General features: G+C 73.0%; 51 protein-coding genes and 1 pseudogene (2 of these 52 cut by a window edge). 25 read left to right on the top strand and 27 right to left on the bottom strand.

The annotated features are described in order from the left end of the window. Both ACZ4Z4_RS33440 and ACZ4Z4_RS33435 read left to right on the top strand, forming a co-directional pair. On the top strand, nt 1–865 hold the 3' portion of the coding sequence (locus ACZ4Z4_RS33440) for an AfsR/SARP family transcriptional regulator (RefSeq protein ID WP_468335890.1). Its footprint begins 2,264 nt before the window's first position; the window shows 865 of its 3,129 coding nt (coding positions 2,265–3,129); its start codon lies beyond the left edge, outside the window; it ends in the stop codon at nt 863–865. A gap of 360 nt (nt 866–1,225) precedes the next feature. Then, the gene (locus ACZ4Z4_RS33435) at nt 1,226–1,885 is read left to right on the top strand and encodes a M15 family metallopeptidase (protein WP_468335887.1); all 660 of its coding nucleotides are present in this window, start codon (nt 1,226–1,228) and stop codon (nt 1,883–1,885) included. On the opposite strand, the gene ACZ4Z4_RS33430 is transcribed toward ACZ4Z4_RS33435, so the two are convergent. The 4 genes from ACZ4Z4_RS33430 to ACZ4Z4_RS33415 form a co-directional block, all read right to left on the bottom strand. Continuing rightward, the gene (locus tag ACZ4Z4_RS33430) at nt 1,882–3,216 is read right to left on the bottom strand and encodes an aldehyde dehydrogenase family protein (RefSeq protein ID WP_468335885.1); all 1,335 of its coding nucleotides are present in this window, start codon (nt 3,214–3,216) and stop codon (nt 1,882–1,884) included. The genes ACZ4Z4_RS33435 and ACZ4Z4_RS33430 overlap by 4 nt on opposite strands. A gap of 103 nt (nt 3,217–3,319) precedes the next feature. Further along, complete coding sequence (locus tag ACZ4Z4_RS33425) at nt 3,320–3,877, bottom strand: TetR/AcrR family transcriptional regulator (protein WP_468335882.1); 558 nt, start codon at nt 3,875–3,877, stop codon at nt 3,320–3,322. Between the two features lie 4 nt (nt 3,878–3,881). Beyond that, complete coding sequence (locus ACZ4Z4_RS33420) at nt 3,882–4,577, bottom strand: type 1 glutamine amidotransferase domain-containing protein (RefSeq protein WP_468335879.1); 696 nt, start codon at nt 4,575–4,577, stop codon at nt 3,882–3,884. A gap of 162 nt (nt 4,578–4,739) precedes the next feature. Next, nucleotides 4,740–5,318, bottom strand: coding sequence for a TetR/AcrR family transcriptional regulator (locus ACZ4Z4_RS33415; protein ID WP_468335876.1), 579 nt, complete (start codon nt 5,316–5,318; stop codon nt 4,740–4,742). Nucleotides 5,319–5,566: 248 nt separating this feature from the next. On the opposite strand from ACZ4Z4_RS33415, the gene ACZ4Z4_RS33410 reads away from it, so the two are divergent. From ACZ4Z4_RS33410 to ACZ4Z4_RS33390, 5 genes are all read left to right on the top strand, one after another. Beyond that, complete coding sequence (locus tag ACZ4Z4_RS33410) at nt 5,567–6,112, top strand: (2Fe-2S)-binding protein (protein WP_468335873.1); 546 nt, start codon at nt 5,567–5,569, stop codon at nt 6,110–6,112. After that, entirely contained in the window at nt 6,109–7,101 is a 993-nt protein-coding gene (locus ACZ4Z4_RS33405) for an FAD binding domain-containing protein (RefSeq protein WP_468335870.1), read from the top strand. Before ACZ4Z4_RS33410 ends, ACZ4Z4_RS33405 begins: the two co-directional genes overlap by 4 nt. Further along, nucleotides 7,098–9,227 (top strand): xanthine dehydrogenase family protein molybdopterin-binding subunit, encoded by a 2,130-nt coding sequence (locus ACZ4Z4_RS33400; RefSeq protein WP_468335867.1) that lies wholly within the window; start codon nt 7,098–7,100, stop codon nt 9,225–9,227. The genes ACZ4Z4_RS33405 and ACZ4Z4_RS33400 overlap by 4 nt, the downstream gene beginning before the upstream one ends. After that, entirely contained in the window at nt 9,220–10,416 is a 1,197-nt protein-coding gene (locus tag ACZ4Z4_RS33395; RefSeq protein WP_468335864.1) for an XdhC family protein, read from the top strand. Before ACZ4Z4_RS33400 ends, ACZ4Z4_RS33395 begins: the two co-directional genes overlap by 8 nt. Before the next feature lie 120 nt (nt 10,417–10,536). Further along, nucleotides 10,537–11,763 carry a carboxylesterase family protein gene (locus ACZ4Z4_RS33390; protein WP_468335861.1) on the top strand — a complete coding sequence of 409 codons (1,227 nt, stop codon included), beginning with the start codon at nt 10,537–10,539 and terminating at the stop codon, nt 11,761–11,763. Here ACZ4Z4_RS33390 and ACZ4Z4_RS33385 read toward each other — a convergent pair. The 3 genes from ACZ4Z4_RS33385 to ACZ4Z4_RS33375 form a co-directional block, all read right to left on the bottom strand. Continuing rightward, entirely contained in the window at nt 11,758–13,302 is a 1,545-nt protein-coding gene (locus ACZ4Z4_RS33385) for an FAD-dependent oxidoreductase (RefSeq protein ID WP_468336245.1), read from the bottom strand. The two genes, ACZ4Z4_RS33390 and ACZ4Z4_RS33385, sit on opposite strands and share 6 nt — an antisense overlap. A gap of 176 nt (nt 13,303–13,478) precedes the next feature. Next, a complete protein-coding gene (locus ACZ4Z4_RS33380; protein WP_468335858.1) occupies nt 13,479–15,518 on the bottom strand; it encodes a CocE/NonD family hydrolase in 2,040 nt (679 codons plus the stop codon). Nucleotides 15,519–15,590: 72 nt separating this feature from the next. Next, a complete protein-coding gene (locus tag ACZ4Z4_RS33375; protein ID WP_468335855.1) occupies nt 15,591–16,904 on the bottom strand; it encodes an ATP-grasp domain-containing protein in 1,314 nt (437 codons plus the stop codon). 135 nt (nt 16,905–17,039) lie between these two features. On the opposite strand from ACZ4Z4_RS33375, the gene ACZ4Z4_RS33370 reads away from it, so the two are divergent. Beyond that, nucleotides 17,040–18,008 carry a tellurite resistance/C4-dicarboxylate transporter family protein gene (locus tag ACZ4Z4_RS33370; protein ID WP_468335852.1) on the top strand — a complete coding sequence of 323 codons (969 nt, stop codon included), beginning with the start codon at nt 17,040–17,042 and terminating at the stop codon, nt 18,006–18,008. Here the strand turns inward: ACZ4Z4_RS33370 and ACZ4Z4_RS33365 are convergent. Both ACZ4Z4_RS33365 and ACZ4Z4_RS33360 read right to left on the bottom strand, forming a co-directional pair. Next, a complete protein-coding gene (locus ACZ4Z4_RS33365; protein WP_468336242.1) occupies nt 17,974–19,395 on the bottom strand; it encodes a vWA domain-containing protein in 1,422 nt (473 codons plus the stop codon). The two genes, ACZ4Z4_RS33370 and ACZ4Z4_RS33365, sit on opposite strands and share 35 nt — an antisense overlap. 68 nt (nt 19,396–19,463) lie before the next feature. Further along, the gene (locus ACZ4Z4_RS33360; RefSeq protein ID WP_468335849.1) at nt 19,464–20,333 is read right to left on the bottom strand and encodes an AAA family ATPase; all 870 of its coding nucleotides are present in this window, start codon (nt 20,331–20,333) and stop codon (nt 19,464–19,466) included. Between the two features lie 182 nt (nt 20,334–20,515). Between ACZ4Z4_RS33360 and ACZ4Z4_RS33355 the strand changes: the two genes are divergently transcribed. From ACZ4Z4_RS33355 to ACZ4Z4_RS33345, 3 genes are all read left to right on the top strand, one after another. Beyond that, nucleotides 20,516–21,013 (top strand): winged helix-turn-helix transcriptional regulator, encoded by a 498-nt coding sequence (locus ACZ4Z4_RS33355; RefSeq protein ID WP_362988550.1) that lies wholly within the window; start codon nt 20,516–20,518, stop codon nt 21,011–21,013. Between the two features lie 120 nt (nt 21,014–21,133). Next, nucleotides 21,134–21,682: an SRPBCC family protein gene (locus ACZ4Z4_RS33350; RefSeq protein ID WP_468335842.1), complete on the top strand. Its 549-nt coding sequence runs from the start codon at nt 21,134–21,136 to the stop codon at nt 21,680–21,682. Nucleotides 21,683–21,716: 34 nt separating this feature from the next. After that, nucleotides 21,717–22,772 (top strand): LLM class flavin-dependent oxidoreductase, encoded by a 1,056-nt coding sequence (locus ACZ4Z4_RS33345; RefSeq protein WP_468335838.1) that lies wholly within the window; start codon nt 21,717–21,719, stop codon nt 22,770–22,772. Between the two features lie 144 nt (nt 22,773–22,916). On the opposite strand, the gene ACZ4Z4_RS33340 is transcribed toward ACZ4Z4_RS33345, so the two are convergent. Next, a complete protein-coding gene (locus ACZ4Z4_RS33340) occupies nt 22,917–23,357 on the bottom strand; it encodes a nitroreductase family deazaflavin-dependent oxidoreductase (protein WP_468335835.1) in 441 nt (146 codons plus the stop codon). 169 nt (nt 23,358–23,526) lie between these two features. Between ACZ4Z4_RS33340 and ACZ4Z4_RS33335 the strand changes: the two genes are divergently transcribed. Further along, nucleotides 23,527–24,606, top strand: a complete 1,080-nt coding sequence (locus tag ACZ4Z4_RS33335; RefSeq protein WP_468336239.1) for a PucR family transcriptional regulator — start codon at nt 23,527–23,529, stop codon at nt 24,604–24,606. Nucleotides 24,607–24,666: 60 nt separating this feature from the next. Here the strand turns inward: ACZ4Z4_RS33335 and ACZ4Z4_RS33330 are convergent, their stop codons facing one another. Next, on the bottom strand, nt 24,667–25,074 hold the full coding sequence (locus ACZ4Z4_RS33330) for a CoA-binding protein (protein WP_468335831.1): 408 nt from the start codon (nt 25,072–25,074) through the stop codon (nt 24,667–24,669). Nucleotides 25,075–25,094: 20 nt separating this feature from the next. Further along, entirely contained in the window at nt 25,095–25,670 is a 576-nt protein-coding gene (locus tag ACZ4Z4_RS33325; protein WP_362988564.1) for a TerD family protein, read from the bottom strand. Between the two features lie 152 nt (nt 25,671–25,822). Between ACZ4Z4_RS33325 and ACZ4Z4_RS33320 the strand changes: the two genes are divergently transcribed. Together ACZ4Z4_RS33320 and ACZ4Z4_RS33315 are read left to right on the top strand one after the other, a co-directional pair. Next, entirely contained in the window at nt 25,823–26,239 is a 417-nt protein-coding gene (locus tag ACZ4Z4_RS33320) for a BlaI/MecI/CopY family transcriptional regulator (protein WP_468335825.1), read from the top strand. 20 nt (nt 26,240–26,259) lie between these two features. Then, nucleotides 26,260–27,192, top strand: a complete 933-nt coding sequence (locus tag ACZ4Z4_RS33315) for a M56 family metallopeptidase (protein ID WP_468335821.1) — start codon at nt 26,260–26,262, stop codon at nt 27,190–27,192. An 81-nt stretch (nt 27,193–27,273) separates the two neighbouring features. On the opposite strand, the gene ACZ4Z4_RS33310 is transcribed toward ACZ4Z4_RS33315, so the two are convergent. Further along, nucleotides 27,274–27,729, bottom strand: a complete 456-nt coding sequence (locus ACZ4Z4_RS33310) for a tellurite resistance TerB family protein (protein WP_468335816.1) — start codon at nt 27,727–27,729, stop codon at nt 27,274–27,276. 150 nt (nt 27,730–27,879) lie between these two features. On the opposite strand from ACZ4Z4_RS33310, the gene ACZ4Z4_RS33305 reads away from it, so the two are divergent. Next, entirely contained in the window at nt 27,880–28,596 is a 717-nt protein-coding gene (locus ACZ4Z4_RS33305; RefSeq protein WP_468335813.1) for a thiaminase II/PqqC family protein, read from the top strand. 12 nt (nt 28,597–28,608) lie between these two features. Here ACZ4Z4_RS33305 and ACZ4Z4_RS33300 read toward each other — a convergent pair whose 3' ends face one another. Then, nucleotides 28,609–29,292, bottom strand: coding sequence for a 4'-phosphopantetheinyl transferase family protein (locus ACZ4Z4_RS33300; protein ID WP_468335809.1), 684 nt, complete (start codon nt 29,290–29,292; stop codon nt 28,609–28,611). Nucleotides 29,293–29,422: 130 nt separating this feature from the next. Between ACZ4Z4_RS33300 and ACZ4Z4_RS33295 the strand changes: the two genes are divergently transcribed. The 3 genes from ACZ4Z4_RS33295 (at nt 29,423) to ACZ4Z4_RS33285 (ending at nt 34,376) form a co-directional block, all read left to right on the top strand. Further along, a complete protein-coding gene (locus ACZ4Z4_RS33295) occupies nt 29,423–30,049 on the top strand; it encodes a YigZ family protein (RefSeq protein ID WP_468335805.1) in 627 nt (208 codons plus the stop codon). Nucleotides 30,050–30,120: 71 nt separating this feature from the next. Then, nucleotides 30,121–31,284, top strand: coding sequence for an exonuclease SbcCD subunit D (locus ACZ4Z4_RS33290; RefSeq protein ID WP_468335801.1), 1,164 nt, complete (start codon nt 30,121–30,123; stop codon nt 31,282–31,284). Next, nucleotides 31,281–34,376, top strand: coding sequence for an AAA family ATPase (locus ACZ4Z4_RS33285; RefSeq protein ID WP_468335796.1), 3,096 nt, complete (start codon nt 31,281–31,283; stop codon nt 34,374–34,376). The genes ACZ4Z4_RS33290 and ACZ4Z4_RS33285 overlap by 4 nt, the downstream gene beginning before the upstream one ends. Nucleotides 34,377–34,572: 196 nt before the next feature. Here ACZ4Z4_RS33285 and ACZ4Z4_RS33280 read toward each other — a convergent pair whose 3' ends face one another. From ACZ4Z4_RS33280 to ACZ4Z4_RS33260, 5 genes are all read right to left on the bottom strand, one after another. After that, entirely contained in the window at nt 34,573–34,782 is a 210-nt protein-coding gene (locus tag ACZ4Z4_RS33280) for a hypothetical protein (RefSeq protein WP_468335793.1), read from the bottom strand. A 129-nt stretch (nt 34,783–34,911) separates the two neighbouring features. Then, nucleotides 34,912–35,202, bottom strand: a complete 291-nt coding sequence (locus ACZ4Z4_RS33275; RefSeq protein WP_468335790.1) for a hypothetical protein — start codon at nt 35,200–35,202, stop codon at nt 34,912–34,914. A gap of 717 nt (nt 35,203–35,919) precedes the next feature. Then, a complete protein-coding gene (locus tag ACZ4Z4_RS33270; RefSeq protein WP_468335788.1) occupies nt 35,920–36,600 on the bottom strand; it encodes a hypothetical protein in 681 nt (226 codons plus the stop codon). A 160-nt stretch (nt 36,601–36,760) separates the two neighbouring features. Further along, nucleotides 36,761–37,207, bottom strand: coding sequence for an Lrp/AsnC family transcriptional regulator (locus tag ACZ4Z4_RS33265; protein WP_468335785.1), 447 nt, complete (start codon nt 37,205–37,207; stop codon nt 36,761–36,763). 97 nt (nt 37,208–37,304) lie between these two features. Beyond that, entirely contained in the window at nt 37,305–38,042 is a 738-nt protein-coding gene (locus ACZ4Z4_RS33260) for a S1 family peptidase (RefSeq protein WP_468335781.1), read from the bottom strand. A 477-nt stretch (nt 38,043–38,519) separates the two neighbouring features. Between ACZ4Z4_RS33260 and ACZ4Z4_RS33255 the strand changes: the two genes are divergently transcribed. Together ACZ4Z4_RS33255 and ACZ4Z4_RS33250 are read left to right on the top strand one after the other, a co-directional pair. Beyond that, nucleotides 38,520–39,050 (top strand): rhodanese-like domain-containing protein, encoded by a 531-nt coding sequence (locus ACZ4Z4_RS33255; protein WP_468335778.1) that lies wholly within the window; start codon nt 38,520–38,522, stop codon nt 39,048–39,050. 141 nt (nt 39,051–39,191) lie between these two features. After that, nucleotides 39,192–40,037: an SDR family oxidoreductase gene (locus ACZ4Z4_RS33250; protein ID WP_468335775.1), complete on the top strand. Its 846-nt coding sequence runs from the start codon at nt 39,192–39,194 to the stop codon at nt 40,035–40,037. A 33-nt stretch (nt 40,038–40,070) separates the two neighbouring features. On the opposite strand, the gene ACZ4Z4_RS33245 is transcribed toward ACZ4Z4_RS33250, so the two are convergent. Genes ACZ4Z4_RS33245 through ACZ4Z4_RS33235 form a run of 3 tightly spaced genes read right to left on the bottom strand, consistent with a single transcriptional unit; the run spans nt 40,071 to nt 43,242 of the window. Next, nucleotides 40,071–40,994: an ATP-grasp domain-containing protein gene (locus ACZ4Z4_RS33245; RefSeq protein ID WP_468335772.1), complete on the bottom strand. Its 924-nt coding sequence runs from the start codon at nt 40,992–40,994 to the stop codon at nt 40,071–40,073. After that, on the bottom strand, nt 40,991–42,706 hold the full coding sequence (locus ACZ4Z4_RS33240) for a DUF885 domain-containing protein (RefSeq protein WP_468335769.1): 1,716 nt from the start codon (nt 42,704–42,706) through the stop codon (nt 40,991–40,993). The genes ACZ4Z4_RS33245 and ACZ4Z4_RS33240 overlap by 4 nt, the downstream gene beginning before the upstream one ends. Nucleotides 42,707–42,738: 32 nt before the next feature. Then, nucleotides 42,739–43,242, bottom strand: coding sequence for an Lrp/AsnC family transcriptional regulator (locus tag ACZ4Z4_RS33235; RefSeq protein ID WP_468335766.1), 504 nt, complete (start codon nt 43,240–43,242; stop codon nt 42,739–42,741). A 60-nt stretch (nt 43,243–43,302) separates the two neighbouring features. Here ACZ4Z4_RS33235 and ACZ4Z4_RS33230 point away from each other — a divergent pair, with 60 nt between their 5' ends. Beyond that, nucleotides 43,303–44,565, top strand: coding sequence for a trans-sulfuration enzyme family protein (locus ACZ4Z4_RS33230; protein ID WP_468335763.1), 1,263 nt, complete (start codon nt 43,303–43,305; stop codon nt 44,563–44,565). On the opposite strand, the gene ACZ4Z4_RS33225 is transcribed toward ACZ4Z4_RS33230, so the two are convergent. Then, entirely contained in the window at nt 44,525–45,958 is a 1,434-nt protein-coding gene (locus ACZ4Z4_RS33225; RefSeq protein WP_468335760.1) for a GNAT family N-acetyltransferase, read from the bottom strand. The genes ACZ4Z4_RS33230 and ACZ4Z4_RS33225 overlap by 41 nt on opposite strands. A gap of 121 nt (nt 45,959–46,079) precedes the next feature. Beyond that, nucleotides 46,080–47,660, bottom strand: a complete 1,581-nt coding sequence (locus ACZ4Z4_RS33220) for an alkaline phosphatase D family protein (RefSeq protein ID WP_468335757.1) — start codon at nt 47,658–47,660, stop codon at nt 46,080–46,082. Nucleotides 47,661–47,983: 323 nt separating this feature from the next. Between ACZ4Z4_RS33220 and ACZ4Z4_RS33215 the strand changes: the two genes are divergently transcribed. Next, nucleotides 47,984–48,403 carry a VOC family protein gene (locus ACZ4Z4_RS33215; protein ID WP_468335754.1) on the top strand — a complete coding sequence of 140 codons (420 nt, stop codon included), beginning with the start codon at nt 47,984–47,986 and terminating at the stop codon, nt 48,401–48,403. Here ACZ4Z4_RS33215 and pdxR read toward each other — a convergent pair. Continuing rightward, nucleotides 48,352–49,878, bottom strand: a complete 1,527-nt coding sequence (gene pdxR / locus ACZ4Z4_RS33210; protein ID WP_468336236.1) for a MocR-like pyridoxine biosynthesis transcription factor PdxR — start codon at nt 49,876–49,878, stop codon at nt 48,352–48,354. The genes ACZ4Z4_RS33215 and pdxR overlap by 52 nt on opposite strands. Nucleotides 49,879–50,004: 126 nt before the next feature. Between pdxR and ACZ4Z4_RS33205 the strand changes: the two are divergent. After that, nucleotides 50,005–50,793: pseudogene (locus tag ACZ4Z4_RS33205) on the top strand (EamA family transporter); the annotation flags it as partial. Between the two features lie 87 nt (nt 50,794–50,880). Here the strand turns inward: ACZ4Z4_RS33205 and ACZ4Z4_RS33200 are convergent. Further along, complete coding sequence (locus ACZ4Z4_RS33200; RefSeq protein ID WP_468335751.1) at nt 50,881–51,714, bottom strand: alpha/beta fold hydrolase; 834 nt, start codon at nt 51,712–51,714, stop codon at nt 50,881–50,883. Between the two features lie 182 nt (nt 51,715–51,896). On the opposite strand from ACZ4Z4_RS33200, the gene ACZ4Z4_RS33195 reads away from it, so the two are divergent. Continuing rightward, a complete protein-coding gene (locus tag ACZ4Z4_RS33195; protein WP_468335748.1) occupies nt 51,897–52,787 on the top strand; it encodes an RNA polymerase sigma-70 factor in 891 nt (296 codons plus the stop codon). Between the two features lie 307 nt (nt 52,788–53,094). Then, nucleotides 53,095–53,856, top strand: coding sequence for a GntR family transcriptional regulator (locus ACZ4Z4_RS33190; RefSeq protein WP_468335745.1), 762 nt, complete (start codon nt 53,095–53,097; stop codon nt 53,854–53,856). Between the two features lie 30 nt (nt 53,857–53,886). On the opposite strand, the gene ACZ4Z4_RS33185 is transcribed toward ACZ4Z4_RS33190, so the two are convergent. Then, nucleotides 53,887–54,706, bottom strand: partial view of an ROK family transcriptional regulator gene (locus ACZ4Z4_RS33185; protein WP_468335742.1) — the 3' portion only. 338 nt of this gene lie beyond the right edge of the window; the window shows 820 of its 1,158 coding nt (coding positions 339–1,158); the start codon falls outside the window, past its right edge — the gene reads right to left on this strand; the stop codon is at nt 53,887–53,889.

Raw genomic sequence — 54,706 nt, 5'->3', positions numbered from 1 at the left:
GGACCGCTCGGGCGAGGCCCTGCTGCTCATCGGCCTCGGCCAACTCCGCTACGAACAGGACAGATTCGCCGAGTCGCAGGAGTACTTCCGGCAGGCGGCCGGAATCTGCGCCGACCTCGGGGACGTCCGCGGCCGCGCCGCCGCCCTCGCCGGGCTCGGCAGCGCCCTGCGCGAGGCGGGCCGGCTGCGCGCCGCACTGGACGTGCTGGGCCGGGCCGTCGACGGCTTCCGCGCCCTGCGCGACGACCCCGGCCTCGGCCTCTCCTGCCGCTTCGCGGGCACCGTCCACCTCGAACTGGGCGAGCACGAGGCGGCGTTCGCACTCCTCGACGATTCCCTGCGGGCCTACCGAAGGCTCGGCAGCCGCCGCGGCGAAGCGCTCACCCTGCGGTCGCTGAGCCTCGTGCACCGCGCACTCGGCGAGTACGCGGAGGCCGAGCGGCTCGCCGACCGGGCGGTGACGCTGCTCTCCTCCATCGGGGACTCGCTGATGTCGGCGTACGCCGTGCAGGCCAGGGCCAAGTGCCGGATGCGGCTCGGCCGCCCCGACGAGGCCGCCGCCGAGCTGCGCGGCGTCCTCGACACCTGCCGGACACACCACGACCGCTTCGGCGAGGCGCTCGCCCTGCGCACCATCGGCGAGTGCGAACTCGCCGCGGGCCGCGTCGCCGCCGCCGAGCAGTTCCTCACCGAGGCGGCCGACCTCTGGGAGGCCCTCGGGCTCCCGCTGGCCCGCGCCCGCACGCTGCGCGGTCTCGCGGCGGCGCGGGAGGCCGCGGGCGCGCGGGCGGAGGCGACCGCGCTGCGCGCGGAGGCACGGGAGATCTTCACGGCGTACGAGGCGCGCGAGCGCCACGAGAACTGACCGGGCACAACGAGAACTGCCCGGGCACGACTGACCGGGCACCCGAACCACCGGCACCACAAGCCCACTTGGGGCGGATTTGCAGAGAACTTGCAGCGGCGTGCGTCACGCTCTACGTGTCGGCGGCGCAGTGAGGCCGACGGTCACGGGGGAAACAACGGGGGACTATCGGGGGAAAGGCCACTGTTGCGCTCACGGCCCATACGACCGAGGCAGTCGGCCGTATGGGCCTGCGGCGCGTGGAGCCACGGCAAGGGCGCGGTGGAGCCACGGCAAGACCGGGGGACTCCGGGGGCGGGCGACAACCCGTCCCCGGAGCCGTGCCCGCCGCGAAGACTTCCGTAGCAGGGGGAGCCGAGCATGCCGCCGATCATCCTGATGAGCGACCCCCGCGTCGTCGACATGCCCGTCCACGACTGCGGCGAAGCCCTCGTCGACCTGCGCCACCTGCCGTTCGTGGACGTCGACGACCGCCTCGCCGATCCCGCCGGCGCCTACGCCCAGCTACGCGAGGGCGTCACGTGGCGGCTCGCCCGCGCCGCCCGGCTGCTGCCCGAGGGCCTCCGCCTGCTGATCACCGAGGGCTACCGGCCGATCGACCTCCAGATCAAGTACTTCGAGGAGTACGCGGCCGAACTGAGACGGGCCCACCCCGACTGGTCGGACGACCACCTCCACCACCAGGCGAGCCGGTCCCTGTCACCGCCCGAGGTGGCCCCGCACGTCGCGGGCGCCGCCGTCGACATCACCCTGTGCACCGCGAACGGCACGGAACTCGACCTGGGCACACCGGTGAACGCGAGCCCCGAGGAGAGCGACGGCGCCTGCTACACGGACACCGACCGCATCTCCGCCGCCGCCCGCCGCAACCGCCGCACGCTCGTCGCGGCCCTGGCCACTGCGGGCCTCGTGAACTACCCCACCGAGTGGTGGCACTGGTCCTACGGCGACCGCTACTGGGCCCTCACCACCAGCGCCCCCAGGGCCCACTACGGAGCGGTCGCCTTCCGGGCCGGTTAGCCCAGCGGCACATCCAGGCGGGCGCGGCGGTGGCTGAACGCGGCGAGGGAGTGCGGGCCGTGGTAGCTGCCCATGCCGCTCTCGCCGACACCGCCGAACGGCAGCTCCGACACGCGCAGATGTGCCATGGGCAGTCCGAAGCCGAGCCCGCCGGACGAGGTCTCGGCGGCGAGGCGGCGCCGGGTCGTCTCGTTCTCCGTGAAGCCGTACAGGGCGAGCGGCTTGTCGCGGTCGTTGATGAAGGCGATCGCCTCGTCCAGGCCCTCGACCTCCACGATGGGCAGCACCGGGCCGAAGATTTCCTCGCGCATGACGGGGTCGTCCGCCGTCACACCGGTCAGGACGGTCGGCGCGATGTACACGTCGTCCCGGTCGGTCCGGCCGCCGAACGCCGTCGTACCGGAACCGAGCAGTGCGGAGACGCGGTCGAAGTGCCGCTCGTTCACCATCCGCCCGTACGCCGGGGAGGACTGCGGGTCGGCACCGAAGAGGCGCTCCACGGCCTCGGCGAGCGCGACTTCCAGGGCGCGGGCGGTGGCCGGGTCGGTCAGGACGTAGTCCGGGGCCACGCAGGTCTGCCCGGCGTTGCGGAACTTGGCGTCCGCGAGGCGCGCGGCCACCACGGTGACGTCCGCGTCGCGGTCGACGAACACCGGCGACTTGCCGCCCAGTTCGAGGGTGACCGGGGTGAGGTGCTCGGCGGCGGCGCGCATCACGATGCGGCCGACCGTGCCGTTGCCGGTGTAGAAGATGTGGTCGAAGCGCTGGGCGAGCAGCGCCGTGGTCTCGGGCACGCCGCCCTCGACGACGGCGACGGCCTCCGGGTCCAGGTAGCGGGGTACGAGGTCGGCCATGAGCGCCGAGGTGGCCGGGGCGAGCTCGCTCGGCTTGAGGAGGACGGTGTTGCCCGCGGCGAGGGCGCCCGCGACCGGCACGAGGGAGAGCTGCACCGGGTAGTTCCAGGGCGCGATGACCAGCACGGTGCCCAGCGGCTCGTACTGCGTACCGGCCGTGGAGTCCGCCGGCAGGCCGGCGAGGGAGGCCTGGTCGAGCGGCTGCGGAGCGAGCCACTCGGCCAGGTGCGCCAGCGTGTGGTCGATCTCGTGGACGGGCAGGTCGACCTCGGCGCCGTACGCCTCGGGGCGGGGCTTGCGCAGATCGCTGTGCAGCGCGTCGGCGATGGCCTCGCGGTTCTCGTTGAACAGCGCGCGCAGCCGGGTCAGCTGCTCCTGCCGCCAGGCGAGGGGCTTGGTGCGGCCGGTGGCGAAGGTGGCGCGCAGGCGGGCGACGAGGGCCGCGGTCTGATCGGTGAGGGTGACATCGGTGGTCATGGGGGGAGTCCTCAGGGGGTGCGGTACAGGTGGTGCTGCGGTACAGGTGCTGCGGTACAGGTGGTGTGCGGTTCAGCAGGGCGTCACAAGGCGTACAAGGACGTCACGCGGGCGCGTCCGAGCCGAGCAGGCCCACGGCGAGGGCATCCGTGGCCGGGGGCAGCAGGCCCCGCGGGTCGGGCGCCGACTCCAGGCCGACGACCAGGGCGACACAGATGTCGGCGGCCTGCTCCGGGCCGACTGCGGCGGCCGTGCCCGCCTCGGTGAAGAGGCCGGTCAGCAGGGAGCGCAGGTCGGCGGTGAACGACGTGCAGATGTCGCCGAAGAGCCGGGTCTTCTCGTCGATCAGCTCGGCGGTGTGCGGGGAGTCCCCGGCGAGCTGGAGCACCAGGTCGAGCTTGGCGGCCAGGACGCCGTGCAGCCGGTCCGCGTAGGGCGCGTCCGCGGCGGCGGCCTCCTCGGCCCGCCGCAGCGCCTGCTCGTGGAGGCGCCCGGCGAGCCTGCGGAAGGCGTCGTCCTTGCCGCGGACGTACTGGTAGACAGCGGACCGGGACACGCCCATGGCGGTGGCGATGTCGTCCATCGTGGTGCGTCGCACGCCGTACCGCCTGAGGCAGTCGTAGGCGGCGTCGAGGACCTCGTCGAGCCGGTCGGTGCCCATGGGGTCAGGCCAGCTTCTTGAGCAGTTCGTCGGCGAGCGGGGCGGAGGACGCCGGGTTCTGGCCGGTGACGAGGTTGCGGTCGACCACGACGTGCGGGGCCCAGGGCTCGCCCTCCTGGAAGTCCGCGCCGCCCTGGACCAGCCGGTCCTGGAGCAGCCACGCGGCCCGGTCGGCGAGTCCGGCCTGGGTCTCCTCGGCGTTGGTGAAGCCGGTGAGGCGGCGGCCCGCGAAGGCGGGGGTGCCGTCGGCGGAGACGGCCGCCAGGAGCGCGGCCGGGGCGTGGCAGACGATGCCGAGCGGCTTGTCGCTCTCCAGGGCGCGGGTGAGCAGCCGGCCGGAGTCGGCGTCGACGGCGAGGTCCTCCATGGGGCCGTGGCCGCCCGGGTAGAAGACGGCGGCGTAGTCGTCGAGGTCCACGTCCGCCAGCGTGACCGGGTGCAGGAGCTCGGTGAACGCGGCGAGGGAGGCGGCGACCCGGTCGGCGCCTTCCTGCCCGCCGTTGGCGTCCGGGGCGAGGGAGCCCCGGTCGACGGTGGGCACGACGCCGCCCGGGGTGGCGACGACGACCTCGTGGCCCGCGGCCTTGACCGCCTCGTACGGGGCGACGGCCTCCTCGGCCCAGAAGCCGGTGGGGTGCCGGGTGCCGTCGGCGAGCGTCCAGTGATCGACGCCGGTGACTACGAACAGGATCTTCGACATGGGGTGCTCTCCGGGGGAGGGGCTGACGTTCCGGTCGCGCTGACGTTCTGTATCCAGAGCGTCAGTGCGGCGATGTTCTCGACGGTAAATCGTCCGGGCATAGGTATCCAATGAGGAAACCAATGGCAGGTATCGGAAAACCGATACCGGGTCGGAGGGGGCTCAGCGGCCGGGCGCGCCCGCCCGCAGCCCGTCCATGACGAGATCCATGAGGCGGCCGGCCCGCGCCTCCCAGTCGCTGTGCGGGTCGATGTGCCAGAGGCCGGCGATGGCGAGCAGGAAGTCGTCGGGGGTGACGCCCGGCCGGATGGTGCCCGCTTCCTCGTTGGCTCGCAGCAGGTGCTCGATGGCCTCGGTCAGCGGGCCGGGGCCCACCCCGGCCAGGCTGCCGAGCGTGCTCGTGGCCTTGCGGATCGCGTCGGCGAGGCCCGCCTTCGCCATCGCGTACCGGACGAGGCGGTCCATCCACTCCCGCAGGGCCCGGTCCGGGGCCCGGGTCTCCAGCAACTGGCAGGCGGCGTCGGAGACCTGCTGGACCTCGTAGCGGTACACCTCGAGGACGAGCGACTCCCGGTTGGGGAAGTTGCGGTAGAACGTGCCCTGTCCGACGCCCGCCTTCTTCGCGATGGCACTGAGCGGCGCGTCGCTCGCCCGCGTCAGCTCCGCGAGGGCCACTTCGAGGATGCGCTCGCGGTTGCGCTGCGCGTCCGAGCGCAAGGGCGCGTCCTTGTGCCGGCCCATTTCGCTCTCCTTCGGTCCATCACGCGGCGCAACGCTGCCCTGTAGTGCCTTGCTGAGCGGACAACTGTCCGCTAAGTTCGACGGTTAACGGACGGCTGTCCGCTTAGGGTCACCATAGCGGCAGTCACGGCCCCTGGGGACCCCCGCCGCCACAGCGACAGGGTCTCCCTTCCTGTACAGCGCCATCTCCTCCCGCACCTTGCGCCGGGACCGCCTCGTTCGACGCGATTCGCGAAAGAAGGCTGCTCATGGCTCCATCGACGTCCAGTGCCCTCACCTTGAACATCAACGGTGAGAAGCACACACTGACCGTCGACCACCGCACCACCCTGCTCGACGCGCTGCGCGAGCGACTCGATCTGACCGGCACCAAGAAGGGCTGCGACCAAGGCCAGTGCGGGGCCTGCACGGTGCTGATCGACGGCCGCCGGGCCGTCTCCTGTCTCCAGCTCGCGGTCGCCGCCGAGGGGCGCGAGATAACCACCATCGAGGGCGTCGCGGACGGCGACCGGCTGCACCCCGTCCAGCAGGCCTTCCTCGACCTCGACGGCTACCAGTGCGGCTACTGCACCCCGGGGCAGATCTGTTCCGCGCTCGGCGTCCTGGAGGAGCACGCGGCGGGCTGGCCGAGCGCCGCCACCACCGACGTGCGGCCCGAGGCGGGCGTGCCCGAGCTCACCGCCGAGGAGATCCGCGAGCGGATGAGCGGCAACCTCTGCCGCTGCGGCGCGTACGTGTCGATCGTGCAGGCCGTCGCGAAGGCCTCGAGCGCCGAGGAAGGTGCCACCGCATGAGGGACTTCGGTTATCAGCGCGCACATGACGTGCCCGGTGCGGTCGCCGTGCTCGGCGCCGACCCCGACGCCCGCTATCTCGGCGGCGGCACCAACCTCGTCGACCTGATGAAGACCGGCGTGGAGCGGCCCGCCCTCCTCGTCGACATCCGCGAACTGCCCCTGGACGGGATCGAGACCACCGAGGACGGCGGCCTGCGCGTCGGCGCCACCGTCACCAACAGCGATCTCGCCGCCCACCCCGACGTGCGCCGCCGCTACCCGGCGCTGGCGCAGGCGGTCCTCGCGGGCGCCTCCGGCCAGCTGCGCAACATGGCGACGGTCGGCGGGAATCTCCTCCAGCGCACCCGCTGCGGCTACTTCACCGACCTGAGCAAGCCCTGCAACAAGCGCGCGCCCGGCACCGGCTGCTCCGCCATCGAGGGCGTGCACCACAACCACGCGATCCTCGGCGCCACCGAGCACTGCGTGGCCGTCCACCCCTCCGACATGGGCGTGGCCCTCACCGCCTTCGACGCCGTCGTCCACTACGAAACGGCCGACGGCCCAGGCGAGTTGCCGATCACCGACTTCTACCTGCCCGTGGGCGACACCCCGCACCTGGAGACCGCGCTGCCGCCCGGCGCGCTCATCACGGCCGTCACCCTGCCGCCCGCCCCGGTCGCGGCCGTCTCCCGCTACCGCAAGGTGCGCGAGCGCGCCTCGTACGCGTTCGCCATCGGCTCGATCGCCGCCGCCCTCGACGTGCGGGACGGTGTCGTACGGGACGTGCGCGTCGGCATCGGCGCGGTCGCCTCCCGGCCGTGGCGTGCCCGGGAGGCCGAGCGGGTGCTGATGGGCGGCCCGGCGAGCGCCGGGGCCTTCGCCGCCGCGGCCGACGCCGAACTGGCCGCCGCCCGCGCGCTGCCCGACAACGGCTACAAGGTGACGCTCACGCGCAACCTCGTCGTGGCCCTGCTGACCGAACTCACCGAGGAGGCGCTTCGATGACCGCGACGACGACAACGACCACGGCCACCACCGGTGCCGTCGGCACCGCGCACACCCGCGTCGAGGGCCGCGACAAGGTCACCGGCGCGGCCCGCTACGCCGGAGAGATCCCCTTCGCCGACCTCGCCCACGGCTGGCTGGCGCTGTCCACGATCGCCCGCGGCCGCATCCGTTCGATCGACTCCGCGGCCGTCCTCGCGATGCCCGGCGTCCTCGCCGTGCTGCACCACGGGAACGCGCCGCGGGTCGACGCCGACTACGTGGGCATGCTCGGGCGGCCCGACCCGGTCGTCGAGGCCTTCCAGCACGACCGGGTGCCCTTCGTGGGCTGGCCGGTGGCGCTGGTCGTCGCCGAGACGCCCGAACAGGCGAGGGAGGCCGCCGAGGCCCTGGTGGTCCAGTACGACCAGGAGCCGCACGACGTCGCGTTCTCCCTCGGCCGGCCGGGCACGTACACGCCGGACGGCGACGGCATGCGCAAGGAGAAGGGCGATCTGGAGTCCCGGCTCGCCGCCTCCACGCACGTCGTGGACGCCGAGTACAGCACCCCAGAAGAACACCACAGCTCGATGGAGCCGCACGCCGCGACCGCCCGCTGGGACAACGGCCGCCTCGACATCGTCGACTCCAACCAGGGCAGCACCTGGGTCGCGGACGAACTGGCGAAGCTGTTCTCCCTCGACCCGGCATCGGTGCGGGTGAGGTCCGAGCACGTCGGCGGCGCCTTCGGATCGAAGGGACTGCGGATCCACCAGGTCTTCGCCGTGATGGCGGCGACCACCCTCGACCGGCCCGTCCGCGTCGTCATGACGCGCCGCCAGATGTTCTCCCTCGTCGGCTACCGCAGCCCCACCACGCAGCGCGTCCGGCTCGGCGCCGAGCCCGACGGGCGGCTGCTGGCCTTCGACCACCAGGCACAGAGCCTGTCGTCGACCGTCCACGAATTCGTCGAGGAGAGCGCCGGGTTCGGCCGCTCGATGTACGCCGCCGACGCGCACCACACCGTCAACCGTGTCGTACGCCTCGACGTGCCGACACCGACCTGGGTGCGCGCCCCCGGCGAGGCACCCGGCTCCTTCGCGGTGGAGTCGGCGCTCGATGAGCTCGCCGAGAAGTGCGGCCTGGACCCGATCGCGCTGCGGACCCGCAACGAACCGGAGGTCGGTCCGGTCTCCGGCCTGCCGTTCAGCAGCCGCAATCTGCTGGCGTGCTTCGACGAGGGCGCCCGCAGGTTCGGCTGGGCGGACCGCGATCCGCGCCCCGGTCTGCGCCGCGACGGACGCTGGCTGCTCGGCACCGGCACGGCCGCGGCCACCTTCCCGGTGCTCGTCGCCCCGAGCACCGCGGGCGTGACGGCGGAGGCCGACGGCACCTACACCGTGCGTATCACCGCGGCGGACATCGGCACCGGCGCGCGGACCGCCCTCACACTGATCGCCGCGGACGCCCTCGAGGTCGCCCCGGACCGGGTCCGCGTCCACATCGGTGACAGCGACTTCGGGCCCGCGATGATCGCAGGCGGCTCCATGGGCACCCGGTCCTGGGGCTGGGCGGTCACGCTCGCGGCGCGCGAGCTGCGCGAGAAGCTGGTCCCCGGCGGACACATCCCGCCGGAGGGGATCACCGCACGCTCGGACACCAGTGCGGCCATCGGTGCGCTCAGCCAGAAGGAACGGCACGCGTTCGGCGCCCAGTTCGCCGAGGTCGCCGTGGACGTCACCAGCGGCGAGGTGCGGGTGCGGCGCATGCTCGGCATCTTCGCCGCGGGACGGATCGTCAATCCGCTGACCGCGCGCAGCCAGCTGATCGGCGGCATGACGTGGGGCCTGTCCATGGCGCTGCACGAGGAGGCGGTCAGGGACGCGGCGTCGGGCGGTCTCGTGGGCCCCGACCTCGCGGGCTACCACATCGCCACGCACGCCGACGTGCCGCACATCGAGGCGGACTGGGTGGCCGACCCGGACGCGGACGACCCGGTGGGCATCAAGGGCGTCGGGGAGATCGGGATCGTCGGCGCCGCGGCCGCGGTCGCCAACGCGGTCTGGCACGCGACGGGCGTCCGCCACCGAACCCTCCCGATCCGCCCCGACCGCGTCCTGCTCGCGGGGGCCGCGCCCCGTGCTTGACATCGCCGACGACCTGCACCAATGGGTCGAGGAGGGCCGGGACTTCGCCGTCGCCACCGTCGTGAGCGTCGGCGGCAGCGCACCGCGGGGTCCCGGCGCCGCCCTGGCCGTCGACGCCGGGGGCACCGTCATCGGCTCGGTCTCCGGCGGCTGCGTCGAGGCGGCGGTCTACGACCTGTGCGTCCAGGCCCTCCAGGACGGCGAAGCCACCGTCGAGCGGTTCGGCTACAGCGACGAGGACGCCTTCGCCGTCGGCCTGACCTGCGGCGGGGTCATCGAGGTCCTGGTCACCCCGGTGACCGCGGCCGCGCCGGACAGGGCGGTGTTCGCCACCGCCCTGTCCGCCGCCGTCCGCGGCGGGTCCGTGGCCCTGGCCCGCGTGTTCGAGGGCCCCGCCGAACTCCTCGGCAGACCGCTCCTGGTCGCCCCGCAGGGGGACGAGGGGAGCAAGGGGGCGTACGAAGGGACACTCGGCGGGCATCCGGAGCTGGACCGGACGGCGGTGGCGGAGAGCCGCGCCCTGCTGGCGACCGGCCGCACCGGCGAGTTCGTCGTCTCCGAGAGCGGTACGCGCTGCGGGAGCACCGTGACGGTCCTCGTCGAGTCGAGCGTGCCACCGCCCCGCATGATCGTCTTCGGTGCCGTCGACTTCGCGGCGGCCCTGGTCCGCGCGGGCAAGTTTCTCGGCTACCACGTGACGGTCTGCGACGCCCGCCCCGTCTTCGCCACCCCGGCCCGCTTCCCGGAGGCCGACGACGTCGTGGTCGAGTGGCCGCACCGCTATCTCCGGAGCACCGCCACGGACAGCCGCACCGTCCTGTGCGTCCTCACCCACGACGCCAAGTTCGACGTGCCGCTCCTCGCGGCGGCGCTGCGGCTGCCCGTCGCGTTCGTCGGCGCGATGGGCTCCCGCCGCACCCACGAGGACCGCAACCGCCGCCTGCGCGAGGAGGGCGTCACCGAGGACGAACTGGCCGCGCTCCACTCGCCGATCGGCCTCGACCTCGGGGCCCGTACGCCCGAGGAGACCGCCCTGTCCATCGCGGCGGAGATCGTCGCGGCACGGCAGGGCGGCACCGGCCTGCCGCTGACCGGCTCGCGGACACCGATCCACCACGACATACCAGGGGCCGCCCAGGCGGGGCGGGGGAGACCGGGGCCCGTTACGGAGGGCGCCGCACTCGCGTGACGCGCAGTCGTCCAGCCACGCAACGGACGGTCGACCGTCGGCTCGAACTGGTGGCGCATCGCCCTCCGGTGACGGAGACTTCGCCGTGTTATGTGTAGTCACCACGGAAGGTGCGGAAGCATGCGCGACGACACCACACCGTCCGGTACGGAAGTGATCCGTACGGGACCGATCCGCTACGCCACCGCCGAACGCTTCGCCCGGCCCCGGCCGGTAACGGACCCGCGCCCCAGCGGCGGCGAGATCTGTCCGCAACCCGCCTCCAGGCTCGACTTCGTGATGGGCCCGCCCTCCGACAGCCACCCGCAGGGCGAGGACTGCCTCAACCTGGCGATCGCCACTCCGGCCCTGGACGCGGGGGCCAGGCCGGTGCTGGTGTGGCTGCACGGCGGCGGGTTCGCCACCGGCGCGGGCCTCATGGACTGGTACGACGGGGGAGTCCTCGCGGCCGAGGGCGATGTGGTCGTCGTCGGCGTCAACTACCGCCTCGGAGCGCTCGGTTACCTCTGCCTCGACGGGGTGAGCGAGGGCAACCTCGGCCTCTACGACCAGGTGGAGGCGTTGCGCTGGGTGGCCACGCACATCGCCGACTACGGCGGCGACCCCACGAACGTCACCGTGATCGGCCAGTCCGCGGGCGGCATCTCCATACGCCTCCTGATGGAACTGCCCGAGGCACGCGGCCTGTTCCGCAGGGCCGTCCTTCAGAGCGCCCCGCTGGAGATCACCGCCCGCCCCCACAAGGAGTCCCTGGCGCTCGGGCAGGTCTTCGCCGACGCCCTCGGCACGGACCCGCGCACGGCCGACGTGCCCGCGATCCTGGCGGCCCAGAGGGAGACGGCAGCCGTTCACCTGCGCACGGCGGGCCGGCGGATGGAGCCCGCTTTCATCCCCGTCGAAGGAGCCGCGCCCCTCCCGCCGCCGGGCGCCCCCTTGGACGAGAACGTACGCGGTCTCGACGTCCTGTACGGCTGGAACGCCGACGACATGACCGCGTTCCTCGGCGACGGCGAGGACCCGGCGGTGCGCACCCGCGAGGTGTACGAGGAGCCGCTGACCCGCTACGGGGAGCGCCTGGCGCGGGCCGGCGCCCGGGTGCACTCGTACCGCATCGACTGGCGCCCCGCCGGATCCCCGTTCGGCGCCACCCACTGCCTCGAACTGCCCCTGCTCTTCGGGACGCGCGACGCCTGGCGGTCGGCCCCCATGCTGGGCGCGACGCCGTGGCAGGAGACCGACCGGCTCGGCAGGGCGCTGCGCGCCGCGTGGCTCACCTTCGCCCGCACGGGCACGCCCGGCGACCTGCCCGCGCCCCTGACCGGTGGGACACCGCCCCGGACCTCATGAGCCGGGCAATTCGCGCGGCTCCAGGGGACGGGTCGCAGGGCCCTGGAGGACCGAGCCGTCGGTGGCGAACCGGGAGCCGTGGCAGGGGCACTCCCACGTCGTCTCGGCTTCGTTGAAGGAGACCAGGCAGCCGAGGTGGGTGCAGCGCGCGGAGACCGCGTGCAGCGCGCCCGACTCGTCGCGGTGCACCGCGCAGCGCCGCCCCTCGACGCGGACCACCGCACCGGACCCCGCGGGGATCTCGTCCACGGAGTCGACGTGGGTCGGGCGGAGCCGGTCGCCGACGAAGTGGCGTGCGACCTCCGCCTGTGTGCTCAGCAGGGACGGCATCTCCCGTACGGCGCTCCACAGGCGGCGCGGGTCGTACAGCTCGGCCCACGGCGGCTTCTCGCCGCAGATCAGCCCGGTGAGCAGCTGACCCGCCATGACGCCGCCGCTCATGCCCCAGCCGCCGAACCCGGTCGCCACATAGGTGTGCCGGGCGCCGGGGTGGAAGGGGCCGACCATGGGGACGGTGTCGGTGGGGTCATTGTCCTGGGCCGCCCACCGGTAGGCCGTCTCCGCGACGTCGAAGCGTTCCCGCATCCACGTGTCCAGGGTGCGGAATCCCTCGGCGGGGTCGCCGGTGCCCGGCGTGAAGCTGTCGCCCGTGACGATGAGGAGCCGCCCACCGTCACGGCCGTAGGGCGCGGTGCGCACCGAGCGCTTGCCCTCGTCCTGCGTGATGTACGTGCCGCCCGGGTCCTGGCCGGGCGCCAGGGGAGCGGCGACGACGAGCTCGCGCCGCGGGGAGAGCCGGGCGAAGAGCAGGGCACGGTCGAAGACCGGGTAGTGCGTGGCGACGACGACGGCCCGCGCGGTGACCGTGTGCCCGGACTCGGAGGTCACGGTGCACGGCGAACCCTCGCGCAGGCCGGTGATCCGGGTCCGCTCGTGGATGACACCGCCGCGCGCCAGCAGGTCGTCGGCGAGCGCGAGCAGATAGGAGCGGGGGTGGAACTGCGCCTGGTCCTCGACGCGCACCGCACCCGCGACGGGGAAGGGCAGGCCGGTCTCCTCCGTGTAGGTGGCGGCGAGGCCGGCCTCCCGGGCCGCGGCGGCCTCGGCCCGCAGCTCGTCGGTGCGGTCGGCGCGCGTCGTGTAGGTGAAGGCCGGTGCGCGTTCCAGGTCGCAGTCGATGCCGAGCTCGGCGGAGACCGCCGCCACGTGCTCCACCGCCCGCTGCTGCGACTCCGCGTACAGGCGGGCGCCCTCCGGGCCGCGTGTGCGGCGCAGCTGCTCGTAGACGAGGGAGTGCAGGGCGGTGAGTTTGGCGGTGGTGTAGCCGGTGACTCCGGCGGCGATGCGGTCGGCTTCCAGGACGGCGACCGACCGGCCGGCGCGGGCGAGTTCCCACGCCGTGCTCAGCCCCGCGACGCCGCCGCCGACCACGGCGACGTCGACCTCGATGTCCTCGGTCAGGGGCGGGTGGGACGTCGACGCGCTGGTGTCCATCCAGTACGACTCGGGGCGGCCCGGCAGCGCACCGGGTGTCTTCATGTCGTTCATGCGGCATCCGTGACGGTGTACATGGCAGCCTCCAAGGTCTCGGCGTGCGTGAGTGCGAGTCTCCCCCGGCCTGTGCGCCAAACCCGGCCGCCGCGCCGCCGGCCAGGGCCGGGCGGAGGACCGGCGGGCGGCTTTGCGCGCGTGCGGTCGGGTCGGGCGGGCGCAGGTCAGAGCAGGTCGCGCGGCAGGGTTTCGTTCCAGGTGCGGGAGAAGACGCGCCGCTCGCCCTCGTAGCCGTCCAAGGTCGCGTCGACGAAGAAGTTCTCCTCGTCGCACCGCAGCACGGTGCGGGTCCGCACGCTGACGTCCCAGTCGTCCCGCCGGAACCGCATCGTCCAGTCGGACTCGCCGCCCACCGAGGTGAAGTCGTCCCCGGTCGCGGTGTACCGCTCGTACGCCCGGCAGCCGACGTCGAGTCCGATCTCGTCGTAGCGCACCATGCCGCGGTCCTTGACGATCTCCAGCGAGGAGTCGTATCCGACCAGGTCGCGCTTGACCTCCCAGCGCTGCTCCGGCGGGGAGAGCCGGGTGGTGGCGAGCGGCGGGGTGCCCTCGGGTTCGCCGAAGGGCCGCTGGGGCGCGTTGTCCGGTTCCGCCGTCGGCCGCACCGGAAGCCGCAGCGCGCTGGACCCCTCGTACACGCTGAGCACCACGGGGCGCGGTGGGGGCCAGGCCAGCGGCCAGTAGGACGTCGACAGGGAGAGCCGGATCCGGTGGCCGGGCGGGAAGGACTGGGCGACGCCGTTGAGCTGGAGGGTCGCGCGGTAGCGGCGGCCCGGTTCGAGCGGCTCGGGCTGGCCCGTGCCGTCCCTGTGGGTCAGGTTGAGCACGCCGTACGTGACCCGCGTGGCGCGTCCGTCGGGGGCGACGTCGGAGATGCGGGCGGCGACGGTGGCCACCGGTTCACTGACCGACAGGTCCAGTTCGACGGAGGGCGAGCCGAGGATCTCCACGGTCTCGGTGAGCTCGGGCGAGTCGAAGACGAGCGACCCGCCGTCCTCCTCGCGCTGGTCGTAGGGCAGGTCCGGCGGCGCGTTGTAGGACGCCCACTTCCCGGCGAACTGACCCACGGAGAGCGGGGACTGCACCGTCATCGCCTCGCCCGCGGGCACCTCGTCCCCGGGCGCCTCGCCGTCCATGACGATGCGGTGCCGCGCCAGCGGACGGCTGACCTGCTGGATGTGGGGCGAGGGCCAGTCCGGCTCGCCGACCCAGCGCCCGGGCCGCTCCTCGTACGAGGTGGAGGGCGGCACGCTCTCCTGCATCCAGGCCCGCAGCATCGGGCCCTCCATCACGCCGTTGTCCTCGCCCTTGAGCCAGTGGTCCCACCAGCGCACGACCTCCTGGAGGTAACCGATGGCGGGGCCGGGCTCGCCCAGGTGCGGATACTTGTGCGACCAGGGGCCGACGAGGCCCTTGCGCGGCACGTCGAGATGGGCGAGCAGCCGGGTCACGGCGTTGGAGTAGCCGTCCGCCCAGCCGCTGGAGGCGAGGACCGGACAGCGCACGGCCTGGTAGTCCTCGCAGACGGAGGCGTGCTTCCAGTACGCGTCGCGGCGCTGGTGGCGCAGCCACTCGAGGACCCAGGGCCGGGCGTGGTCGAGCCGCTCCCGCCACATCTCGCGCCACCGGTCGCCGACCACCGCGGGGTCCGGGGGACAGGTGGCGTAGGCGAACATGGTGCCCGCCTCGGCGAGGTTGTCCGACAGCATCGCCCCGCCCATGTAGTGCATGTCGTCGGCGTACCTGTCGTCCGTGAACGACGAGATGACGATCGCCTTGAGGCTCTCGGGCTGCCGGGCGGCGACCTGGAGTGCGGCGAACGCGCCCCAGGAGATGCCCATCATGCCGGTGGTGCCGTCGCACCAGGGCTGCTCCGCCAGCCAGGCGAGGACTTCCTCGGCGTCGGTCTGCTCCTGCTCCAGGTACTCGTCGGTGAGCACGCCCTCGGACTCGCCGGTGCCGCGCAGGTCGACCCGCACGCACGCGTACCCGTGCCCCGCGATGTAGGGGTGGTGGATCGAGTCGCGCTGCGAGCTCAGATCGCGCTTGCGGTACGGGATGTACTCCAGGATGGCGGGCACCGGGTCGTCGTCCGACGCCGTGGGCCGCCAGACGCGGGCCGACAGCCGGACGCCGTCGGACATCGGGATGACGACGTGCTCTTCCTCTTTCGTCGCGTACGGGAGATTGCCCACGTAACGCATGGTGCGGGGCCGTCCTCTCAGTTGCTGTCCCGCCGGGGCCGACGGGTGGTGCGGGGTGGTTCGGTGTGCCGGTCAGTCGTTGGTCTGGTCGCGGCCGCCGGGCTCGGTCTCGTCGAAGGCGAGCCCCAGCGCGGCCACGCACCGGTCGTACTTGCGCCGCAGATCCTCTTCGCTGTCGCCGCCGGTGCTGATGTGGGCCAGCTCGTAGCTGTAGCTGTCCTGATCGGTGACCTCGGACAGCTTCCTGCCCTCCTCGGCGAGGACATCGATGTGCACGCCCGGGTTGTCGCGCTCGATCCGCTCGATCTCCTCGGCCGTCGGCACCTGGTGCGACACGCCGTCGGCGAACCACCGGTAGTACCACTTGGCCGCCGTCGCGTACGGCCCCTCGCGATAGGGCAGCGCCGGGTCCTCGTCGAAGGCGAGACTGACCATGCAGTGGTGGTTGGGGACGCCGTCGACGTACGCGAAGAGCTCAGCGTGCGACTGGGAGTGCCGGGGGTTGATCTCCAGAAGATTGATGGCGTCCGTCGCCGGGTCGTAGAAGTACTCGATGCTGAACGTCGCCGAGTCCATGCCGACCTGCCGCATCACCCGCTTCGACACGTCGTGCAGCCGCCGCACCACGGGCTCCGGCAGGCCGGACGGGTACTGGTGGCGCAGGAAGCAGGAGGAGTCGGGGTAGTTGATGGAGTCGAGGACGCCGTAGACGGTGACCTCGCCCCGGTGGACGTACCCCTCCACGGCGACCTGGACGCCCGATATCGCCTCCTCGGCGAGGCAGACCTGCGCGCCCACCCCGTCCATCTCAGGGGGCAGGTCGAGCTGCTGGAGTATGTACTCGAAGGGGCGCCCGACCCGGCTGATGCCCTCCTTGATCCGGGCCACGGCCTCCCGGAACTCGTCCATGTCCTTGACGCTGTAGGCCAGCTCCGAGGAATAGGAGAGCGCCGGCTTGAGCCACATCGGGAACCGCACACCCTCCGGCGGCCGCGGATCGTCGGCGTCGAGATCGACCCGGCCGAAGCGCGGGTGCTCGTCGATCACCTTCTGCTGCTCCAGCCTGCTCCAGTACTTGTGCTCGCACTTGACGACCGACTCCAGGCTGGTGCTGCGGGTGCCGTAGCGGTCGCCCAGGATCGCGACCAGGGTGCTGACGGGAAAGTCCCAGTAGCCCACGATCGCGTCGATGCTGCCGTCGAACGAGTCGAGGATGCCCTGGGCCTTGTCCAGCAGCTCCGGCACGGAGACCTCGCCGCCCTGGAGCTCCTCGACGGTGAGCAGCGGGTGGAAGCGGTACTGCGCCGCGTCGGGAACGCTGTTCAGGGTGGGCAGATTGGCCTCGTCCAGACCGAGCACAAAGACGTTCTTGCGGGGTGCAGCCACGGATTCTCCTCCGGTCGTCGTCGGAGCGGCCGGGTACCCGCACGTCGAAAAGGCACACGTCAGGTGGGGCGCGGGAAGATCCCGACCGGCCCCGCCCGGCCAGCGGACCCGGGCCGGGTGACCGATCCTGGGGCCATGACACCCAGCCCGCCGACGACGCGCCGGGCCCGGTTCACCGCCTGGTGGACGGGGCTGCCGCCCGCGGCCGGGTCCGCGGTGATGGCCACCGGGATCATCTCCGTGGGCCTGCATCTCCTCGGCCACGAGACGCTCTCCCGCGCGGCGCTGGTGCTGGCCGCGGCCGCCTGGCTCGCGCTCGCCGTGGACTTCGCGTTCCGCCTGACGCGCCGGCGCTCGCGCTGGACGGCCGAGGCGGACACGCCGCCCGCCCTCACCGCCGTCGCCGCCACCTGCGTGCTGGGCACCCGCCTCTCGCTCCTCGGCCGGCAGCCGCTCGCCGTGACCCTGCTGGTGATCGCCGCCGCTCTCTGGCCGGTCCTGCTGCCCGCTGTCGTACGCCATTGGGGACACCGCATGCCGGGCGCGGTCTTCCTCGTCTGCGTCGCCACCCAGGGGATCGCGGTGCTCTGCGGAGCCCTGGCCCTCGCCCTGCCCGCGCGCCCGCTCTCCGGCGTCGCGCTCGTCTTCTTCTGCCTCGGTCCGGTGCTGTACGCGGCGGCCTTCGCCCGGTTCGACCTCACCGGGCTGCGGACGGGCGCGGGCGACCAGTGGGTGGCGGGCGGCGCCCTGGCGATCTCCGCGCTCGCCGGGACGAAGCTCGTGGCCGCGCCCCTGTTCACGGGCGCCTGGCACGTCGTCCTGCGCACGGTGACGCTGCTCGTCCTCGCCCTGGACCTCGCCTGGTACCTCGTCCTGCTGGTCAGCGAGGTGCGCTGGCCGCGCCCGCGCTACGACGTGCGGCGGTGGGCCACCGTCTTCCCGATGGGCATGACGGCCGTCGCCACGCTCTCGGTGAGCGCGACGGCGGGCGTCCCCTGGCTTCGGGAGCCGGGCCGGGTGCTGCTGTGGATCGCGGTCGCGGCCTGGCTGTGCGCGTTCGCGGGGATGGTCAGACGGGCAGCAGACGTGCGATCAGCCCGCTGAGCTGTCGCGCGTTGCGGCACTCGTGCATCTCGACCAGCTCGGCGTACGCGTACGCCGCCGAGTCCCCGGTCGACCACTGCGAGCGCCCCTCGGGGTTGAGCCAGTACACCCGGCGGGCCCGCTCGGCGATGTGCCGCAGCGCGGGGAGGTTGGGGTCGCTCATGTTCGTCCGGGCGTCGCCGAGGACGAAGACCGTCGAGCGCGGGCCGACCGCGTCGAGGTACCGCTCGGCGAACTCTCCCAGGGAGGTGCCGTAGTCGCTGCTCCCGTGCCAGCCCGTCACGGTGGCCTGCCCGAGGATCCGGGCGCTCAGGCCCGCCGGGTCGGCGGCGCCGCGCGCGACCAGCCCCGTCACCTCGTCCACGCGGTTGACGAAGGCGAACACGCGCACCTTGCTGAACTGGTCGTGCAACGCCTGCACCAGCAGCATCGTGAAGTTCGCGAAGCCCGCCACCGAACCGGACACATCGCACAGCAGGACCAGTTCGGGGCGCGCGGGACGGCGACGGCGCAGCACGGGGCGCATCGGCACACCGCCCGTCGACAGCGATCCGCGCAGCGTGCGGCGCAGGTCGATGCCGCCGCGCGCGGCCCGTCTGCGACGGGCGGCAAGCCGGGTCGCGAGCCTGCGCGCCAACGGATGCACCGCCCGGCGCAATTCGTCCAGGTGCGCGCGGCCCGCGAGGAGGAAATCGACGCGGTCGGCGGTGGTCGCCACGGCGCGGCGGGCGATCTCCTGCGTGCCGCGCCGCTCGGCGACCCGGCGGCGCGCCTCGGTGCGGACCCGCTCACGGAACCCCTCGATGCGGCGCCGCACCTCGTCGGCCAGGAGACGGTCGGTGAACTCCGCCTCGCCGGTGTCCTGCCCGTCCTGCCCGGTGGAGCCCGCGCGGAGGGCGGCGAGGACCCGGGTGAGCAGCGTCTCCGGACGCAGCCGGCTCAGGGTCTGGTACGACGACCAGCCGTCCGCGCCCGACGAGGAGCCGTCCGCGCCCGAAGAAGAAGAGGAGGAGCCGTAACCGCCGAAGCCGTCGACCGCTTCGCCTGCCAACTGGCCGAGCAGCGCTTGGTCGTTCGCGGCGAGGGCGGCGACGAGCCGTTCCCGCAGCGCGTCCCGGTCGGCGTCACCGCCGCCCTCGTGCACGCGGTCGCTCCCGTCGTCCGGCGCTCCGACGCCCAGCGGGAAGTACAGGTCGAAGACCGGGTCGAAGACCGCGCGCTGGTCCTCCCGGTGGAGCAGCGCGGCGGCGAGCCCCTCCCTGACCCGCTCGCGGTCGGTGAGTCCGAGCACTTCGAGGGCGGCCGCGGCGTCGACGGTCTCACCCGGCCCGATGTGCAGTCCGTGCGAACGGAGAGTGCCGACAAGACCGGTGAGGCGACCGGTGATGCCGGGGGACTCGGATAGGGGAGAACCAGGCGCGGAGGAGGCGGGTCCGGCCTCGGTCGGCGGGGGCGTCACACGGCGTCCAGGTCGAGCTTGGCCACGGCCTTCAGCACGTCGTCCTGGTGCTTGAGAACCACGCCCAGGCTGTCGCGCACGACGGTCTCGTCCAGCGTGCCGGCGCCGAGCGCGAGCAGCGTACGGGCCCAGTCGATGGTCTCCGCGACCGACGGCACCTTCCGCAGGTCCATCGCGCGCAGCGCGCCGACCACCCGCACCACCGACGCGGCGAGCGCCTCGTCGAGTCCGGGCACCTTCATGCGGACGATGCGGCGCTCCAGCTCCTCCTCGGGGAAGCCGATGTGGAGGAAGAGGCAGCGGCGGCGCAGCGCCTCGGACAGCTCACGGCTCGCGTTGGAGGTGAGGACGACGAACGGGCGGCGCTCGGCGCTGATCGTGCCCAGCTCCGGCACGGTGACCTGGAAGTCGCTGAGGACTTCGAGGAGCAGCCCCTCGACCTCGACGTCGGCCTTGTCCGTCTCGTCGATCAGCAGGACCTTCGGCTCGTCGCTGCGGATCGCGGTGAGCAGCGGGCGCGGGAGCAGGAACTCCTCGCTGAAGATGTCGGTGCGCGTCTCGTCCCACGACTCGTCGCGGCCCGCGGTGATACGCAGCAGCTGCTTGGCGTGGTTCCACTCGTACAGCGCCCGCGACTCGTCGACACCCTCGTAGCACTGGAGCCGGACGAGCCGGGCGCCCGCGACCTCGGCGACGGCTTTCGCCAGCTCCGTCTTGCCCACTCCGGCCGGGCCCTCCACGAGCAGCGGCTTGCCGAGCCGGTCCGCGAGGAAGACGGTCGTGGCGACGGCGGGGGAGGCCAGATAGCCGGTGGTGGCCAGGCGCGCCGAGACGTCGTCGACGGATGTGAAGTACCCGGTCGTCATGGGGGTGTTCTCCTGACTGCTCGGCTCGGCCGGCCCCCGCCGGGGCGCCGGTCCTCGTACCCGATCAGCTCCAAGCGCCCGCTTACAACAGGCGGGCGCCGATTGCGTCGAACGTCACCCTCCCGGGCACGGCTCCTTGCTGCTGGGTCTCATGCTGAGACCGACCTTCGTATGCTGGCGTCATGAGGCGGACCTCCTTTGCGAACTGGCCGTGCTCCATCGCCCGCACGATGGACCTGCTCGGCGACTGGTGGACGCCGCTCGTCCTGCGTGAGGCGTTCTACGGCATCAAGCGCTTCGACGCCTTCCAGCGGGAGCTGGGCATCGCCCGCAACACCCTGACCGACCGGCTGCGCCGCCTCGTCGACGAAGGCCTTCTGGAGAAGCGGGCCTACCAGCGCGACCCCGTGCGCTACGACTACCTGCTCACCGAGAAGGGCCGCGACTTCTTCGGTGTCCTCGCCGCCATGAACAGCTGGGGCGACCGCTGGCTGAGCGGCGAGGAAGGCGCGCCGATCGTGTTCCACCACGACCGCTGCGGCCATGACAGCCACGCCGAAGTCGTCTGCGCCGACTGCGGGGAACCGATGACGGCCGCGAACACGAGCCCGCGGCTCGGCCCCGGTTACCCGCCCCGCCTCGCCGAACGCCCGGACGTGCAGGCCCGGTTCAACCGCTGACGGCACCGCGCCCCCGCGGTCGCGTACGACGGTGCTCGACTCTTGACGAGTAAGTCCATCTACGCAACGCTCAAGGTCAGGGGCGGAAGTCTCGTCGGTGCCTTTGGAGGGCGGTCTTCGATGGAGTGGACGGGCGCGCGTTACGCGGACGGGCCGACGGTCGAGGTGAGGAGCGGGCGGATCGCCGCGTCACCGGAAAGGGTGTGGGAGCTCGTCTCCGACATCGGCCTGCTGCCCGCCCTGAGCGCGGAGTTGCAGTCGGTCGCCTGGCTGGACGGGGCGAGCGGGCCCGCGCTCGGCGCGCGGTTCACCGGGCGCAGCAGGCACGCGTCGTTGGGGGAGTGGGAGACCACGTCGTACGTCGTGGCGTGCGAGGCGCCGCGCGAGTTCGCCTGGGCGGTGAACGACCCCGAGCACCCCAGCGCCCTCTGGCGGTTCACCCTCACGGCACAGGATGACGGAGGCACGCTCCTGACGCAGTGGATGCGGCTCGGCCCCGGCCGCTCGGGACTCAGCCACGCGATCGAGCGGATGCCGGAGAAGGAGCAGAAGATCGTGTTCGTACGGCTGAGGGAGTTCGAGCGGAGCATGACCGCCACGGTCGAGGCGATCAAGGCACTGGCCGAGGGCACGGCCGGCGCGCCGACCGCGGCAGGAGCGTGGGTCTGATGCGCACGCCGACCGCGGAAGGAGCGCGGGTGTGATGCGCACGTCGACGACGGTCGAGGCGTCCGGGGCGGACTGGCGGGAGACGGTCGACTTCGTCACCGAGGCCGAGAAGCTGGGCATGGACATCTGCTGGGTGGCCGAGGCCTGGGGCTCCGAAGCGCCCTCCCCGCTCGGCTACTTGGCGGCCCGCACCGAACGCATGTTGCTCGGCTCGGGGATCATCCAGCTCGGCACCCGCACCCCCGTCGCCATCGCCAGGGCCGCCCTCACGCTCGCGCACCTCTCCGAAGGGCGGTTCCTGCTGGGCCTCGGCCCTTCGGGGCCGCAGGTCATCGAGGGGCTGCACGGCGTGCCGTTCGCACGCCCGCTCTCCCGGATGCGGGAGACCGTGGACATCGTCCGGCGGGCGGCCTCCGGCGAGAAGATCGTCCACGAGGGGCGGGAGTTCACCGTCCCGCTGCCCGGCGGCGAGGCCCGGCCCATGCGTCTGTCGCTGCGCACCGAGCACGACCTGCCGATCTACCTCGCCACGCTCTCCCCGAAGATGCTCCGCCTCACGGGAGAGGTCGCGAACGGCTGGCTCGGCACCAGTTTCGTGCCGGAAGGCGCCAAGGAGGCCTACTTCGACCATCTGGACGCGGGCCTCGCTGCGGCCGGCCGCACCCGCGCCGACCTCGACATCTGCCAGGGCGCCGAAGTGGCGTTCGCGGACGACGAGGACGCCCTGCGCGTGATGGTCGCGGGCCGGAAGAAGGAACTCGCCTTCAGCCTCGGCGGGATGGGCTCCGCCACCACCAATTTCTACAACGCCGCCTACAGCAGGCAGGGCTGGGCCGAGGTCGCCGCGGAGGTCCGCGAGCGCTGGCAGGCCGGCGACCGGGACGGCGCGGCCGGCCTCGTGAGCGACGAGATGGTCCTCGCGACCACGTTGATCGGCACCGAGGAGATGGTCCGCGAACGGCTGCGCGTCTGGTGCGCCGCGGGCGTCGACACGGTCCGGCTCTATCCGGCGGGCGACACGCTGGACGCGCGGCTCGGCACGCTGGGGCGGGCGATCGAGCTCGTGCGGGAGGCGGGTGGCGAGGAGTGAGGGGACGCCGCCGGGGGCGCCGGACCGACGCCTACGGCGGTGACCCCGCGTCCCGGGCCCGGTAGGCCCGAACAGGGCCAGGATGATCAGGGCTTCGGGACAGGATCAGGACTCGACTCGTACAGGATCAGGACTCGTACGGGGTCAGGACTCGAACGGGGTCAGGATGAAGAGCGGGATCTCCCGGTCCGTCTTCGTCTGGTACTCGTCGTACGCCGGCCAGACCGCGACCGCCCGCTCCCACCACAGCCGCCGCTCCTCGCCGGAGGCGACCCGCGCGCGGTAGTCCTTCTTCACCGGGCCGTCCTGCAACTCCACGTGCGGGTTCGCGATCAGGTTGTGGTACCAGGACGGGTTCGCCGGGTCGCCGCCCTTCGACGCGACCACCGCGTACTCCCCGTCGTGTTCGACGCGCATCAGGGGGTTCTTGCGGAGCTTCCCGCTCTGGGCGCCGACCGAGGTCAGCAGGATGACGGGCTTTCCCTGCATAGTCGTCCCGGCGCTGCCGCCGGAGCTCTCGTACAGCTGGGCCTGCTTGCTCGCCCAGTCCCACGTACCGGGCTCGTATTCACCAGTCAGAGGCATGTCGGCTGCAACGCCGAGGCACCGCCGATTGTTCCGCCCCGACCCGGCCGGATGCGGCCCGATCCGACCCGGCCGCGACCCGGTCGGTCTCCACCGACTCCGTATGCGTTAAAAAGGCATCAAATCATTCAGTACGGTGGCAGCGGTTCACCACGGCATCGGGGCGGGCATGGCGGACGGAGCAGGCGTGGAGGGGTACGGCGTACCCGGCGAGTACCTCGACGGCTATGCCCGCATTCTGGCCGCCGCGGCCGCGACCGGGCGCAGGCTGAACCGCGACGAGCTGGACTCCCGGCGGGCGTTGGGGGAGCGGGCGGCCGATGCCGGGCTCGGGCTGCGGGCCCTGGTGGGCGCGCACCTGGCGGCGGCCCGCGAGCACTGGCCCGCCGCGCGGACGGTCTCCACGGACAGTGCGCTGGCCGCCGTCGAGCAGGCCGTGGACGCGTTCGCCGAGGGGTACGAACGCGCGCAGCGCCTCGCGGTCCGTCAGGAGGAGGCAGCACGGCGGGAGTTCATCGACGACCTCCTGCACGGACGCAGCGACCTGGGCCTGCTCGCCGAGCGCGCCGAACGCTTCGGGCTGCGCCTCTCCTACGAACACGCGGTCGCCGTCGCCCAGGGGGCGAGCGCGTACGAGGAGGGGGACGCCGTGCCCCGCGAGGTCGAGCGCGCCCTCATCGGCCGGTTCGGCGACCGCAGCATCCTGGTCACCACCAAGGACGGCCGAATGGTGTGCATCGCCCCCGGCGACCAGGGCGAGGTCCTCGCCTTCTTCGCCAAGCACGCGTACGCCGCCGTCGAGGGCGGCCGGGTCGTCATCGGCCGCTCGCAGCCGGGCCCGGGCGGTGTCGTCCAGTCGTACGAGGAAGCGCTCAACGCCCTCGACCTGGCTGAACGCCTGGAACTCGACGAGCCCGTGCTGCACGCCGCCGATCTGCTCGTCTACCCCGTGCTGACCCGCGACCGGCAGGCCATGGCCGACCTGGTGGTCCATACGCTCGGCCCGCTGCGGCAGGCCCGGGGCGGAGCGCAGCCGCTCATCGACACGCTCGCCGCGTTCTTCGACGCGGGCTGTGTCGCGGCGGAGGCCGCCCGCCGCCTCTCCTTGAGCGTGCGGGCACTGACGTACCGCCTGGAGCGCATACACAAGCTCACCGGCGCCAACCCGGCCGACCCCGTGCACCGCTACACCCTCCAGACCGCGGTGATCGGCGCCCGCCTGCTGGACTGGCCCGACCAGCCGTTCTGAAGGTGCCGCCGGGCAGCCCTCGCCCAGCCGCGGGACTTCCTGGCCCAGCCGCGGGACCTCCTAGCCCAGCTGCGGGATCTCGATGGCGGGGCAGCGGTTCATGACCATGTCCAGGCCCGCCGCGCGCGTCCTGTCGTACGCCGCCTCGTCGACCACGCCGAGCTGGAACCAGACGGCCCGCGCGCCGGCGGCCACCGCGTCGTCGGCGACCCGGCCCGCCAGCTCGCTGTTGACGAAGACGTCCACCACGTCGATCGGGAACGGCACGGCGGCCAGGGACGCGTATCCCTGCTCGCCGTGGACCGTCTCCGCCTTGGGGTGGATCGGCACGACGCGCTTGCCGAAGCGCTGAAGGACGGCCGCGACGCCGTACGCCGCCCGGTCGCGGTTGTTGGACAGGCCCACGACGGCCCAGGTGTCGCCGAGCTCCGTCAGGATCCTGCGCACCGTCTCCTGGTCGCCGTACATGACCTGCCTCCTCGAAACTGTCAGACGTTCACGCCGAAGTCTGTCGCGATGCCGCGCAGCCCACTGGCATAACCCTGGCCGACCGCACGGAATTTCCACTCGGCGCCGTGGCGGTAGAGCTCGCCGAAGACCATGGCGGTCTCGGTGGAGGCGTCCTCCGACAGGTCGTAGCGGGCGATCTCCACGCCGTCCGCCTGGTTCACCACGCGGATGAACGCGTTGCGGACCTGGCCGAAGCTCTGGCCGCGGTTCTCGGCGTCGTGGATCGACACCGGGAAAACGATCTTCGAGATGTCGGCGGGCACCTGCGCGAGATTCACCTTCACGGCCTCGTCGTCGCCCTCGCCCTCGCCGGTGAGGTTGTCGCCGGTGTGCTCGACCGAGCCGTCCGGGCTCGTCAGGTTGTTGTAGAAGACGAAGTGCTGGTCGGAGACGACCTTGCCGGAGTCGTCGCAGAGCAGCGCGCTGGCGTCGAGGTCGTAGTCCGTGCCGGTGGTGGTGCGTACATCCCAGCCCAGGCCGACCAGTACGGCGGTGAGGCCCGGCGCCTCCTTGCTGAGCGAGACGTTGCCGCCCTTGGCCAGGGAAACTCCCACGATGTCCTCCTACGGTCCGAGTTCTGCGATCAGTTACTAGCCGGCGTTCTTAAATCTACAGCAGTGTAGAAGTGAGTGGTGCGGAGGTGCCCGTTACGATAGGGCGCTCCCCGTCCGCCGTGGAGCACACAGAGGCAGGAGGGATCGCGGGCATGACGCATGCCGACGAGCACGAGGGGCCGGGCGAGCGGCAGCCGCGACTGCGCCGCCGCGCGCAGGGCGAACTGGAGTCGCAGGTCCTCGCCGCGCTGCATGCCGCGCGCGGACCCGTCAGCGCCGCCTGGGTGCAGGAGCGGATCGGCGGCGACCTCGCGTACACCACCGTCATGACGATCCTGACCCGCCTCCTCGCGAAGGACGTGGTCACCCGCGAGCGCGCGGGCCGGTCGTTCGCGTGGCTGCCCGCGTCGGACGAGGCCGGGCTCGCCGCCTTCCGCATGCGCAAGGTGCTCGACGGCGAGAGTGACCGCGAGGCCGTGCTCGCCAGCTTCGTCACGACGCTCACGCCCGACGACGAAGAGCTCCTGCGCGGCCTGCTCGGACAGGCGGGCGCCGAGGCCGACGACTGACGCCCGGGAGTTCTCCACTGATGGGCGTCTTCGTCTTCCTGCCCCTCGTGCTGCCGCTGACCGCGTGGCCGATCGCCCGCCTCGCCGAGCAGCACCTCCACCCGCGCACCGCGACCCGCCTGCTCACCGCCGTCGCCGGGGTGATGGCCGTGTGCAGCACGCTCTGTCTGGCGCTCCTGATGGTCGTCGGCACGGCCCAACTCCCGGGCAACCCGCTGCCCGACGGCTGGTCCGACCCCGAGGTGCGGGCGGCCGTCCCCTACGACGAGGTCGCGGGGAAGGTCGCGATCCCCGCGCTGCTCGCCGTGTGCGCGGCGTGCGCGCGCACGCTGTGGCGGCACGCGCGGGTACGCCGCAGGGGGCGCCGCGCCCTCGAAGGGCTGCGCGGCGGCTCGGTCGCCGTGCTCACCGACGAGGCTTCGTACGCCTACGCCCTGCCGACCCGCGCCGGTGGCCGGGTGGTGGTCACCACCGGCATGCTGTCCCGGCTCGCGTCCGCCGAGCGCCGCGCGCTCTTCGCCCATGAACGCGCCCACCTCTCCGCACGGCACCACCGGCACCTGCTCGTCACGCAGCTCGCGGCCCGCGCCAACCCCTTCCTGCGGCCGCTGCGCACCTCCGTGGCCTACGCCGCCGAGCGATGGGCCGACGAGGCGGCGGCCGGCGCCGTGCGCGACCGGCGGGCCGTCGCCCGCGCGATCGGCAAGGCGGCCATGGTGTCCCGGGGCGTGCCCGCGCCGACCCTCGCGGGTCTCGCGGCGCCGGGACCGGTGCCGCGCCGCGTCGCCGCGCTCCTCGCCCCGGCGCCGTCCGCCCGCACCCGGCCTTCCGTGTTCACGGCGGTGGGGCTCGCGCTGTGGTCCGCGGCGGTCGGCACCGCCGTGTCCGCGATGTCCTCGGCGAACTCCGCCGTGACGATGGTCCTCATCCTGCGGGCGGCCACGCCGCTTTGAGTCCCTGGCCAGGGGGTCTCGACGCGGTGAGCGGGCCGATCGCGGGGCGGGTCCGGCAGGTGTGAGCAGCGGGCTTGAGTTCTAGAGGTCGAACTCGTGCGGCGGCAGGTCGAGCGCGAAGCACGCCTCGCGCACCACGCCCTGCTCGTCCTTGTCGAAGTCGCCGTCGGCGCCGCCGATCACGATGCCTATCTGGATCACCGCGCGGGCCTCCGCGGGCTTCTTCTTCGCCTTGGCGACCTCCTGGAGCACGCTGACCTTGCCGAACGCGAAGTCCGCGGTCAGCTTGTCCACGTACGCGTCGAAGCGGCGGCGCAGGTCGTCCGCGGGGAAGTTCTGCAACACCTCGTTCGTGCCGATGAGCTGGGCGACGCGCTGCCGCTCGGACGGGTCCACGGTGCCGTCGGCGGCCGCCACCAGGGCGCACATCGCCATGCTGGCGTCGCGGAAGGCGCCGCTCTTGAGGTCGTTCTTCTTCGCCAGCAACTGCGTCTGCATCGTCGATGCGGATTCCTTGACGCGGTCCCACAGGGCCATGGGGGAACTCCATAAACGTATCGATGAATCAGGGGTGTCCGACGCGGTCCCGGTACGCTGCGCGCAGGTCCGGGCCCCCGCCGATTTCTACAACACTGTAGAAACTAGCAGTCCGGCCGAGAAGTTCCCGCCCAGCGGAAGGTGCGTGTGATGACTCCGACGGCACATGAGCTCCTGCGGACCACGGCCGCCCGCCTGGCCTCCGACCCGGCCGCCAACCCCCTCGTGCCGCGCATCGCCGACGGCCGGGCGCGGGCCCGGACGATCGCCGCCCTCGCACTGGAGCAGCGGCACGTCATCCCCGCCGACCGGCGCTCCTTCCAGCACCTGACCAGGCGGGCCGCCGAGGCCAAGGACCTCGAATCCGCTGCCTTCTTCGACGCCCTCGCCGACGGCGAGAGCCTCGCCAGGGAACGCCTCGCGCCGCTGCTCGACGCCTGCGGGGTGAGCAGGAACGAGGCGGCGACGTACGAACCACAGGCGGGCTGCCAGGCCTACCCCGCGTACGTGGCGTGGCTCGCCCTGAACGGCGAACCGGCCGACGTCGTCCTCGCGCTCACCGCCAACTTCGCGGTCTGGGGCGCCTGTTGCGCCACCGTCGCCCGCGCGCTGCGCGACCACTACGGATTCGGCGACGAGGCATGCGGGTTCTTCGACTTCTTCGCGGAGCCCGCGCCGGACCTCGACCGGCAGGCGCTCGTCGCGGTGCAGGCCGGCCTCGACCGGGGCCGGGTCACGACGGCGCACCTGCGCTACGGTCGCCTGCTGGGGCAGTACGAGGAGCTGTTCTGGCAGACCCTCGCCGACGGGGACCGGGACGGGGACGGGGACGAAGGCGAGGCCGCGGGTGCCGCGGGTGGGCGCTGACTTCCCGAGGTCTCAGCGCAGCACGATGGCCGTGGCCGCGATCCCGTCCCGCACCACCCACTGACCCGAGAACACCTTCAGCTCGACGCCCGCCACCACGGGCCCCTCGACCAGCAGCCGCGCGGTGAACGTGCCGTCCGGCACCAGCTCCACCCGCGCCTCCTCGAAACCGAGCCACCGCCCGGTCAGCGGGAACCACGTCTTGTAGACGGACTCCTTCGCGCTGAAGAGCAGCCGGTCCCAGGGCGTGGCGGGGTGGCGGGAGCCGAGAGCGGCCACCGCGGCACGCTCCGTCTCGTCGGCCACCAGGTTCAGGACGTCCGGATCGCGCAGCGGCTCGCCGGGCTCCGCGTCGATGCCGAGCGAGGTCACCTCGTCCGCGCGGGCCACGACCGCCGCGCGGTACCCGGCGCAGTGCGTCATGCTGCCGACGACACCGGCCGGCCAGCCGGGCGCGCCCCGGTGCCCCGGCAGGATCGGCGCGGGCGGCACCCCGATCCGGGCCAGCGCGGTGCGGGCGCAGTGCCGCACGGTGGTGAACTCGTTGCGGCGCTTGGCCACCGCGTTCGCGACGACCGCCTCCTCCTCGGGGAAGAGGACGGCGTCCGCCGGGTCGTCGTGGGTCTCGACGACGGTGACGGGCACGCCGGTGAGCAGGGATGCCAAGGGGCCCGTCGGGTCCGGGACTTGGGGCACGGTTGTCGAAGGTGACGTCACGAGGGATCACGGTACCGGGGCGGCCCGCACGGCAGCGCGTGCTGTGGCCTACGCCACCCGGCGCCCCTCCCGGCGCGGCCGGCCCCCGAGGAGCGCCTACGCTGGCGTGATGCAGGACGAATACCGCACAGTGGCCCGCGAGGGCGTGCACGAGACCGAGATCAACCGCTCGCGCTTCCTGTGCGCCCTGGCACCCGCGGCCACTGAGCGGGAGGCCCAGGACTTCGTCGCGCGCGTCCGCAAGGAACACCCGGCCGCCAGCCACAACTGTTTCGCGTACGTCATCGGGGCCGACGCCGCCGTGCAGAAGGCGAGCGACGACGGCGAGCCCGGCGGCACCGCGGGCGTCCCGATGCTCCAGATGCTGATGCGCCGCGACATGCGGTACGTCGCGGCGGTCGTGACCCGCTACTACGGAGGGGTCAAGCTCGGCGCGGGCGGTCTCATCCGCGCCTACGGAGGGGCCGTCGGCGAGGCGCTGGACTCCCTCGGCACCGTCACCCGCCGCCGCTTCCGCCTCGCCACCGTCACCGTCGACCACCAGCGCGCGGGCAAGGTGCAGAACGACCTGCGGGCGGCGGGCCGCGAGGTGCGCGACGTGCGCTACGGCGACGCCGTCACGATCGAGATCGGCCTGCCCGACGCCGACGTGGACGCCTTCCGCGGCTGGCTGGCCGACGCCACCGCGGGCAGCGCGGTCCTGGAGCTCGGCGGAGAGGCGTACGGAGACGCCTGACGGGCCCGGTCAAGGAGAGTTGCCGGAGTGGCCACCCGTGATGTCCGACCCGCCCGATAGTCTCGGGAATCATGAGGCTTCTGCACACGTCCGACTGGCATCTGGGGCGATCGTTCCACCGCGTGAACATGCTCGACGCCCAGGCCGCGTTCATCGGTCATCTGCTGGCGACCGTGCGCGAGCGTGACGTGGACGCCGTCGTGGTGGCCGGGGACGTGTACGACAGGGCGGTGCCGCCGCTCGCCGCCGTCGAGCTCTTCGACGACGCCCTGCACCGGCTCGCGGAGCTCGGCGTGCCGACGGTCATGATCTCCGGGAACCACGACTCGGCGCGCCGCCTCGGCGTCGGCGCGGGCCTCATCGACCGCGCCGGCATCCACCTGCGCACCGACCCGGCCGCCTGCGCGGAGCCCGTGATCCTCACCGACCGCCACGGAGACGTGGCGTTCTACGGCCTGCCCTATCTCGAACCCGCGCTCGTCAAGGACACCTTCGCCGTGGCCAAGGCGGGGCACGAGGCGGTCCTCGGTGCCGCCATGGACCGGGTGCGCGCCGACCTGGCCGCCCGAGCGCCGGGCACCCGCTCCGTCGTCCTCGCCCACGCCTTCGTCAGCGGCGGCCAGGCCAGCGAGAGCGAGCGGGACATCACGGTCGGCGGGGTCGCCGCCGTGCCCGCAGGAGTCTTCGACGGCGTGGACTACGCCGCCCTCGGCCACCTGCACGGCAGCCAGACCCTCTCCCCGCGTGTGCGCTACTCGGGCTCCCCCTTGCCGTACTCCTTCTCCGAAGCCGACCACCGCAAGAGCATGTGGCTCGTCGACCTCGGCCCCGAGGGGGACATCGACGCCGAGCGCGTCGACTGCCCCGTGCCGCGCCCGCTCGCCCGCATCAGGGGCACTCTCGACGACCTGCTCGCCGACCCCTGTCTCGCCCGCCACGAAGAGGCGTGGGTCGAGGCCACCCTCACCGACGCGGTCCGCCCCGACGACCCGATGGCCCGCCTCTGCGAGCGGTTCCCGCACACCCTCAGCCTCGTCTTCGCCCCGGACCGGGCCCCTGACGACCCGGACGTCTCGTACGCCCAGCGCCTGAGGGGCCGCAGCGACCAGCAGGTCGCCGAGGACTTCGTGACCCATGTGCGCGGCGCGGGGCCCGACGAGGAGGAACAGGAAGTACTGCGTTCGGCGTTCGACGCGGTCCGCACCGACGCCACACTGCGCGAGGTCGCCCGATGAGGCTCCACCGGCTCCGCATCACCGCCTTCGGGCCCTTCGGCACCACCCAGGACATCGACTTCGACGACCTCAGCGCCGCCGGACTCTTCCTGCTGCACGGCCCGACCGGCGCCGGCAAGACCTCCGTCCTGGACGCCGTCTGCTATGCCCTCTACGGCTCGGTGCCGGGCGCCCGGCAGGGCAGCGGACAGGGCATGACACTGCGCAGCGACCACGCCCAGCAGGGCACGCGCACAGAAGTCTGCCTCGAACTCACCGTCGCCGGACGCCGCCTGGAGATCACCCGCCAGCCCCCGTGGGCGCGCCCCAAGAAGCGCGGCACGGGCACCACCACGGAGAAGGCACAGAGCTGGCTGCGCGAGTACGACGCCGCGGCGGCCCCCGGCACCTGGAAGGACCTGAGCCGGTCCCACCAGGAGATCGGCGAGGAGATCACCCAGCTCCTCGGCATGAGCAAGGAGCAGTTCTGCCAGGTCGTGCTCCTGCCCCAAGGAGACTTCGCCCGGTTCCTGCGCGCCGACGCCGAGGCGCGGGGCAAGCTGCTCGGACGGCTCTTCGACACGCGCAGGTTCGCCGCCGTGGAGCAGCGGCTCGCCGAGCAGCGGCGCACCACCGAGGCCGAGGTCAAGGACGGGGACGCCGCGCTCCTCGCCGACGCGCACCGCATGCAGCAGGCCGCGGACGACGGCGGCCGGCATGCCGAACTGCCCCTGCCCGACCTCGCGCCCGGCGACCCGGGTCTCGCGGACGCCGTCCTCACCTGGGCGGCCGTCGCCCGCACGAGCGCGCGGGAGCGCCTCACCGTCGCGGACTGCGCCCTCACGGCCGCCGAATCCGCCCAGGCGGCCGCGGAGCGCAGGCTCGGTGACGTACGCGAACTGGCCCGGCTCCAGGGCCGGTTCGCCGAAGCGCAGTCACGCGCCGCGCAGCTCCACGCGCGCGTGGACGAACAGCGCGACCTCGAAGAGCGGCTGCGACAGGCCCGCAAGGCCGAGACCGTCGCTCCCGCGCTCGACCTGCGCGAGACCGTCGAAGCCGAGCACCGGCGCGCCACGGAAGCGGAGGCACGCGCGCGTGGCCTGCTGCCCGACACGTTCGCCTCCGCCGGCGCCGCGGGCCTCGCCGCCGCCGCGCGCACAGCGGCCGAGGAGCTGGGCGGCCTCACATCGGCCAGGCGCGCCGAGCGGCGGACCGCCGAGATCACCGCGGAACGCGCGACGCTGGACCGCCAGGAGCGGGCCGACGACGAGCTGCTCCAGGACGCGTCCGGCTGGTTCGACGGCTGGGAGGCGACCCGGGCGGCGCTCCAGGAGCGCATCGAGTCCGCCCAGGAAGCCGCCACCCGCGCCGAGCGCCTCGCGGGCCGGCTCGAACCGGCCCAGGCCCGCCTCGACGCGGCCCGCCGCCGCGACCGGCTCGCCCAGGACGCGGCGGAGGCACGGGACCGTGCCCTCACCGCCCGCGAGTCCGCCACCGCCGCGCACGAACACTGGCTCGCCCTCAAGGAACAACGCCTCACCGGCATCGCCGCCGAACTGGCCGCGCACCTGACCGACGGCGCACCCTGCGCGGTGTGCGGCGCCACCGAGCACCCCGCCCCCGCCCGGAAGACCGCCGGGCACGTGGACCGCCACACCGAGGAGGCCGCCCTCGCCGAGCACCGCCGCGCGGACGAGGCCCGCGCTGCCGCCGAGCGCGCTCTCGGTGACGTACGGGAATCCCTGGCGGCGGCGACCGCGGCCGCCAGGGGCGGCCCGGTGACGGAACCGGATGGGGGGACGACCGCCGACGGGAAGGCTGACGTTAAGGAAGCGGCCCCCGACGTCCAGCCCACGGCTCACGAACTCGCCGCGGCTGTCGACCAGTTGCGACAGGCGTACACGGAGGCCCGGGACCGCGCCTCCGGGCTGCACGCCGCGAGGGAGGCGCTGGCACAGGCCGAGCGCGAGTACGACCGCAGGCTCGCCGAGCAACAGGAGGCCGCCCGGCGCGCCGCGTCCCGTGCGACGCTGCGCGACGCCCTGGAGCGCGAACAGCTGGCGTTGCAGGAGGAGTTGACCCGCGCGCGGGGCGCCGCGGAGAGCGTCGCCGCACGCGCCGCCCAGCTGGAGCGGCAGGCCGCGCTGCTCACCGACGCCGCCGACGCCGCCCGCACCGCCGACGACACCGCCGCGCGCCTGAAGGACGCCGACGCGCGACTCGCCGACGCGGCCTTCCGCGCCGGGTTCGACACGCCGACAGCGGCGGCGGCCGCCCTGCTCGACGACGCCCGGTACCGCGAGGTCCAGCACCGCATCGACGCCTGGCGGAACGAAGAGGCCGCGGTGCGCTCCGTCCTCGCCGAGCCGGACACGGCCGCCGCCGCACAGCAGCCGCCCGCCGACCTCGCGGCCGCGCAGGCCGCGGCCGAGGCGGCGGCCCGACGCCTGCGGGACGCCGCCTCCGCACGGGACGCCGCCGCACGGCGCTGCACCGAACTGGACCGGCTCTCCGCCCGCTCGCTCACCACGGTGCGCGAACTGGGCCCTCTGCGGGCCGCGTACGACCGGGTGGCCCGGCTCGCCGGACTCACCGCGGGCACCTCGGCGGACAACGAACGCCGCATGCGCCTGGAGTCGTACGTGCTCGCCGCCCGCCTGGAACAGGTGGCCGCGGCCGCGACCGTACGGCTACGACGCATGTCGTCCGGGCGCTACACCCTCGTGCACTCCGACGACCGCACGGGCCGCGGCCGTTCGGGCCTCGGCCTGCACGTCGTCGACGCCTGGACGGGCCGCGAACGCGACACGTCGACCCTCTCGGGCGGCGAGACGTTCTTCGCCTCACTCGCCCTCGCCCTGGGCCTCGCGGACGTGGTCACGGACGAGGCGGGCGGTGTCCGACTGGACACCCTCTTCATCGACGAGGGCTTCGGCAGCCTGGACGATCAGACCCTGGACGAGGTCTTGGACGTCCTGGACTCCCTGCGCGAGCGGGACCGCAGCGTGGGCATCGTCAGTCACGTCGCTGACCTGCGGCGAAGGGTGCACGCGCAGTTGGAGGTCGTTAAGGGGCGGGCGGGGTCGGTGGTGAGGCAGCGGGGTGGCGGGTGAGGTCTCAGATCGCGTACACATGGCTCGACAAGTCAGCCGTGCGATATCTGGCGGGCGTTCAGGCAGCAGCGATCAACGAGTGACATCGTCATCGAACCAGATGCGGACTATCCCGCCTGGTTCGCGACCGCGGCCTGGCCGCACGTAACGTTCCAGGGCAGCCAGTCAGGCGGGGCATCGACTCCTAGGGCACGGCCTAGCTGTTCTGGCCGCCTCGGCGGCGATTGATCGTCGCCCAGGCCCGGTCGGCGATGGTTCCGGTGAGCAACGCCGCGACGGCGGCGACGTACCAGGGGAGGTCGAGCGCCAGGCAGGGGCCGATCGCGATTGCCAGCGCAATCAGATTGAGCCACCAGGGTGTGCGTTGGATGCGGGAAGAGCCTTCGTAAAGGTGACCTGTCAGCACTTCTTCTTACTCGCCTTGCTCTGAGGCCGTTCAGCGATGTCGCGCCGCACGCCATGTTGGTGACACTCGCGATCTTCGCCGGAAGCTTCGCGACTGTGCAGGTGTACAGCATGCCACCGTATCCGGCAGTCAGTAGGAGGCGTTCTTCTTGTCGCGCAGGTGTGCGCTCTTGCGTCGTGCCGTGGCGATGACGCAGGCAACGACGGTGCCTGTCAGGCCACCGAAGAGCAGGCCTCCGACGGGGTCGGAGTCATCGGCCCACGAGGCGGCGACAGCGATGGCGCACCATGCGGTGCCGACGGTCAGGGCGACGCGGTCGCCGTTGAGCGTGCGCCATGCGGACCGGCGGTGGGAACGCTTCGTCAGCCAGATCTCGACGAGGACGAAGACGGCGATGAGCGCGAGCCAGAGGAACGTCATCGGTATGCACCTTTCTCCGCAGGGATGTCAGCGGCAGTAGCTGTCGCCCTGCTTGCCCGGGTACTCGCCGGGCTTCCCGTAGCTCTTGATCTTCAGGCACTTCTTGTCGGGCTGAGCGATGTTGGCCATCGTGGTGATCGCGGCAACGGTGATGCCGGCGGCGGTGGTGAACCCGGCGGGTATCGACGCGATGATGGTGGCGGCGAGTCCGCCTCCCAGAGCGATCTTCCAGCTTGCAGCTGGTGGCGACGTCCTTCCCGTTGGCGTCCTTGGCCCAAGGTGCCGAGATGGAGCCCTTGAGCTCGGTGGAGCCCCCGGCCGCTGTCCTGGAAGATGTCGTAGCCGCCGCTGTCGTTGGCGGCCAGGCGCGTCCCGGTCGGCATCTGGAGGTCGAAACGCTGCTCGGTGGGGGCGTTCTCGTCCTTGAGCGTGACGAGCGTACGGGCACCGCCCTCCGTGGTGGCTGGACGGCTAGGTCCTGCGTACCAGTGACCCGTTCGATGCCTGCGGCTGCTCCCACGGTGCCCTTCCGGTGCGACGTTCTCCATGCGTCGGCGCAGGGAACTGGGAGGAAGCTTGTGCGCCGAGATGATCTTGAAGAACTGTGCCATATGCCGCAGGCGGCGTGAACGGTGTTTATCGGATTTAGATATGGAAGAGGACCAAAGTCCCTTGCGAGGGACTTTGGTCCCGGCGGCTGGCCGGGGGGGGCTCGCTTCAGCCGCACACGATGATGCGCTCTATTTCCCTGAGCTGGGCCGCGTTGACGCGTCCCCTCTCCAGGGAGCAGAGCCACCGGAGCAGTTCGGGTGCGGCGTACACCTCGTCGTAGAAGCCGAGTTGGAGGTCGGCGATGTCGTCCTCGATGAGCCAGGTGTCGAGGGCGTCCGCGAGGTGGCGGTCGGAGGCCTCGGTGCGGGTTGCCGCCCACTCGGTCAGCCAGGGGGTGAGGGTGCCCGTGGTGACCGCGAGGGTCTCCAGCAGGTCGGGGATGTTCGTGGTGCCGGGGTGGGTGTGCAGGGCCGAGCGCCACCAGGCGTGCCAGACCTCCTCGAGCGCCGCTCGCTCGGGCACGGGCCACCCCCGCCAGCCCGCGGCGAGGAAGCGGGAGGCGACCATGTCGTGGAGGAGCCGGCCCTCGGTCAGCGCACGCACGATGCGCGGTGTCAGCCTGCGGTAGAGACCGGGGAAGTCGTCCCAGTGGTCCGGTGTTTCGTGGGCGACGTGCGGGATCAGGTCCTCCGGCACGAGGTGCGCGGGGCCCGCGACGGCTTCGAGGTCGGACTCGGCGTAGCAGTAGGTGCAGCCGCTCACCGGGAACGGCAGGTCGGAGAGCGGGGCGAAGGCGACGTCCAGGGCGTCGAGGGCGTTCTGGAGGCGCTGGTGCGGGTCGGTCATGGGGTGCCTGACTGGACTCCGTCCGGCCGGGCCGGAGAAGAGAGCGACGCTACCACGCTCTCCTCCCGGTGCCGAGAAGGCAGGTGACGGGCGGCCGGATGCGACCTCCCGGTGCTGAGAAGGCAGGTGACGGGCAGTCGGACCCGGCTCCCCGTCGCCGTCAGCGGCCCAGTGGTCTGCGGGGCAGCGGGGAGGAGTAGACGACGCTGGTCGTCACCGAGCCGAGTGCGCCGATCCTGCCCGACACCTCTTCCAGGTGCTGCATCGAGCGGGCCGCGACCTTGATGACGAAGCAGTCGTCGCCCGTGACGTGGTGCGCCTCCAGGATCTCCGGGGTCGCCTCGACCAGGTCGTGGAAGGGCTTGTAGTTTCCGTTCGGGTAGCGGAGCCGCACGAACGCGAGGATCGGCAGGCCGAGACGGTCCGGGTCCACCACCGCCGCGTACCCCTGGATCACGCCCGCCTCCTCCATGCGCCGCACGCGTTCGGTCACGGCGCTCGCGGACATCGAGACGGCGCGCGCCAACTCGGCGTAGCTGGCGCGGCCCTCCCGCTGGAGGACGTCGAGTATGCGCCAGTCGGTGGCGTCCGTGGAATATCCGGTCATCCCCGAGAGGTAACAGGGAAATCCCCGGCCGTTCAAGAGGCGGCCGGGGATTGTTTGCCCCCGGATGCGAATGCGGGTACGGGGTCAGGTGCGGGTGTCAGACGCCCGCGATGCTCTGGATCCAGGAGCGGTACGCCGTCACGTTCGTGTACGCCGTCGTGGTCTGGCGGTCACTGGTGGAGGCGACGCCGACCTGTACGCCGTTGGCCATCATCGGGCCGCCCGAGTCACCGCCCGCGGTGATGCCGTCGCCGCGCCGGGCGCAGATGGCCTGGCCCTGGTAGGCGTCGCGGCAGCCGCCGGTCACCACGACGTTGGCGACCTTCAGGAGCCGGGACTGGCAGTTGATCTCCGAGCCGCACTGCGAGGTGGCCCCCCAGCCGTACACCTGCACGGTCTGGCCCGTCGACACGGAGCCCGGGCTGCCGAGGCGCGCGTAGGTGCCCGCCACGGAGCGGTCCAGCTGGACCAGGGACAGGTCCGAGGACGGGTGGTTCCTGATGCTGATGCCGTTGGCCGTGGTGCCGCCGGACGTCTGGTCGAGGCTGCCGATGCGGAAGGAGAGGCCGCCACCGCTGACGCAGTGCTTCGCGGTGAGGATCCAGGTGGGGGCGATGATCGTGGCGCTACAGGTCTGCCGGCCGTTGGAGAAGAGCCTGGCGGCCCAGGGCGCGTTGCTGGCGTATCCGCCGCCGATGATCGGCTGGGGACCGTTGGTGGACGTCACGGCGGGGGCGTCCGCGCGGGCGGCGGTCTGGGCCGCTGCCGTGGGGGCGAGCCCCAGAACGGCGAGGGCGGTGGCCGCGAGCGCGGGGACGAGTCTGGATATACGCATGTTCGTCTCCATTGTGTGGGGGTGCAGCGTCCTGGATGAGGACAGAGCCGCATAGGTATGCAGCCCGAGGGCACGCTCGGAAGGCGGGTTCTTCTGTCGCGTGCATGCCATGTTCGGCAGGGGTGAATCTGGCAGACGAGTCATGTGCGGCGCAAGAGGCGGGAGGGGCTTCTGTGTGGTGCCGAGTTGGGGGCGCTCGGCGTCGACCGCGGTGTCGTGGGTGTGTCACGGGTGTGTCGTGGGTGGGCTTGCGTCCCACTGCATGATCAAACCGAGTTCTGGTCCGGACCATTGTTGGCGCAGGGGCTGCGGCCCTGGCAACGCCCTTTCGCGACAACCCTGTTGTCCCGGTACGTGCGGCGATCCCGTGAAACCCCGCGCCGTACCCGCGATGTGCCGGGGATTCGACGGCGGCACCGCCGGAACGCCGGGGTTCTGTGCTTCAGAGTTCCGGCCGTCACCCGTAGATTTTTCGCCATGAACAACACGAACACGCAGCTCAGCGCCCCTTCGTCCGTCTCGGTAAACCCGGGTGGCGACCCGGGGGAGAACCCGGTCCTGCGCGTGCCGCCCGCCTCACCCGCGGCAGCCGCCGCGTACTTCGGCGCCAGCCTCGCCTTCCACGCCGACGTGTCCGACGTGGCCTCCGCCCTCGCCGCCGACGGCGACCCGGGGTTCGTGGTGATCGACACCCGCTCCACCGCCTCCTGGGACCAGGGGCACATCCCGGGTGCCGTCCACCTGCCGACCGCCCTCATCCCCGAGCAGGCCGAGGCGCTCCTCGACAAGTCGGTGCCCGTTGTCACCTACTGCTGGGGGCCCGGCTGCAACGGCGCCACCCGCGCGGCTCTCGCCCTCGCCCAACTCGGCTTCCAGGTCAAGGAGATGCTGGGCGGCTTCGAGTACTGGGCGCGCGAGGGCTTCGCGTACGAGACGTGGGAGGGCCGCGAGCAGCAGGCTCCCGACGCGCTCACCGCGCCGGTCGACGCCGACGACTGCGGCTGCTGACGGGTCGCGCACGTCCGTCCAGGTCGCATGCGCCGTGCGCCGTACGTCGTGTGCCCCGTGGCCCCGCGAGCCGGTGCCCCGCTTCGCGGCGTGGAGAATCCGCGTGCGCGTCGGTGCCCCACGAGTCCACCATGGTCTGTCATGCCTCAACTGCCGCAGCCCTCACCCGCACAACTCCGCCGTGATCCGCTCCCGTTGCGCGGCCGCACCGCGCTCGTCACCGGGGCCAGCCGGCGCGGCGGTATCGGATACGCCGTCGCCCGGCGGCTCGCCGCGTACGGTGCCGGGGTCTATCTGCACCACCACGTCCCGCACGACGCGGCGATGCCCTGGGGCGCCGATCGCCCGGAGGCCGTCGTCGCCGGGGTGCGCGAAGCGCTCGGCGACCCGGACGCGCCGGTCCACGCGGGGCCGGGCGACTTCTCGGAGACCGACGCACCGGCCCGTCTGATCGACACGGCCGCCGAAGCGCTCGGCGGCCGGATCGACATCCTCGTCGCCAACCACGCGCTGAGCGGCAGCGACGGACCGCTCGACGCGATCGACGCGGCGATGCTCGACGCGCACTGGGCGGTCGACACCCGGTCCGTGATCCTCCTCGTCCAGGCGTACGCCCGGCTGCGTGCGCGGTTGCCGGACCGTGCCCCTGGCGGCCGCGTCGTGATGATGACGTCGGGGCAGGACATCGCGGGCGGCATGCCGGACGAGATCGCGTACAGCCTGCAAAAGGGCGCGCTGGCGTCGGCGACCCGCACGCTCGCCACCGCGCTCGCCGACCTCGCCACCACCGTGAACTGCGTCAACCCCGGTCCCGTGGACACGGACTACCTCACCGGTGAGGCGTACGACGCGATCGCCGCGCGGTTCCCGGCGGGGCGGTGGGGCATGCCGGACGACCCGGCCCGGCTCATCGCGTGGCTCGCCACGGACGAGGCCGAGTGGATCACCGGGCAGGTGATCGACTCGGAGGGCGGCTTCCGCCGCTGACAGGCCGGGCCGGCCTGGGCCGGGTGGGGTGTGCTAGGCCGAACCCACCACCGCCCCCGCCAGCCCCGCATACAGCGCCTCGACCGCCGTCGCGCCCCCGACCCCCCGCGGCAACCCGCTGACCTGCCCGTCGCCCACCTCCACGACCCGCCACCGGCCGTCCGAGTGCGGCGCGAGGTCCGTGGTCACGAACCGGCAGCCCAGCGCCGCCACCACCCCGCGCACAGCGTCGAGGTCGGGCGCGGGGGCCCGGTCCGGTGCGCCCGGGGTGTCCGGTGCGTCCGGGGTGTCCGGATGCGCGGTCACGAGCAGCACCTCTCCGTCCAGCCACCACACGCGGGCCTCGCCTCCCGCGACGAACGGCTCGTAGGCGCGCACCACCAAGCCGCCCGCGAGCGTCTCCTCCTGTAGCGCGAAGAACCGGTCGACCACCGCGGACAGCCGTGCGCGGTCCGCCAGTTCGGGTACGAAGCACGCCTCGTCCCACTCGTGCTTGCGGGACTTCACGTAGTCCTTGACGATCCCCGGGCCGGGGCCGAGCGGCGCCACGAGCTCCGTGAGCCGCTCGGCCGAGGGCGGCTCGCCCGGAGCCGCCGCGCACCAGACGCTGCGCGGCGTGAGTGCGGACCGCTCCAACGTGGCGTACCAACCGGGCAGTTCGTGCGCGCGACCGTACGCGCCGGACCCCGTGAGGAGGGCGCAGCCGCGCGCCGCGAGAGCCCGCTCCAGCTCTTCGTAGCGCGCGACCGGGACCATCCACCCCCGGTACCAGTACGGCCCCGACCCGCGCGGCACCCGTCCGACGGCGCGAGCCGTGTCGCCGGCGAGCAGCGCGTCGTGGTCGACGAGGGCGACCTCGGCGCCGGCCGTGCGCGCGGCCGCGACCTCCGGGGTGAACTCGGGGTCGGGCCGCGCGGCACGCAGGGGGTCGGACGGGAAGAGGAACGCGGTGCTCACAGCCGTGACAGTTCGGCCACCAGGTCGTCGAGGCCGAGGGAGCCCTGCGACAGCGCGGCCATGTGCCACGCCTTGGCGTCGAACGCGTCGCCGTGCCGCCGCCGCGCGTTCTCCCGGCCGAGCAGCCAGGCGCGCTCGCCCAGCTTGTAGCCGATGGCCTGGCCCGGGATGGTGAGGTAACGGGTCATCTCGCTCGCCACGTAGTCCGTGGGGCGGCCGGAGTGCGCGTCGTAGAACTCCTGGGCGAGGTCGGGCGTCCAGCGCTCACCCGGGTGGAAGGGGGAGTCCGCGGGGATCTCCAGTTCCAGGTGCATGCCGATGTCGACGATGACCCGCAGCGCCCGCATCATCTGCGCGTCCAGATAGCCGAGCCTGCGCTCCGGGTCGGTCAGGAAGCCCAGCTCGTCCATGAGCCGCTCCGCGTACAGCGCCCAGCCCTCGGCGTTGGCGCTGACGATGCCGACGGTCGCCTGGTAGCGGGAGAGGTTCTCCGCGACGTGCGCCCACTGGGCGAGCTGGAGGTGGTGGCCCGGCACGCCCTCGTGGTACCAGGTCGAAACGAGGTCGTAGACCGGGAAGCGGGTTTCGCCCATCGTCGGCAGCCAGGTGCGGCCGGGGCGGGAGAAGTCCTCGGACGGGGCCGTGTAGTAGGGCGCGGCGGCCCCGCCGGGCGGCGCGATGTGGGACTCCACCCTCCGCACCCGCTCGGCGAGTTCGAAGTGGGTGCCGTCCAGGGCGTCGATGGCCTCGTCCATCAGCTCCTGCAACCAGACCCGGACCTCGTCGACGCCCTCGATGTGCGCCCCGTGCTCGTCCAGGTGGGCGAGCGCCACCCACGGAGTGGCCGCGCCGGGCAGGATCTTCTCGGCCTCGGTCCGCATCTCGGCGAGCAGTCGGTGGAACTCCGACCAGCCGTACGCGTACGCCTCGTCGAGGTCCAGATCCGTGCCGTTGCACTCGCGGGACAGGCGGGCGTAGCGCTCGCGGCCCACGGTGTCGGGGGAGCCCTCGATCGCGGGCGCGTAGACGTCCCGCATCCAGTCGCGCAGCGCCACGACGGACTCGGTGGCGCCGAGCGCCGCGGCGTCCAGGTCGGTGCGCAGCTTGTCGGGGCCCGCGGCCGCGAACTCCTCGAACCAGCCGCGGCCGCTCGCGCCGCCGGCGTGACCCGCCCACTCGGTGAGCTGCCCGATGAAGGTGTCGGTGGGGCGCGGCGCCCCGAACAGCTTGCGTTCCAGGCCCAGTTCGAGCGAGGCGCGGTAGCCCTCCAGGGCGGCCGGTACGGCACGCAGGCGCTCGGCGATCGCGGCCCAGTCCTCCTCCGTGTCCATGGGGGACACGGTGAAGATCTCCCGCACCTGGTGCGGCATCGTGTGCAGGTTGCCGACGGCGCGCAGGCCTTCCCCGGCCTCGTGCACGGCCAGCTGCGCGGTGAGGCGCTCCCGCAGCAGGCGGCCGCAGCGGCGCTCGGCGTCGCTCTCCGCGCCGGGCCGCGCCTCGGCCTCGTCCAGCCGTGCCAGGGTCGTGCGTGCCAGCCGCGCCAGCGCCTCCTGGCCCTCGGGGGAGGTGTCGGGGAGCTTGCTGTTGCTCTCCTTCACGCCGAGGTAGGTGCCTGTGATGGGGTCGAGGGCGATGAGTTCGTCGACGTACGCGTCGGCGACGGCGCGGGGCAGGGGTCCGGTGTTCGGATGCGGGTTCTTCGTGGCTGACATGCGGACATCCTCATACGAGGAACGGGTGCGCGTCACCATGATTCGCCCGGTGGATCCCGCGGGGCGTCGGGCGGCAGCAGAGGACCGCACGACCACTGCTGGAAGATCAACCGGGTCTCGACGCGTGCGACTTCGCGCCGCGCGGTGAACTCGTCGAGGACGAGCCGCTGGAGATCCGCCGGACCGGCCACCGCCACGTGCACCAGGAAGTCCTCGGGACCCGTGAGGTGGAACAGGGACAGGGACTCGGGCAGCGCCCGCACGCGCTCCACGAAGGGGCCCACGAGATCCCGGCGGTGCGGCCGCACCTGCACGGAGAGGAGCGCCTCGACCCCGCGGCCGAGCTTCGCCGGGTCCAGCCGCAGCTGGTGTCCGAGAATCACCCCCGACCGCCGCAGCCGCGTCACGCGGTCGAGACAGGTGGACGGGGCGACGCCGACCTGCGCGGCGAGGTCACGGTAGGTGGTCCGGGCGTCGTTCTGCAACAGACGCAGGATGTGGAGGTCCACCGGGTCCAGTGCGACAGAATCGGCCATCGGCCGAACGTAGCACGGGACATGGGCCGCGACACCCGGTTGTTGTTCAGCCTGTGCCGCATGGAAGCGAACACCGGGAAAGCACCGCACGAGCCCTCCGCCGCCCGTACGTCACCACCGCGTGCGCTGGCCACCGAGGCCGTCCACGCGGGACGGGACGATCTGGCCGAAATGGGTCTGCACGCCCCGCCGATCGACCTCTCCACGACCTATCCCTCCCGGGACAGCCGGGCGGAGGCCGCCCGCATCGACGCCTTCGCCGCCGAAGGCGTCGTCGACGACGGACCGCCCGTCTACGCCCGGCTCGGCAACCCCACCGTCGCCCGCTTCGAGACCGCCCTGGCCCGGCTCGAAGGCACCGAGAGCGCGGTCGCGTTCGCAAGCGGCATGGCGGCCCTGACCGCGGTGCTTCTCGTACGAGGATCGGCGCGCCTGCGCCACGTCGTGGCCGTCCGGCCCTTGTACGGGTGCAGCGACCACCTGCTCTCCGCGGGCCTGGTCGGCACCGAGGTGAGCTGGGTGGACCCGGAGGGCATCGCCGACGCCATCCGCCCCGACACCGGCCTGGTCATGGTCGAGTCGCCCGCCAACCCCACCCTCGCCGAACTCGACCTGGCCGAGGTCGCCCGCGCCTGCGGCACGGTGCCGCTGCTCGCCGACAACACCTTCGCGACGCCGGTGCTCCAGCGGCCCGCCGAGAGCGGCGCCCGGCTCGTGCTGCACAGCGCCACGAAGTACCTGGGCGGGCACGGCGACGTCCTCGGGGGAGTGGTCGCGTGCGACGAGGAGCTCGCGCGGGGGCTGCGCCAGGTGCGGTTCGCCACGGGCGGGGTGCTGCACCCCCTCGCCGGATACCTGCTGCTGCGCGGTCTGGCCACGCTGCCGGTGCGGGTGCGGGCCGCTTCGGCGAGCGCCGCGGAACTGGCGCGCCGCCTCGCCGCCGACCCGCGCGTGGACCGCGTCCACTATCCGCGCCTCGGCGGCGCCATGGTCGCCTTCGAGGTGCGCGGCGACCCGCACGCGGTGATCGGCGGCGTACGGCTGATCACGCCGGCGGTCAGCCTCGGCAGCGTCGACTCGCTCATCCAGTACCCCGCGTCCATCAGCCACCGCGTGGTGGACGCCGAGGACCGGCGCTCGGCCGGCGTGAGCGACCGGCTGCTGCGGATGTCGTGCGGCCTGGAGGACGTCGAGGACCTGTGGCGCGACCTGGACCGGGCGCTCGGCCCCGTCCCGGTCACCATCCCCGCGCCGGTGGCCACCGACACAGGCTCGGAGGGCCTCAGGGGCGCCGCGCGTGGTCGTGCGGCAACGGGGAGCTGACCGGCGCGGTGTCCAGACGCGCCGTGATCACCAGCGTGCCCTCCTCGATCTGGTAGTCGAGCGGCAGGCCGAGCCCGCGCATCGCGGCCACCATGCCGGTGTTGGACGCCCGCGTCACCGCGTACACGCTCTCGCAGCCCGCCTCGACCGCCATCGTCACCAGGCGGCCGAGCAACTGGCTGCCGATGCCCCGGCGCTGCCAGTCGTCCTCGACGAGCAGCGCCACCTCGGTCTCGTCGCCGTCCCAGAGGAGGTGGCCGATGCCGACGATCCGCCCGGACGCGGTCCGCACCGCGAGAGTGCGGCCGAACCGGGGGCTGAGCAGGTGGTTCAGATAGCGGTCGGCGTCGTGCACGGGGCCGTGGTAGCGCATGTCCAGGGTGCGCCGCGAGCAGCGCTCGTGCATGGCCTTGGCGGCCTCGACGTCCGTCGTGTCGGCTCGCTGGACGGTGATCGAGTTGCCCTCCGGGAGGGTCAGGACGTCCTGGTTGCGGGGGATGCGGGGGCCGAGCCGCGTGTCGAGCTCCACGAGGGCGCGGGCGCGGGCGAACTCCGTGGGCGTGAACGGCAGATAGGGCCGCTCGACGGTGATGACCTCGCCGTCGGGACCGTTCAGCCGCAGCACGGTCCCTTCGAGCACGCCGTCGACCGGGGTGCCGTCCGGCGTGCCCTCGTCCTGTCGGGGCTTCGGCCGGGACGCGGCGGGCAGCGAGCGGATGGTGCAGCGGCCCAGCAGCTGGCGCAGCGCCAGGGGGAGTTCGGCCGCGTCGAGCGCGGTGCGGGTGGCGAGACCGAGGAGGCGGGTGGGCGCGTCCACCAGGTCGTGGGCGTCGGCGCGCTCGATCCAGGTGCCCGCGCCGCCCGCCCCGGCGATCGACCGCGTGATCCCGGCGGCGGACAGCTCGGCGGGCGCGCGCAGCAGGAACTCGTCGACGGTGCCCTCGGCCAGCGGGTGGGCCTGGAGGCTGAGGATGTCGATGCGGTGGTCGGCGAGGGCCACGCAGAGCGAGGCCAGCGAACCCGGCTCGTCCCGCACGGTCGTCCGCATGCGCCACAGGGTGGTGTCGGCGCTCGGCCGCGCCGGCTCCGCGGCCGGGGGTGCGGTCGTCGTGCGCCCGGCCTGCTCCGCGTCGGCGGGCGGCCGGGCGACGGTATCGTGCGCCGGGGGCGGCGCGTGGTTGTGGCGCCGTGCCCACCAGATGTGGAAGCCGGCCGTGGCGAGCAGCACCACGGCCGACACGAGCAGCAGGGCGGGTCCGTCGGGGCCGTGCCCCACCATGTTCGCCACGGCGTCGGCCACCGCGACGGCGGTGAACAGGGCCGCCAGCTCCACCACGTCGCGCCGCCAGTGGTGGACGGGGCGGCCGTGCTTGGTCCGTGTCACGTCAGACATGTCAGCTCTCATACGTTCACTGTGCTGGACCGGTGTTTCGTGATCACGAACGCTCTGTGACTGATGGGTTAAGAGGTCATCTGCCCCTTTGGCGGCGATTCGCCCCCGTCCGCTGGGGACGCTACTGGCCCACCCGGCCCGGCTGAAGGACCTGGGTGAACAGCACGCCGCCGCCCTCCTGCCGCAGCCGCACCGTCAGCTCGCCGCTGCCGCCGTCGATGTCGACCTCGCCGAAGTACTGCGGGGTCTCGGCCGGCGAGGTGTTGGCCCGGCTCGGGGCCTTGAGGAACTTCTGCTCGGGACCGAACGTCGCGTCGAGCTTCGTGGCGGGGAAACCGCCCGCGGCGAGCGGCCCGGACACGAACTCCCAGAACGGCGCGAAGTCCTTGAACGCCGCACGCGACGGGTCGTAGTGCTGCGCGGAGGTGTAGTGCACGTCGGCCGTCAGCCACAGTGTGCCCGTGATCCTGCGGTGCTTGATGTGGCGCAGCAGGTCGGCGATCTGGAGCTCGCGGCCCAGCGGTGCGCCGGGGTCGCCCTGCGCCACGGCCTCGAAGTTCGTCCGGCCGTCGGGCACGACGATGCCCAGCGGCATGTCGGAGGCGATGACCTTCCACACGGCCCGGGAGCGGGACAGCTCGCGCTTGAGCCACGCCAGCTGGCGGGCGCCGAGGATTCCTGTGGCGTCGTCGGGCTGAGCGTTGGGCGAGTTGGCGTTGCGGTGGGTGCGCATGTCGAGCACGAACACGTCCAGGAGCGGGCCGTGCCGCTGCACCCGGTACACCCGGCCGTCCTCGTCGCCCGGCGGCAGGGTGGAGATGGGGTAGTACTCGCTGAAGGCCCGCAGGGAGCGGCGCGCGAGGACGTCCACGTTCTTCTCGGTGTACCGGGCGTCGTCCAGGATCTGCCCCGGGTACCAGTTGTTGCGCACCTCGTGGTCGTCCCACTGGACGATGGACGGCACCTGGGCGTTGAACCGTCTGACGTTGTCGTCGAGCAGGTTGTAGCGGAACGCGCCGCGGAACTCCGCCAGGGACTCGGCGACCTTCGACTTCTCCTCCGTCGTGATGTTCCGCCACACGCTGCCGTCGGGCAGCGTGACGCTCGGCGGGATGGGGTTGTCGGCGTAGATGTTGTCGCCGCTGCACAGGAAGAAGTCCGGGTTGCGCTTGCGCATCTCCTCGTAGACGCGGAAGCCGCCCCGGTCGGGGTTGATGCCCCAGCCCTGGCCCGCGATGTCGCCCGACCACAGGAAGCGCACGTCGTCCTTGCGGCTCCGGGGAGCCGTGCGGAACGTGCCCTCGACGGGCTTGCCCGCACGCCGCGGGTCGTCGGGGTCGGTGAGCAGCACCCGGTAGTGGATCTGCTCGCCCGCGGGCAGGCCGCGCAGCGGCACCGTCCCGGTGAAGTCCGTGTCCGGGCCGAGCAGCGGGCCGTGCCACCGGCGGGGGTTGCGGAACGACTCGGTGGCCGACGTCTCGACGATCATGCGAGCCGGACGGTCCGAGCGGGCCCACACGAGTCCGGAGTGCGCGCTCACGTCGCCGGCCTGCACGCCCCACGCGGCCTTCGGGCGTCCCGAGAGCGCGAGCGCGGGAGCCGCCCCGGCCAGTGCGGGCACGGCGAGCGCCGCCGGTACGGCGAGCGAACCGCGCAGCACGCTGCGGCGGCGGGGGGACGGGCTCGGCTGACGTTGCGACATGAATGCGCCTCCAGTTGACGGGTGCGACCAGTGTGCGGGAGCCCGGCCCGTACCGCGCCACAGCGTCCACGCGAAGCACAAGTGAACAACTCCCCACGGGCGGAGGGGAACCGCCGCGCGGACCCGGCACGGAACGGGGCAGGCCGGGGCGCGGCCCAGGGGTCTGGGGGACAGGGGGCCAGGAGACAGGGGCCTAGGGCCGCGGTCGTACGGCATGGGGACGGGCGGCCGGGGACGTACGACCGATGGCCGCAAGATCCACGACTGCCTACGCTCGGCACCTGAGCACGTCACCGGGCGTGCCGCAGCGAAGGGGGAGTCCCGTGCCGGTCAACGGTCAGAGCCACATCCGCGTCGCCCGTCCGTCCCGCGCCCTGGCGGCCGCCGAGCGCTTCTGGGTCGACGGGCTGGGGCTGAGCGTGGTGTACCGGGCGGAGGGCGGTGGCGCCCCCGGCGAGCACGACCTGCTCATGGTGGGGTGGCCCGACGCTTCCTGGCACCTCGAACTGGTCCACGAGGCGGCCGCTCCCGTCGAGCCGAACCCGACCGAGGAGGATCTGCTCGTCGTGTACGTCGACGGGGAGGTTCCCGAGGAACTGGTGGCGCGCCTTGAACAGCGGGGCGGAAAGCGGGTCCTGTCGCCCAACCCCTACTGGAACGAGTGGGGCGTCACCGTCGAGGACCCGGACGGCTACCGCTTGGTGCTCTGCACGCGCGCGTGGTCCAACTCCCCGGGGTCCTGAGCCGTCCCGACCGCCTCCGCCAGGAGGCGTACCCCGTCGGTGATCCGGGCCGGTGAGAGGTGCGCGTAGCCGAGGACCAAGTGGACGCCGTCGGCGGTGCGTTCAGGGACTCCGTCGACGGGGACGGGCGTCGGCATGCTGTAGTCGCTCAGGGGCCGGACCGCGACGCCGGCCGCCCCCGCCCGTGCCAGGAAGGCGTCCTGCGGCCCCCAGCGGCCCGGCAGCCGGGCGATGACATGCAGACCGGCGGAGATGCCGGTGACCCGCGCGCCGGGGAAGTGCTCGTGCAGGGCGGCCACCAGGGCGTCCCGGCGCTCCCGGTAGGCGCGCTGGCAGCGACGCAACTGCCTGTCGTAGTCGCCCCGTTCCACGAACCGGGCGAGGAGCTCCTGGTCGAGGGAAGGGTTGCCCAGGTCCATCACCCGCTTGCGCTCGACGACCTCGGCGGCGAGCCCGTCCGGCACCAGCAGCCAGCCGAGCCGCAGCCCCGGAGCGAGCGATTTGCTCACCGACCCGGTGTACGCGACGTGTTCGGGGTCGAGTCCTTGCAGGGCGCCCACCGGGGCGCGGTCGTAACGGAAGTCCCCGTCGTAGTCGTCCTCGACGATCAGCCCGTCGGCGGACCGTGCCCACTCCAGGAGTTCGGTGCGGCGCCCGGCGGAGTAGCCGATGCCCGAGGGGAACTGGTGGGCGGGCGTGGTGACGACCGCGCGTACCCCCCGCTCCCGCAGCGCCGCGGGATCCGCGCCCTCGTCGTCCACCGGTATACCCACCGGCGTGACGCCCGCCGCGGCGAGCAGCGTGGCGTGCTCGGGGCTGCCGGGGTCCTCGACGCCGATCGCCGTGTGCCCCCGCGCACGGAGCGCCAGCGCCAGCAGGGTCATGGCCTGGGCCACTCCGGAGCAGACGATGACGCGCTCCGGGTCGGCGACCACGCCGCGGCGCCGGGCCAGGAGGTCCGCGAGGACCCTGCGCAGCCTCGGCAGGCCGCGCGGATCCGGGTAGCCCAGCACGTGGTGCGGCAGTTCGGCGAGCACCTGGCGGTGGGCGGCGGACCACGCGGAGCGCGGGAAGAGGGACAGGTCCGGGACACCGGGCAGGAAGTCCACGCGCGCGTGGCCGTCCCGCGGCGCGAGGTCACGGACCGCCGGCGCGGCGGCCCGCACCGCGTCGCCCACCCACGTCCCCGCCCCGCGCCCGCTGCGCAGATAGCCCTCGGCCGTCAACTGCTCGTACGCCTCCGTGACCAGGCCGCGGGAGACACCCAGGTCGGCGGCGAGCTCGCGGCTGGAGGGCAGCCGGGTCCCCGCCGTGAGCCGCCCCGATCTGACGGCCTCGCGCAGGGCCGACGCCAGGCTGCGGCCGCGGCTGCGCGCGGGGGCGGCCGCGGTGGGCAGCAGCAGCTCCCAGGCGGCGCTCCACCGTGCACGGTCGTCGTCGGCACCCTGTGGGGTCCGGGGGATTTCTGGCGTCAGTGCGATGCACCTCTTCGGGAGGGCTGTTGATGAAGGCGTTCCATGGGGCGGTGGCAGAAGTGGTCCCGCAACCGGCCACAGAAGTGGACCTTAAAAGGGACCGCCCCCGCTTCCTAGCGTCGGGGCATGAACGCGAACTCCTCACGCGGGGCGCTCCTCGCGGCCCTCGCCTGTCTCCTCGTCGGCGGCTCCTTCACCGCCAACAGCCTGCTGGGCGACTACCCGTACGCGGGTGGCCAGTTCCTCCGCTACGGCCTGGCCTGTCTGCTCCTGCTGCCCTGGCTCGGCAAGGGCGGCACCGCCCCGCTGCGCCGGCTGACACGTCCCCAGTGGGGGCGCCTGGCCCTGCTCGCGGCCGTGGGGATGGTCGGCTTCAACCTGGCGATCATCGCCGCGGAGCGGTCGGCGGAACCTGCCGTACCGGGTGTCTTCGTAGGATGCGCCCCCATTGTCGTCGCCCTCCTGATGCCGCTGATGGAACGGCGCACGCCCCAGCGGGTGGTCCTGCACGGCGCGCTGCTCGTGGCCGCCGGGGCGTTCACCGTGCAGGGCTGGGGCCGCACGGACGCGGCGGGCCTCCTCTTCTCGGTGGGCGCGCTCCTGGGAGAGGTCGGTTTCGCGGTGCTCGCCGTCCCCGTGCTGCGGCCCCTCGGGCCCCGGCTGCTCGCGGCCACGGTGTGCGCCGTCGCCGCCGTCGAAGCGGCCGTGCTCGGGCTCGTCGTCGACGGCGGCGGTCTCGTGCGGTGGCCGGACCGCACCGAAGGCGCGGCCCTGTTGTGGCAGGCGGTCGTCGTCACCGTCGTCGGCTTCGTGCTCTGGTACTCGGGAGTCCAGCGCATCGGCGCCGAGCGGGCCACGCTCTTCTCCGGCCTCATCCCCGTCGCGGCGGCCTGCACCGCCCCTCTGGTCGGCACCGGGACGTACGGGGTGGCCCAGGCCGTCGGCAGTGTGCTCGTCGGCGCTGGGGTGGCCCTGGGCTCCGGAGTGCTCGGCGGGCGCCGGTCAGCGGCGGCAGGTGTCGAGGATGACGCGGGCGACGAGGGCCGGGTCGTCGTTCATCGGGACGTGGCCGCAGCCGGGGAGCCGGACGAGCCGCGCGGCGGGGATGGCCTGCTTGGCGCGGATCCCCTGCCGACGCAGGAGCAGCCGGTCCCGCGTGCCCCAGGCGATGGTGATCGGCAGGCCCGTCACATCGTCCTGGAGGAGGACGTCCCGCCCGGCCGTCAGCGTCGCCGCGAAGCCCACGGCCTCGCGCAGCGCGAGCGTCTCGGCGACGACGGCCTCGGGTGAACGGCGCCAGGGGCGGGCGTAGATGGTGCTCGTGAGCGCCGTGCGCCCGGCCGCGCTGCGCGACAGCCGCTCGATCGCCGGCACCGGCAGCAGGCGCGCGCCCCGCCGCATGGCGAGCAGCGTGGCGAACGCGTACCGGCGCTCGGCGGGCGACCAGAAGCCGCCGGGGGAGAGGGCGGTGACGGAGCGGACCAGCTTCTCGCGGGCCATCTCCAGGGCGAGCAGGCCGCCCAGGGAGTTGCCCGCCACGTGCGGACGCTCCACCCCCAGCGCTTCGCACATCGCGCCGAGCGCAGGGACCATCGTGGCCAGCTCGTACGCCAGCCCGTCGGGGAGCGCGGGCGAACGGCCGAACCCCGGCAGGTCCACCGCGATCACGTCGTACTCGGCGGCCAGGATCTCGAACACCGGGTCCCAGGCCTGCCGGTGGTGGCCGATGCCGTGGAGCAGCAGCAACGGTTCGCCCGCGCCCGCGCGTTCGTAGGAGATCGTCGCGGTGCGCGGGCCGTCGGGCGACGCGACGCCGAAGGAGACCTCTGTGGCCATGACTGCTCCTGTCCCCGCCGCCGGGCGACGGCCCCTGAATGCGTTAGACACGTTGTCAGCAACAATTACCGCTCGGTAGGCCCGGGTTCAAGAGGCAGGAGGCTCGGGTTCCAGCGGCGGGAGGTACCGGTCCGAGAAGGCGGCGCCTGGACAGGCGCACTCCCGTGAGCTGGGATGGGAGGGTGGCTACCGACAGCATGACCGACGTCTTCGAAGAGCACCGACCTGTCCTGATGGGCGTGGCCTACCGCATGCTCGGCCGGGTGGTCGACGCGGAGGACGTCGTCCAGGAGGCGTGGCTCCGATGGTCGGCGTCCGACCACGACCAAGTGCGCGAACCGCGCGCCTTCCTGGTGCGCGTCACCACCCGGCTCGCCATCGACCGGCTGCGCCACTTGCAGTCCCGGCGCGAAGCGTACGTGGGGCCGTGGCTCCCCGAGCCCTGCGTCACCGAGTTCGGGCCGACGGTCCCCGACACCGCGGAGCGGGCCGTGCTCGCCGAGTCCGTCTCCCTCGCCGTCCTCGTGGTCATGGAGTCCCTGTCCCCGCTGGAGCGCGCCGTCTTCGTGCTCCGCGAGGCCTTCGGATTCCCGTACGCCGAGATCGCGGCCACGCTCGACCGCAGTGAGGCCTCCGTGCGCCAGCTCGCCGGGCGGGCCCGCAAGCACGTGGATGCGGGCCGCCCGCGCTACAAGGTGGACCCCGCCGAGCGCCGCGACCTGACCGAACGGTTCCTCGCCGCGGCGACCGAGGGCGACCTGGACGGGCTGATGTCCCTCCTCGCGCCCGACGTCCGGCTGGTCGGCGACAGCGGCGGCAAGACGAAGGCTCCGCTGCGTGTCCTGGAGACCGCCGACAAGGTGGGCAGGTTCCTGCACCACACCGCGGCCAGGGTGCTCGGCGAAGCGGCCGAGGTGGAATTCCGCTTCATCGAGGTGAACGGCGCGGAGTCCCTGTTCCTCCTCGTCGACGGCAAGCCCGACAGCGTCTTCCAGTTGGCCGTCGCCGACGGGCGCATCCAGGACGTCTACATCGTCCGTAATCCGGACAAGCTCACGGCGCTCGTTCGGTAGAACCGGGGCCCCGGAGTGCCCCCAGGGGCGTATTCGCGCAGTACAGAGCCCCCGTCCGGCAGGGCGGGGGCTTCATCGTGCGCTCTTTGCCCGCCGTTCACGCGCGCGTGGCCGATTACGCCTGCTTGGCCCCGTGCGAACTCCGCATGAATGCTCTGTGGCATCACCCCTGTGCAGGCTGTAACGGATCGAGGATTGGTCTTGACCAAGGGTGGGTGCGGGCCTATGGTCGCAGAGATAGTGCAGGAACCTTTAATAAACAAGGGCGCTAAAACGCCGCCGGTCGACGGCGATTGCGGAGGACAGGGTGGGGACCACGCAGCTCGAAACGGCGCCGGAGCCGAAGTACTGGCACCTGAAGACGGTGCTCAGTGAGGCGCTCGACTCCGAATTCGCCGTGGGGGAGATCCTGCCGAACGAGCGCGATCTCGCGGCCCGCTTCGGTGTCGCCCGCGCCACGCTCCGGCAGGCACTGGAACAGCTGGAACTCGAAGGCAGACTGCAGCGCCGCCGTGGAGTGGGTACGACTGTCGCTCCGCCGCGGATGGGCGTGGCCGTCGGCTCCGCGCAGGGCACCTGGCCGGGCGCGGTCGGCGACGCCTGGCAGCCCGCCGACTGCGCCCCGGCGGCCCCGCCCGCGGAGGTGGCCCGCATGCTGGGGGTCCCCGCGGACGAGCAGGTGCACGTGGTGCGCCGCACCCGCGTCTCGAACGGCCAGCCGGTAGCCGCCGAGCTGCTGTACGTGCCCATGACGTCCGTCGCCGAACTGACCGGCATGGACGCACCGTCCGGCGCGGCACGCGCGCGTGTGGTCCTGCGCGAGCTGGCCAGACACGGCCTCGAAGGCCAGGACCGGGCCGTCGAGCTCGGCTCCGCCCGCGCCGACGACGCCAAGGCGCTCGACCGCCTGCCCGGAGCGCCGGTGCTCGTCGTGACGACCCGCTTCTTCGCCCTGGGGCGTACGGCGGCGGTGTCCGTGGCCACGTACCGCGCCGACACCTGCCGGCTCACTTTCGGAGACACCGGCGGCGTGGAGATACACCACGAGTCGGAGCGCGACGCCTCCTGACGTCCGGCCGCCGTCGAGGAGACCTGGAGATCACCGCCGGGCGGTGACGGTCCCCTCGACGGCGAAGAGCTGTTCCTCGACGTGGTCGAGCGCCAGCCGCAGCGCGCCGGTCGGCACCGCCGCCTCGCCGAGCAGGGAGAGCGCGACCCGTGGCGGCCGCAGGCAGTAGCGCGCCAGTTCCCGGTGCAGCGGCTCCAGGACGCCGTCCAGGCCCGCCGCCCAGCCGCCCACCACGACCAGCTCCGGATCGAGCGCGAGGACCAGCGCCGCCACGTCGTGCACGAGCCGCTGGATGAAGCGCTCGACGGCGGCCTGCGCGCGCTCGTCCCCCTCGCGCGCGTGGGCGAAGACCTCGGCGACGGCCGGCTCGTCCAGCGGGTGCAGCGGTTCGCCCGTGGTGGAGAGCAGCGTCTCCGGAGTGACCTCACGGCCCAGCAGGTGCAGCGCGCCGATCTCACCCGCGGCGCCGCCGTAACCCCGGTGGAGCCGCCCGCCGATCAACGATCCCGCACCCGGGCTGAGACCCGCCAGGACGAACACCACGTCATCCGTGTCGGTCGCCGCGCCCTTCCAGTGCTCGGCCACGGCCGCGGCGTTGGCGTCGTTCTCCACCAGGACCGGGCACTTGAACGACCGGCGCAGCCGCTCACCCAGCTGGAGCCCCGTCCACTCGGGCAGCGCCGTGCTCAGCCGCACCGTGCCGTCCGCGTCCAGGATGCCGGGGCTGCCCACCCCGACGGCGCGCAGCGAACTGCGGGCGATCCCGGCGCGGCGCAGCAGATCGGCGACGGCGGTCCGCAGCCGTTCCAGCCGGTCGTCCGCTGAGGCCACTTCGGAGACGCCCTTCGAC

This window comes from Streptomyces sp. NPDC030245, from assembly GCF_055572995.1.
The sequence above is the reverse complement of the archived record's forward strand: the minus strand, read 5'-3'. Positions and strand labels throughout refer to the sequence as shown.

Excerpts from the sequence above, each read along its gene's own strand:
- ACZ4Z4_RS33225 (WP_468335760.1), bottom strand. The coding sequence starts at position 45,958 with ATGTCTGACGTGACACGGACCAAGCACGGCCGCCCCGTCCACCACTGG.
- ACZ4Z4_RS33390 (WP_468335861.1), top strand. The coding sequence starts at position 10,537 with ATGCGCGACGACACCACACCGTCCGGTACGGAAGTGATCCGTACGGGA.
- ACZ4Z4_RS33310 (WP_468335816.1), bottom strand. The coding sequence starts at position 27,729 with ATGGCCCTGTGGGACCGCGTCAAGGAATCCGCATCGACGATGCAGACG.
- ACZ4Z4_RS33200 (WP_468335751.1), bottom strand. The coding sequence starts at position 51,714 with ATGGCCACAGAGGTCTCCTTCGGCGTCGCGTCGCCCGACGGCCCGCGC.
- ACZ4Z4_RS33410 (WP_468335873.1), top strand. The coding sequence starts at position 5,567 with ATGGCTCCATCGACGTCCAGTGCCCTCACCTTGAACATCAACGGTGAG.
- ACZ4Z4_RS33415 (WP_468335876.1), bottom strand. The coding sequence starts at position 5,318 with ATGGGCCGGCACAAGGACGCGCCCTTGCGCTCGGACGCGCAGCGCAAC.
- ACZ4Z4_RS33430 (WP_468335885.1), bottom strand. The coding sequence starts at position 3,216 with ATGACCACCGATGTCACCCTCACCGATCAGACCGCGGCCCTCGTCGCC.
- ACZ4Z4_RS33320 (WP_468335825.1), top strand. The coding sequence starts at position 25,823 with ATGACGCATGCCGACGAGCACGAGGGGCCGGGCGAGCGGCAGCCGCGA.
- ACZ4Z4_RS33275 (WP_468335790.1), bottom strand. The coding sequence starts at position 35,202 with ATGACGTTCCTCTGGCTCGCGCTCATCGCCGTCTTCGTCCTCGTCGAG.
- ACZ4Z4_RS33265 (WP_468335785.1), bottom strand. The coding sequence starts at position 37,207 with ATGACCGGATATTCCACGGACGCCACCGACTGGCGCATACTCGACGTC.
- ACZ4Z4_RS33355 (WP_362988550.1), top strand. The coding sequence starts at position 20,516 with ATGAGGCGGACCTCCTTTGCGAACTGGCCGTGCTCCATCGCCCGCACG.
- ACZ4Z4_RS33385 (WP_468336245.1), bottom strand. The coding sequence starts at position 13,302 with ATGAAGACACCCGGTGCGCTGCCGGGCCGCCCCGAGTCGTACTGGATG.
- ACZ4Z4_RS33345 (WP_468335838.1), top strand. The coding sequence starts at position 21,717 with ATGCGCACGTCGACGACGGTCGAGGCGTCCGGGGCGGACTGGCGGGAG.
- ACZ4Z4_RS33340 (WP_468335835.1), bottom strand. The coding sequence starts at position 23,357 with ATGCCTCTGACTGGTGAATACGAGCCCGGTACGTGGGACTGGGCGAGC.
- ACZ4Z4_RS33360 (WP_468335849.1), bottom strand. The coding sequence starts at position 20,333 with ATGACGACCGGGTACTTCACATCCGTCGACGACGTCTCGGCGCGCCTG.
- ACZ4Z4_RS33270 (WP_468335788.1), bottom strand. The coding sequence starts at position 36,600 with ATGACCGACCCGCACCAGCGCCTCCAGAACGCCCTCGACGCCCTGGAC.
- ACZ4Z4_RS33315 (WP_468335821.1), top strand. The coding sequence starts at position 26,260 with ATGGGCGTCTTCGTCTTCCTGCCCCTCGTGCTGCCGCTGACCGCGTGG.
- ACZ4Z4_RS33295 (WP_468335805.1), top strand. The coding sequence starts at position 29,423 with ATGCAGGACGAATACCGCACAGTGGCCCGCGAGGGCGTGCACGAGACC.
- ACZ4Z4_RS33290 (WP_468335801.1), top strand. The coding sequence starts at position 30,121 with ATGAGGCTTCTGCACACGTCCGACTGGCATCTGGGGCGATCGTTCCAC.
- ACZ4Z4_RS33255 (WP_468335778.1), top strand. The coding sequence starts at position 38,520 with ATGAACAACACGAACACGCAGCTCAGCGCCCCTTCGTCCGTCTCGGTA.
- ACZ4Z4_RS33335 (WP_468336239.1), top strand. The coding sequence starts at position 23,527 with ATGGCGGACGGAGCAGGCGTGGAGGGGTACGGCGTACCCGGCGAGTAC.
- ACZ4Z4_RS33260 (WP_468335781.1), bottom strand. The coding sequence starts at position 38,042 with ATGCGTATATCCAGACTCGTCCCCGCGCTCGCGGCCACCGCCCTCGCC.
- ACZ4Z4_RS33350 (WP_468335842.1), top strand. The coding sequence starts at position 21,134 with ATGGAGTGGACGGGCGCGCGTTACGCGGACGGGCCGACGGTCGAGGTG.
- ACZ4Z4_RS33420 (WP_468335879.1), bottom strand. The coding sequence starts at position 4,577 with ATGTCGAAGATCCTGTTCGTAGTCACCGGCGTCGATCACTGGACGCTC.
- ACZ4Z4_RS33435 (WP_468335887.1), top strand. The coding sequence starts at position 1,226 with ATGCCGCCGATCATCCTGATGAGCGACCCCCGCGTCGTCGACATGCCC.
- ACZ4Z4_RS33235 (WP_468335766.1), bottom strand. The coding sequence starts at position 43,242 with ATGGCCGATTCTGTCGCACTGGACCCGGTGGACCTCCACATCCTGCGT.
- ACZ4Z4_RS33370 (WP_468335852.1), top strand. The coding sequence starts at position 17,040 with ATGACACCCAGCCCGCCGACGACGCGCCGGGCCCGGTTCACCGCCTGG.
- ACZ4Z4_RS33250 (WP_468335775.1), top strand. The coding sequence starts at position 39,192 with ATGCCTCAACTGCCGCAGCCCTCACCCGCACAACTCCGCCGTGATCCG.
- ACZ4Z4_RS33240 (WP_468335769.1), bottom strand. The coding sequence starts at position 42,706 with ATGTCAGCCACGAAGAACCCGCATCCGAACACCGGACCCCTGCCCCGC.
- ACZ4Z4_RS33230 (WP_468335763.1), top strand. The coding sequence starts at position 43,303 with ATGGAAGCGAACACCGGGAAAGCACCGCACGAGCCCTCCGCCGCCCGT.
- ACZ4Z4_RS33425 (WP_468335882.1), bottom strand. The coding sequence starts at position 3,877 with ATGGGCACCGACCGGCTCGACGAGGTCCTCGACGCCGCCTACGACTGC.
- ACZ4Z4_RS33305 (WP_468335813.1), top strand. The coding sequence starts at position 27,880 with ATGACTCCGACGGCACATGAGCTCCTGCGGACCACGGCCGCCCGCCTG.
- ACZ4Z4_RS33220 (WP_468335757.1), bottom strand. The coding sequence starts at position 47,660 with ATGTCGCAACGTCAGCCGAGCCCGTCCCCCCGCCGCCGCAGCGTGCTG.
- ACZ4Z4_RS33400 (WP_468335867.1), top strand. The coding sequence starts at position 7,098 with ATGACCGCGACGACGACAACGACCACGGCCACCACCGGTGCCGTCGGC.
- ACZ4Z4_RS33285 (WP_468335796.1), top strand. The coding sequence starts at position 31,281 with ATGAGGCTCCACCGGCTCCGCATCACCGCCTTCGGGCCCTTCGGCACC.
- ACZ4Z4_RS33380 (WP_468335858.1), bottom strand. The coding sequence starts at position 15,518 with ATGCGTTACGTGGGCAATCTCCCGTACGCGACGAAAGAGGAAGAGCAC.
- ACZ4Z4_RS33330 (WP_468335831.1), bottom strand. The coding sequence starts at position 25,074 with ATGTACGGCGACCAGGAGACGGTGCGCAGGATCCTGACGGAGCTCGGC.
- ACZ4Z4_RS33405 (WP_468335870.1), top strand. The coding sequence starts at position 6,109 with ATGAGGGACTTCGGTTATCAGCGCGCACATGACGTGCCCGGTGCGGTC.